Annotated in this window: 55 protein-coding genes, 2 tRNA genes and 1 pseudogene (2 of these 58 running past the window's edge); 26 read left to right on the forward strand and 32 right to left on the reverse strand. The window is 66.9% G+C overall.

What is annotated here, in order from left to right; all coding sequences use genetic code 11:
* From IB278_RS05860 to hemP, 4 genes are all read left to right on the forward strand, one after another.
* Positions 1-658 carry the 3' portion of an energy transducer TonB gene (locus IB278_RS05860; RefSeq protein ID WP_412556318.1) on the forward strand. It extends 44 nt beyond the left edge of the window, so the window shows 658 of its 702 coding nt (coding positions 45-702); the start codon falls outside the window, past its left edge; the stop codon is at positions 656-658.
* A 22-nt stretch (positions 659-680) separates the two neighbouring features.
* A complete protein-coding gene (locus IB278_RS05865) occupies positions 681-1397 on the forward strand; it encodes a MotA/TolQ/ExbB proton channel family protein (RefSeq protein WP_025569321.1) in 717 nt (238 codons plus the stop codon).
* 4 nt (positions 1398-1401) lie between these two features.
* Positions 1402-1815 (forward strand): ExbD/TolR family protein, encoded by a 414-nt coding sequence (locus IB278_RS05870; protein ID WP_192322938.1) that lies wholly within the window; start codon positions 1402-1404, stop codon positions 1813-1815.
* Positions 1816-1909: 94 nt separating this feature from the next.
* On the forward strand, positions 1910-2122 hold the full coding sequence (gene hemP / locus IB278_RS05875) for a hemin uptake protein HemP (RefSeq protein WP_018903010.1): 213 nt from the start codon (positions 1910-1912) through the stop codon (positions 2120-2122).
* Between the two features lie 175 nt (positions 2123-2297).
* Here the strand turns inward: hemP and IB278_RS05880 are convergent, their stop codons facing one another.
* Positions 2298-2705, reverse strand: coding sequence for a GlcG/HbpS family heme-binding protein (locus tag IB278_RS05880; RefSeq protein WP_012746944.1), 408 nt, complete (start codon positions 2703-2705; stop codon positions 2298-2300).
* Between the two features lie 165 nt (positions 2706-2870).
* Here IB278_RS05880 and IB278_RS05885 point away from each other — a divergent pair, with 165 nt between their 5' ends.
* Positions 2871-3572, forward strand: coding sequence for a Bax inhibitor-1/YccA family protein (locus tag IB278_RS05885; RefSeq protein WP_025569319.1), 702 nt, complete (start codon positions 2871-2873; stop codon positions 3570-3572).
* 61 nt (positions 3573-3633) lie between these two features.
* Here the strand turns inward: IB278_RS05885 and rlmD are convergent, their stop codons facing one another.
* Genes rlmD through surE form a run of 5 tightly spaced genes read right to left on the reverse strand, consistent with a single transcriptional unit; the run spans position 3634 to position 8581 of the window.
* Positions 3634-5082, reverse strand: a complete 1449-nt coding sequence (rlmD, locus tag IB278_RS05890; RefSeq protein ID WP_025569318.1) for a 23S rRNA (uracil(1939)-C(5))-methyltransferase RlmD — start codon at positions 5080-5082, stop codon at positions 3634-3636.
* A 53-nt stretch (positions 5083-5135) separates the two neighbouring features.
* Entirely contained in the window at positions 5136-6137 is a 1002-nt protein-coding gene (locus IB278_RS05895) for a sigma-70 family RNA polymerase sigma factor (RefSeq protein ID WP_192322939.1), read from the reverse strand.
* A gap of 4 nt (positions 6138-6141) precedes the next feature.
* Positions 6142-7035: a peptidoglycan DD-metalloendopeptidase family protein gene (locus IB278_RS05900; RefSeq protein ID WP_025569316.1), complete on the reverse strand. Its 894-nt coding sequence runs from the start codon at positions 7033-7035 to the stop codon at positions 6142-6144.
* Between the two features lie 11 nt (positions 7036-7046).
* Positions 7047-7820 carry a protein-L-isoaspartate(D-aspartate) O-methyltransferase gene (locus IB278_RS05905; RefSeq protein WP_192322940.1) on the reverse strand — a complete coding sequence of 258 codons (774 nt, stop codon included), beginning with the start codon at positions 7818-7820 and terminating at the stop codon, positions 7047-7049.
* A 2-nt stretch (positions 7821-7822) separates the two neighbouring features.
* Entirely contained in the window at positions 7823-8581 is a 759-nt protein-coding gene (gene surE, locus IB278_RS05910) for a 5'/3'-nucleotidase SurE (protein WP_145745925.1), read from the reverse strand.
* 128 nt (positions 8582-8709) lie between these two features.
* On the opposite strand from surE, the gene IB278_RS05915 reads away from it, so the two are divergent.
* Positions 8710-9696 carry an NADPH:quinone oxidoreductase family protein gene (locus IB278_RS05915; protein WP_018903014.1) on the forward strand — a complete coding sequence of 329 codons (987 nt, stop codon included), beginning with the start codon at positions 8710-8712 and terminating at the stop codon, positions 9694-9696.
* 85 nt (positions 9697-9781) lie between these two features.
* Here IB278_RS05915 and IB278_RS05920 read toward each other — a convergent pair whose 3' ends face one another.
* From IB278_RS05920 to IB278_RS05930, 3 genes are all read right to left on the reverse strand, one after another.
* Complete coding sequence (locus tag IB278_RS05920) at positions 9782-10126, reverse strand: H-NS family nucleoid-associated regulatory protein (protein WP_012746936.1); 345 nt, start codon at positions 10124-10126, stop codon at positions 9782-9784.
* A gap of 262 nt (positions 10127-10388) precedes the next feature.
* Positions 10389-10464 (reverse strand) — tRNA-His (locus IB278_RS05925).
* 75 nt (positions 10465-10539) lie between these two features.
* Positions 10540-11232: a YbhB/YbcL family Raf kinase inhibitor-like protein gene (locus IB278_RS05930; protein WP_225612741.1), complete on the reverse strand. Its 693-nt coding sequence runs from the start codon at positions 11230-11232 to the stop codon at positions 10540-10542.
* Positions 11233-11389: 157 nt separating this feature from the next.
* On the opposite strand from IB278_RS05930, the gene IB278_RS05935 reads away from it, so the two are divergent.
* Together IB278_RS05935 and IB278_RS05940 are read left to right on the forward strand one after the other, a co-directional pair.
* Positions 11390-11638: a GlsB/YeaQ/YmgE family stress response membrane protein gene (locus IB278_RS05935; RefSeq protein ID WP_012746934.1), complete on the forward strand. Its 249-nt coding sequence runs from the start codon at positions 11390-11392 to the stop codon at positions 11636-11638.
* 21 nt (positions 11639-11659) lie between these two features.
* On the forward strand, positions 11660-11992 hold the full coding sequence (locus IB278_RS05940) for a hypothetical protein (protein WP_192322941.1): 333 nt from the start codon (positions 11660-11662) through the stop codon (positions 11990-11992).
* 27 nt (positions 11993-12019) lie between these two features.
* Here the strand turns inward: IB278_RS05940 and IB278_RS05945 are convergent, their stop codons facing one another.
* The 6 genes from IB278_RS05945 to IB278_RS05970 all read right to left on the reverse strand — a co-directional run bounded on the left by IB278_RS05945 (position 12020) and on the right by IB278_RS05970 (position 17376).
* Positions 12020-12694, reverse strand: a complete 675-nt coding sequence (locus tag IB278_RS05945; protein ID WP_145745929.1) for a histidine phosphatase family protein — start codon at positions 12692-12694, stop codon at positions 12020-12022.
* Positions 12695-12795: 101 nt separating this feature from the next.
* On the reverse strand, positions 12796-14709 hold the full coding sequence (locus tag IB278_RS05950) for a SurA N-terminal domain-containing protein (protein ID WP_192322942.1): 1914 nt from the start codon (positions 14707-14709) through the stop codon (positions 12796-12798).
* 77 nt (positions 14710-14786) lie between these two features.
* Positions 14787-14862, reverse strand: a tRNA-Val gene (locus IB278_RS05955).
* Positions 14863-14891: 29 nt separating this feature from the next.
* Positions 14892-15164 (reverse strand): HU family DNA-binding protein, encoded by a 273-nt coding sequence (locus IB278_RS05960; RefSeq protein WP_007830705.1) that lies wholly within the window; start codon positions 15162-15164, stop codon positions 14892-14894.
* A 215-nt stretch (positions 15165-15379) separates the two neighbouring features.
* A complete protein-coding gene (locus tag IB278_RS05965; protein ID WP_012746930.1) occupies positions 15380-16465 on the reverse strand; it encodes a tartrate dehydrogenase in 1086 nt (361 codons plus the stop codon).
* The gene (locus tag IB278_RS05970) at positions 16462-17376 is read right to left on the reverse strand and encodes an alpha/beta fold hydrolase (RefSeq protein ID WP_145745931.1); all 915 of its coding nucleotides are present in this window, start codon (positions 17374-17376) and stop codon (positions 16462-16464) included. The genes IB278_RS05965 and IB278_RS05970 overlap by 4 nt, the downstream gene beginning before the upstream one ends.
* A gap of 70 nt (positions 17377-17446) precedes the next feature.
* On the opposite strand from IB278_RS05970, the gene IB278_RS05975 reads away from it, so the two are divergent.
* The gene (locus IB278_RS05975; protein ID WP_225612743.1) at positions 17447-18409 is read left to right on the forward strand and encodes a LysR substrate-binding domain-containing protein; all 963 of its coding nucleotides are present in this window, start codon (positions 17447-17449) and stop codon (positions 18407-18409) included.
* Between the two features lie 18 nt (positions 18410-18427).
* Here the strand turns inward: IB278_RS05975 and IB278_RS05980 are convergent, their stop codons facing one another.
* Genes IB278_RS05980 through uvrC form a run of 3 tightly spaced genes read right to left on the reverse strand, consistent with a single transcriptional unit; the run spans position 18428 to position 21892 of the window.
* Entirely contained in the window at positions 18428-19312 is an 885-nt protein-coding gene (locus IB278_RS05980) for a DMT family transporter (RefSeq protein ID WP_145745933.1), read from the reverse strand.
* Complete coding sequence (pgsA, locus tag IB278_RS05985) at positions 19309-19875, reverse strand: CDP-diacylglycerol--glycerol-3-phosphate 3-phosphatidyltransferase (protein ID WP_145745934.1); 567 nt, start codon at positions 19873-19875, stop codon at positions 19309-19311. Before pgsA ends, IB278_RS05980 begins: the two co-directional genes overlap by 4 nt.
* 55 nt (positions 19876-19930) lie before the next feature.
* Positions 19931-21892 carry an excinuclease ABC subunit UvrC gene (gene uvrC, locus IB278_RS05990; protein ID WP_192322943.1) on the reverse strand — a complete coding sequence of 654 codons (1962 nt, stop codon included), beginning with the start codon at positions 21890-21892 and terminating at the stop codon, positions 19931-19933.
* 142 nt (positions 21893-22034) lie between these two features.
* On the opposite strand from uvrC, the gene IB278_RS05995 reads away from it, so the two are divergent.
* The gene (locus tag IB278_RS05995; RefSeq protein ID WP_145745936.1) at positions 22035-24089 is read left to right on the forward strand and encodes a gamma-glutamyltransferase family protein; all 2055 of its coding nucleotides are present in this window, start codon (positions 22035-22037) and stop codon (positions 24087-24089) included.
* A gap of 36 nt (positions 24090-24125) precedes the next feature.
* Here IB278_RS05995 and IB278_RS06000 read toward each other — a convergent pair whose 3' ends face one another.
* Entirely contained in the window at positions 24126-25583 is a 1458-nt protein-coding gene (locus IB278_RS06000) for a M20/M25/M40 family metallo-hydrolase (RefSeq protein ID WP_192322944.1), read from the reverse strand.
* Between the two features lie 22 nt (positions 25584-25605).
* On the opposite strand from IB278_RS06000, the gene earP reads away from it, so the two are divergent.
* The 4 genes from earP (at position 25606) to IB278_RS06020 (ending at position 29272) form a co-directional block, all read left to right on the forward strand.
* Positions 25606-26769, forward strand: a complete 1164-nt coding sequence (gene earP / locus IB278_RS06005; RefSeq protein WP_412556317.1) for an elongation factor P maturation arginine rhamnosyltransferase EarP — start codon at positions 25606-25608, stop codon at positions 26767-26769.
* A 156-nt stretch (positions 26770-26925) separates the two neighbouring features.
* Positions 26926-27480 carry an elongation factor P gene (efp, locus tag IB278_RS06010; protein ID WP_012746921.1) on the forward strand — a complete coding sequence of 185 codons (555 nt, stop codon included), beginning with the start codon at positions 26926-26928 and terminating at the stop codon, positions 27478-27480.
* An 86-nt stretch (positions 27481-27566) separates the two neighbouring features.
* Positions 27567-28346 carry a crotonase/enoyl-CoA hydratase family protein gene (locus IB278_RS06015; protein ID WP_192322945.1) on the forward strand — a complete coding sequence of 260 codons (780 nt, stop codon included), beginning with the start codon at positions 27567-27569 and terminating at the stop codon, positions 28344-28346.
* A gap of 62 nt (positions 28347-28408) precedes the next feature.
* Positions 28409-29272, forward strand: a complete 864-nt coding sequence (locus IB278_RS06020; protein WP_145746003.1) for a TIGR00730 family Rossman fold protein — start codon at positions 28409-28411, stop codon at positions 29270-29272.
* Positions 29273-29317: 45 nt separating this feature from the next.
* On the opposite strand, the gene IB278_RS06025 is transcribed toward IB278_RS06020, so the two are convergent.
* From IB278_RS06025 to pncB, 5 genes are read right to left on the reverse strand one after another with little or no spacing between them, the layout of a single operon-like run.
* A complete protein-coding gene (locus tag IB278_RS06025; RefSeq protein WP_192322946.1) occupies positions 29318-30481 on the reverse strand; it encodes an MFS transporter in 1164 nt (387 codons plus the stop codon).
* The gene (locus IB278_RS06030) at positions 30478-31848 is read right to left on the reverse strand and encodes a DNA recombination protein RmuC (RefSeq protein ID WP_192322947.1); all 1371 of its coding nucleotides are present in this window, start codon (positions 31846-31848) and stop codon (positions 30478-30480) included. Before IB278_RS06030 ends, IB278_RS06025 begins: the two co-directional genes overlap by 4 nt.
* Before the next feature lie 30 nt (positions 31849-31878).
* Positions 31879-32865 (reverse strand): 2-hydroxyacid dehydrogenase, encoded by a 987-nt coding sequence (locus IB278_RS06035; protein WP_192322948.1) that lies wholly within the window; start codon positions 32863-32865, stop codon positions 31879-31881.
* 11 nt (positions 32866-32876) lie between these two features.
* On the reverse strand, positions 32877-34289 hold the full coding sequence (locus IB278_RS06040; protein WP_192322949.1) for a sodium:proton antiporter: 1413 nt from the start codon (positions 34287-34289) through the stop codon (positions 32877-32879).
* A gap of 25 nt (positions 34290-34314) precedes the next feature.
* A complete protein-coding gene (pncB, locus tag IB278_RS06045; protein ID WP_145745943.1) occupies positions 34315-35535 on the reverse strand; it encodes a nicotinate phosphoribosyltransferase in 1221 nt (406 codons plus the stop codon).
* A 176-nt stretch (positions 35536-35711) separates the two neighbouring features.
* Between pncB and IB278_RS06050 the strand changes: the two genes are divergently transcribed.
* On the forward strand, positions 35712-35945 hold the full coding sequence (locus tag IB278_RS06050) for a CsbD family protein (protein WP_093012771.1): 234 nt from the start codon (positions 35712-35714) through the stop codon (positions 35943-35945).
* 38 nt (positions 35946-35983) lie between these two features.
* Positions 35984-36397: a hypothetical protein gene (locus IB278_RS06055; protein ID WP_145745944.1), complete on the forward strand. Its 414-nt coding sequence runs from the start codon at positions 35984-35986 to the stop codon at positions 36395-36397.
* A gap of 81 nt (positions 36398-36478) precedes the next feature.
* On the opposite strand, the gene IB278_RS06060 is transcribed toward IB278_RS06055, so the two are convergent.
* Both IB278_RS06060 and IB278_RS06065 read right to left on the reverse strand, forming a co-directional pair.
* Entirely contained in the window at positions 36479-36922 is a 444-nt protein-coding gene (locus tag IB278_RS06060; protein ID WP_192322950.1) for an acyl-CoA thioesterase, read from the reverse strand.
* Positions 36919-37845 (reverse strand): histone deacetylase, encoded by a 927-nt coding sequence (locus tag IB278_RS06065; protein WP_186454230.1) that lies wholly within the window; start codon positions 37843-37845, stop codon positions 36919-36921. The genes IB278_RS06060 and IB278_RS06065 overlap by 4 nt, the downstream gene beginning before the upstream one ends.
* A 187-nt stretch (positions 37846-38032) precedes the next feature.
* Here IB278_RS06065 and IB278_RS06070 point away from each other — a divergent pair, with 187 nt between their 5' ends.
* Both IB278_RS06070 and IB278_RS06075 read left to right on the forward strand, forming a co-directional pair.
* On the forward strand, positions 38033-38584 hold the full coding sequence (locus IB278_RS06070; RefSeq protein ID WP_021006486.1) for a phasin family protein: 552 nt from the start codon (positions 38033-38035) through the stop codon (positions 38582-38584).
* A 131-nt stretch (positions 38585-38715) separates the two neighbouring features.
* Positions 38716-39474 carry a 3-hydroxyacyl-CoA dehydrogenase gene (locus IB278_RS06075; protein ID WP_192322951.1) on the forward strand — a complete coding sequence of 253 codons (759 nt, stop codon included), beginning with the start codon at positions 38716-38718 and terminating at the stop codon, positions 39472-39474.
* Here the strand turns inward: IB278_RS06075 and IB278_RS06080 are convergent.
* Positions 39422-40363, reverse strand: a complete 942-nt coding sequence (locus IB278_RS06080) for a YihY/virulence factor BrkB family protein (RefSeq protein ID WP_192322952.1) — start codon at positions 40361-40363, stop codon at positions 39422-39424. The genes IB278_RS06075 and IB278_RS06080 overlap by 53 nt on opposite strands.
* Positions 40364-40445: 82 nt before the next feature.
* On the opposite strand from IB278_RS06080, the gene dnaG reads away from it, so the two are divergent.
* The 5 genes from dnaG to sugE all read left to right on the forward strand — a co-directional run bounded on the left by dnaG (position 40446) and on the right by sugE (position 47889).
* Positions 40446-42425: a DNA primase gene (gene dnaG, locus IB278_RS06085; protein WP_192322953.1), complete on the forward strand. Its 1980-nt coding sequence runs from the start codon at positions 40446-40448 to the stop codon at positions 42423-42425.
* Positions 42426-42721: 296 nt separating this feature from the next.
* The gene (rpoD, locus tag IB278_RS06090) at positions 42722-45073 is read left to right on the forward strand and encodes an RNA polymerase sigma factor RpoD (RefSeq protein ID WP_145745950.1); all 2352 of its coding nucleotides are present in this window, start codon (positions 42722-42724) and stop codon (positions 45071-45073) included.
* 100 nt (positions 45074-45173) lie between these two features.
* Positions 45174-46409: a multidrug effflux MFS transporter gene (locus IB278_RS06095; protein WP_192322954.1), complete on the forward strand. Its 1236-nt coding sequence runs from the start codon at positions 45174-45176 to the stop codon at positions 46407-46409.
* A 15-nt stretch (positions 46410-46424) separates the two neighbouring features.
* The gene (locus IB278_RS06100; RefSeq protein ID WP_145745952.1) at positions 46425-47555 is read left to right on the forward strand and encodes an HPP family protein; all 1131 of its coding nucleotides are present in this window, start codon (positions 46425-46427) and stop codon (positions 47553-47555) included.
* Positions 47556-47574: 19 nt separating this feature from the next.
* Positions 47575-47889 (forward strand): quaternary ammonium compound efflux SMR transporter SugE, encoded by a 315-nt coding sequence (gene sugE, locus IB278_RS06105; RefSeq protein ID WP_145745953.1) that lies wholly within the window; start codon positions 47575-47577, stop codon positions 47887-47889.
* 70 nt (positions 47890-47959) lie between these two features.
* On the opposite strand, the gene IB278_RS06110 is transcribed toward sugE, so the two are convergent.
* The 3 genes from IB278_RS06110 to IB278_RS06120 are packed head-to-tail and all read right to left on the reverse strand — an operon-like array spanning position 47960 to position 51129.
* Complete coding sequence (locus IB278_RS06110; protein WP_145745954.1) at positions 47960-48946, reverse strand: tripartite tricarboxylate transporter substrate binding protein; 987 nt, start codon at positions 48944-48946, stop codon at positions 47960-47962.
* Between the two features lie 33 nt (positions 48947-48979).
* Positions 48980-50185, reverse strand: coding sequence for a CaiB/BaiF CoA transferase family protein (locus IB278_RS06115; protein ID WP_192322955.1), 1206 nt, complete (start codon positions 50183-50185; stop codon positions 48980-48982).
* A complete protein-coding gene (locus IB278_RS06120; RefSeq protein WP_192322956.1) occupies positions 50182-51129 on the reverse strand; it encodes a hydroxymethylglutaryl-CoA lyase in 948 nt (315 codons plus the stop codon). Before IB278_RS06120 ends, IB278_RS06115 begins: the two co-directional genes overlap by 4 nt.
* A gap of 98 nt (positions 51130-51227) precedes the next feature.
* Here IB278_RS06120 and IB278_RS06125 point away from each other — a divergent pair, with 98 nt between their 5' ends.
* The 3 genes and pseudogenes from IB278_RS06125 to IB278_RS06135 all read left to right on the forward strand — a co-directional run bounded on the left by IB278_RS06125 (position 51228) and on the right by IB278_RS06135 (position 53872).
* On the forward strand, positions 51228-52145 hold the full coding sequence (locus IB278_RS06125; protein ID WP_145745957.1) for a LysR family transcriptional regulator: 918 nt from the start codon (positions 51228-51230) through the stop codon (positions 52143-52145).
* A 123-nt stretch (positions 52146-52268) separates the two neighbouring features.
* Positions 52269-53147 (forward strand): annotated as a pseudogene (locus IB278_RS06130) (MBL fold metallo-hydrolase); the annotation flags it as partial.
* Positions 53141-53872: a DsbA family protein gene (locus tag IB278_RS06135; RefSeq protein WP_145745959.1), complete on the forward strand. Its 732-nt coding sequence runs from the start codon at positions 53141-53143 to the stop codon at positions 53870-53872. The pseudogene IB278_RS06130 and the gene IB278_RS06135, both read left to right, overlap by 7 nt.
* 22 nt (positions 53873-53894) lie before the next feature.
* Here the strand turns inward: IB278_RS06135 and IB278_RS06140 are convergent, their stop codons facing one another.
* Together IB278_RS06140 and IB278_RS06145 are read right to left on the reverse strand one after the other, a co-directional pair.
* Positions 53895-55595: a tannase/feruloyl esterase family alpha/beta hydrolase gene (locus IB278_RS06140; protein ID WP_145745960.1), complete on the reverse strand. Its 1701-nt coding sequence runs from the start codon at positions 55593-55595 to the stop codon at positions 53895-53897.
* Between the two features lie 30 nt (positions 55596-55625).
* Positions 55626-55669, reverse strand: the final stretch of a protein-coding gene (locus IB278_RS06145; protein ID WP_145745961.1) for an ABC transporter ATP-binding protein. Its footprint extends 661 nt past the window's final position; the window shows 44 of its 705 coding nt (coding positions 662-705); its start codon lies beyond the right edge, outside the window; its stop codon occupies positions 55626-55628.

Here is a 55669-nt window from a genome sequence, read left to right on the forward strand (position 1 = left end):
CTCGCGCAATGCACTCATTGCCGGGGGCGTGATCCTGTTTCATGCAGCGGCGCTGTGGGCGCTGCAAAGCGGCCTGCTGCGCCGCGCTGCTGAAGTGGTGATTCCTGTCGAAATCCTGAGCCAGTTCGTCGAGCCGCCCAAGCCGGCCGAACCGCCGCCGCCTCCCCCACCGCCGCCTCCGCAGCGCAAGCCCGAAGCCGTCAAGCCGCCGCCTCGCCCGGTGGCCATCCGCGAGCCGAAGCCGACACCCGCGCCCAGCGCGCCGGTCGGCGTGCCCGAGCCTCCCCCCCCCGCGCCCGTTGCGGAGGCTCCCGCCCCCACGCCGCCCGCGCCGCCGGCCCCGCCACCGGCGCCGCCCGCACCACGGACGATCGAAATCTCGGAAGGCCAGACGCGCTACGTCAGGGAACCCAAGCTCGTGTATCCCAGCATGAGCCGGCGCCTGGGCGAGTCGGGCACCACCGTCGTCTCGATCTATTTCGACAGCGAAGGCTTCGCCAAGCGCGTCGAACTCTTCAAATCCAGCGGATTCGAGCGCCTCGACGAAGCGGCGCTCAGCGCCGCCCGCACCGCCCAGGTCACGCCCTTCAGGCAAACGGGAGGCAACGCACAGACCACCTACCTGCTGCGAGCCCCCTTCTCATTCAAACTGAACTAATCTTTCTCTGGAGCAATTTCGTATGGATTCCCAATTCGGCTTGATGAACGTCTGGAACCAGGGCGATTTCGTCACCAAGGCCGTCGCGCTGCTGTTGATCGGCATGTCGCTAGCGTCGTGGATCGTGATCATCATCAAGGCACTCGACGTCATCAAATACAAGCGCCTTGCCAAGCATTCGCAGGACTTCTGGCACAGCGAAGACTTCGCCACCGCGCTCAACAAGCTCGGCAAGGACGACAGCAACCCGTTCCGCGCCCTGGCACTCGAAGGCCGCGAAGCGGCTGCGCACCATCGCAACACGAAGGCCCATCTGCACGATGCACTGGACGTGAGCGACTGGATCACGCGTTCGCTGCGCAACGGCATCGATGCCTTCACCGCGCGCCTTCAGACCGGCCTCGCCATCCTGGCATCGGTCGGTTCGACGGCGCCGTTCATCGGCCTCTTCGGCACCGTCTGGGGCATCTACCATGCGCTCATGAGCATCGGTTCGGCCGGCCAGGCCACCATCGACAAGGTGGCGGGCCCGATCGGCGAAGCACTGATCATGACGGCGCTGGGCCTCGCGGTGGCCATTCCAGCGGTGCTGGGCTACAACGCACTGGTGCGCGGCAACAAGTTTGTTCTCACCAAGCTCAACAGCTTTGCCCATGACCTGCACGCCTACTTCGTGACGGGCGCACGCGTGCAAAGCGGCGGCGGCGACGCCATCGTGGTTCCGCTCAAGAAGGGCTGAGATCATGGCTTTCGGAACCCAGGACGAACCCGACGAGGTGATGAACGAGATCAACATGACGCCGCTGGTCGACGTCATGCTGGTGCTGCTGATCATCTTCATCATCACGGTGCCGGTGATGAAGCACGCAGTCAACATCGACCTGCCCCGCGCCACCAGCGAACCTGAGCAACCCAAGCCGCAGAACATCCTGTTCAGCATCACGGCCGACGGCAGCTACTACTGGAACGAGCAGAAGATCGACGACGCCGAACTGCCCGCCCGCCTCGCCGCTGAGGCCGCCAAGGATCCGCAGCCCGAACTGCACATCCGCGGCGACAAGGATGTGCGCTACGAACGCGTGGCCAAGGCGATGTCGAAGGCGCGGGAAGCCGGCGTGCGCAAGATCGGCTTCGTGACCGAGCCCGACACGAAATAAGTCACTGAACGTCCTTAAAAAAATCGATCGCGGCGATTGACTTTTTATTGCGAATCATTATCATTCACTCATCGCTTCGATAAGGGAATTTCAGATGCAAGCCAAACCGAACGCCTTTTCTGTTCTGAGCCATCCTTCGCTCGACCAATCGGGTGGCGGACATGCGTCCATCCAGGCACCGCGCCCGGCGCCCATGGTCGAAAGCACGGAGCTTCTGAAAGGAAGCAAGACCGTGGGCATCATGCACAACGGTTCCCTCTACAGGCTCCAGGCCACCAAACTCGGCAAGCTGATCCTGACCAAGTAAGCCGTCAGCCCGCCCTTCGCGCAAGTTTCATCGTGGGGCGACTTGAGGAGATTCATCTCCGAGGGTCGTTTTTTGCTAGCCAACGGTTCGCCGACTAGCCAAGCTTTTTTTCACGCTGGATATCCAACAAAAACGCCGACTCGAAGTCGGCGTTTTGCTTTGGTGCGTCGAATGCTCAAAGACCGAGGGCTGCGATGCCGGCCTTGGCAATCTGGGCGTCTTCGTTCGACTTCACACCGCTCACGCCGACGGCGCCGATCACCTGGCCGTCCTTCACGATGGGGACGCCGCCCTCCAGCAGGCCCTGTACGGCGGGTGCCGTGAGAAACGCGCTGCGGCCGCCGTTGATGATGTCTTCGTAGACCTTGCTCTCGCGGCGCCCCATGGCTGCCGTGTGCGCCTTGGCGGGCGCAATGTGGGACGACAGCGCCGCGGCGCCATCGAGGCGCTGGAGCCACAGCAGGTTGCCGGCATCGTCGGAGATGGCGATGGTCACGGCCCAGTTGTTCTTGAGGGCCTCGGCTTCGGCAGCTGCGGCAATGGCCTTGACATCGGCGAGTTCGAGGAAGGACTTGGTCTTCATGTTGAGAATCAGGTTGCGTAAAACTCGACAGCATAACGGCCAACGGCTCCCTGGGCGCCCTGGTGCTTAGGACCATCGTCCATACGGTCTTTGTGCCGCCCCCCTCTTGCAGACCCCTAGAATGCGCCCAACTGCGTGATTGCAGCAACCCAAGGAGCTACGGCCATGAACGACCGCGTTACCACCCTCGACACTTCCGCCGGCTACGGCCAGGCGCTGCCGCAGGCTGAGCGCCAACGCGTCCTGCGCAACACCTACTGGCTGCTGGCGCTGAGCATGCTGCCCACCGTGCTGGGCGCCTGGGTCGGCGTCGCCACCGGCATCACCAGCTCGCTCACGGGCGGGTTGGGCCTCATGGTTTTCCTCGGCGGTGCCTTCGGCTTCATGTTCGCGATCGAGAAAACCAAGAACTCGGCCGCCGGCGTGCCGGTGCTGCTGGCCTTCACCTTCTTCATGGGCCTGATGCTGTCGCGGCTGATCGCGATGGTGCTGGGCTTCAAGAACGGTTCCGAGCTCATCATGACCGCGTTCGGCGGCACTGCCGGCGTTTTCTTCGTGATGGCATCGCTCGCCACCGTGATCAAGCGCGACCTGTCCGGCATGGGCAAATGGCTCTTCGTCGGCGCCATGGTGCTGATGGTGGGCGCCATCATCAACGTCTTCGTGGGCTCGAGCGCCGGCATGATGGCCATTTCGGTGGCCGCGATCGGCATCTTCTCGGCCTTCATGCTCTATGACCTGAAGCAGATCATGGACGGCGGCGAAACCAACTACATCAGCGCCACGCTCGCGCTCTACCTGGACCTGTTCAACGTATTCCAGAGCCTGCTGGCCCTGCTGGGCATTGCCGGCGGCGAACGCGACTGAGCGAACGAACGAGCGAGGCGCCGCAAGCGCCAACGAGAAAAGGGCCCGGCGGGCCCTTTTTTCATGCCAGGTCGAACACCGCAATCGACTCGACGTGCGCCGTGTGCGGGAACATGTTGATCACCCCCGCGAACGTGCAGCGATAGCCGGCCTGGTGCACCAGCAGGCCGGCGTCCCGCGCCAGGGTGGAGGGGTTGCAGCTCACGTAGACGATGCGCTTGGGCGGCGCCCAGCCATCGGTTCGCAGTTCGGGCTGCAGGTGCAGGTCGGCCATGGCCTTGGCCAGCGCGAAGGCGCCCTCTCGCGGCGGGTCAACCAGCCACTTGTCGGCACGGCCATCGGCCACCAGCATGGCGGGGGTCATTTCGAAGAGGTTGCGCGCCACGAATCGCGTCGCCGACAGCGCCCGCCGGGCGGCGGTGGCAGGCTGGTTCTTCCTGAAGTTGTCGCTCGCGCGCGCGACCAGGGTGTCGCTGCCCTCGATGCCCAGGACTTCGCGTGCACGGCTGGCCAGCGGCAGGGTGAAGTTGCCCAGGCCGCAGAACCAGTCGATCACGCGCTCGTCGGCCTGCACGTCGAGCAGGCGCAGCGCCTTTCCCACCAGGGCACGGTTGATGTGCGGATTGACCTGCGTGAAATCGGTGGGCTTGAACGGCATCGTCACACCGAACTGGGGCAGTTCGTAGGACAGCGGCATACCGCCTTCTTCCAGCAGCTTCACCGTGTCCGGCCCCTTGGCCTGCAGCCACCATTGGACGCCGGCGTTCTGCGCCGCAAAGTCCTTCAGGCGGCCGATGTCCGCATTGGAGAGCGGCTCCAGGTGCCTCAGCACCAAGGCGATCGTGCCGAGCGAGGTGGTACCGGGCGCATCGCCGCAGGCGAGCTCGATCTGCGGGCAGGTTTCTCGGGCGTCCAGCGAACCGATCAATGCGCGCAAGGGCATCAGCATGTCGCTGACCTGCTTGGGCAGCACCGGGCATACCTGCATGTCGGCGAGATACCGGCTCTTGCGCTCATGGAAGCCGATCAGCACGGTGCCCTTCTTGACCACATGGCGCACCGAAAGCCGCGCACGGTAGCGGTAGTGCCAGGCCGGGCCTTCCAGCGGCCGCAGCACGTTGTCGGGCCGCACCTTGCCGAGGTGCCACAGGTTGTCCTCGAGGGCGCGCTGCTTCACCGCAACCTGCGCCGCCTCGTCCAGATGCTGCATCTTGCAGCCGCCGCACGCACCGGTATGCAAACCGAAATGCGGGCAGCCAGGCCGAACCCGCTGCGACGATTCGCGCCGGATGGCCGTGACCGTGCCCTGCTCCCAGTTGTTCTTGCGGCGATGAACGTTGAACTGCACTTCTTCGAAAGGTAGAGCGCCTTCGATGAACACGACCATGCCTTCGGCGTTGTGCGCCACGCCTTGCGCGTCGAGGTCGAGCGACTCGACCTTGAGCCATTCGCCCGCCGCGGTTGCCGGGGTTTTCGCGGGGACTTTCTTTTCTTCGATGGATTCCGTCATCCCCCGATTGTCTCAGCGCCGGCCCGGCCCTCCGCGGCCACGGCAAACCCCCGCTAGAACAAGGCGTCGCGCCCCACGCCGGAACGGGTCAGCTGGCGCCGCATCTTGGCCAGCGCCTCGTTCTGGATCTGCCTCACGCGCTCGCGCGTCAGCCCGAGGCGCACGCTCAGCACTTCGAGCGTCTCGGGCTCGCGGTCGTGCAGGCCGTAGCGGCCCTCCAGCACCTCGCGCTCGCGCGCGTCGAGGGCGTGGACCCATTGATCGAGCAGGCGCGCGACCTCGTGAGTGTGCGTGACATCGGTCGGATCACCCTGCCCGTCGTCGGACGCCACGGTGTCGGCCAGGGTGAAGCCTTCGTCTCCGTGCGCATCGCCGGCATCCAGCGAACGCGGCGCCTCAGCCAGCGCCAGCAGTTCCGCAACCGCCTGCACGTCCAGTCCCAGAAATGCGGCGACATCCTCCACGCGCACGCCGTCGGGCCGATGCGCCAGGAACTCGGCATCGCCTTCGAGCGTGCGGCGGGCCCGCAGCACCTGCTGCAGTTCACGCACCACATGCACCGGCAGGCGGATGGCACGCGCCTGGGTCAACACGGCGCGCTCGACCGACTGGCGGATCCACCAGGTCGCATAGGTGGAAAAGCGAAAGCCCCGTTCGGGTTCGAACTTGGTGATGGCGTGCATCAGGCCGAGATTGCCTTCCTCGATGAGGTCGGAAAGCGGTACGCCCCGGCCCAGATAGGCCTTGGCGATGTTCACAACCAGCCTCAGGTTGTGCTCGATCATCGATTGCCGCGCTGCAAAGTCGCCGGCGCGCGCGGCACATGCGGCCTGGTATTCCTCTTCGGGCGTGAAGAGCTCGCTACGCCGCACCTGGCGCAGGTAAATCGTCAGGGCATCGGCGCCTTCGCCGCCGGGCGAATCGGTTGCGGCAATCAGGTCTGCAGCAAGTGCAGCAGGCTTCGCAGGCGAGCCCTGCGGGCCGCTCTCTACAGCCCTGCCCCGGCCCACCAGCCGACGCACGGGTAGTGCGCGACGGGGGCTGGAAGCGGCCATGGCATCACCGGCTCGGCAAGTAGCGCGCCGGGTCGACGGGCTTGCCCTGGCGGCGGATTTCGAAATGCAGCTTGACGCGGTCGGCGTCGCTGTTGCCCATCTCGGCGATCTTCTGGCCCTTTTGCACCGACTGGTCCTCCTTCACGAGCAGCGTCTGGTTGTGCGCATAGGCCGTGAGGTAGGTGTTGTTGTGCTTCAGGATGATCAGGTTGCCATAGCCGCGCAAACCTGCACCGGCGTAGACCACGCGGCCGTCGGCAGCCGCGAGGACGGCATCGCCCGCCTTGCCGCCGATGTCGAAGCCCTTGTTCTTGGCGTCGTCGAACCCCGCGAGCAGCGTGCCGTGCGCCGGCCAGATCCAGCCGAGGTCCTCGTCGCCCGAGCTTGCTGCGGGCGCCGATGGCGACGCCGTGACCGGCGGCTTGCCGACCGCGGCACTGGCGGGCGCTGCAGGCACCACCGCCGACGGCGGCGTGACCGGCTTGGTCACCACGCCCTCGGAAGAAGGAGCAGGCGCGGTTGCGACAGAGGCAGCCGGTCCCACCGGCGGCACCACGCGCAGCACCTGTCCGACTTCGATCAGGTCGGGATTTTCAAGATTGTTCCAGCGAACGATGTTCTGCCAGCTCTGGCCGGTTTCGTTTCCGATGCGGCGAATCGTGTCGCCGGGCCGTACTGCGTAATAGCCGGGCTTGCCATAGTTCTCGATGCCTGGAAGCGGCTTGCCCGAAGCGTCGGTGGTGATGAGCGGGCCACCGGGTGCCGCATTGGGCGCACGCGTCATCGTGCCCCGGTCTTCGACCGGTGCCGGCCCTCGCGGTGCGGCGCAGCCCGCGATCACGAGCACAACTGCCAACGTGATACCAGCGCACCAACTCCGATTGCCAAAACCCTGCATTTGTTGTTCCTTCAAGCGATGCCCGATTTTAGGGGGACAAAGTGAACCGCCTCAAGAATGCGGCGCTCGAGTCCACGGGCGGTTTTGTCAATGACGACGAGCGCCTGCCCGCCGCCCGCCGAGTGCGTGGGCGCCACGATGCGTCCGCCGACGGCGAGTTGCTCGATCCAGGCCTGCGGCACCGCCTCGCCGCCTGCCGCGGCGATGATGCCGGCGTAAGGCGCACCCTTGGCATAGCCGACCATGCCGTCGCCCAGCATCAGATGAACCGTGGCCAGCCGGAAGTGCCGCAGGTTGGCGCGCGCGCGTTCGTGCAGTCCGCGCAGGCGCTCGATGCTGTAGACCTCCGTGGCCACGTGGTTCAGCACCGCGGCCTGGTAGCCGCAGCCGGTGCCGATTTCCAGCACGCGGCCGAGACGGTCCTGCGGCTTGCCGGCCAATGCGGGCGCCCCCAGCAGGAGCTCGATCATGCGGGCCACCACGCTCGGCTTGGAGATGGTCTGGCCCAGCCCGATCGGCAGGCTCGTGTCTTCATAGGCCTGGTTGACGAGCGCGCTGTCGACGAAGAGATGCCGCTCGACCGCGCTCAGCGCGCGCAGCACGCGCGCATCGGCAATGCCTTGGGCAGCGAGCTTCTGCACCATGCGCGCGCGCACGGCGTCGGAGGCCATCGAAGGCGTGGCCGGCACCATCGGCTTGGCAGGCACGGCGGGCAGGCGCCCGCGCGTGGCGGCCGAGGCGGTGGGTGTCAGGCGAACCGGGAATCCAGGCCGTTGCGTGGCCATGCTCAATTACCGAGACGGGCAACCGTCTCGCGCCACTGGCCCAGGTTGGCATGGTCGGTCAGGTCGATCTGCAGCGGCGTCAGCGCAATGTGGCCGGCGGCGGTGGCATGGAAGTCGGTGCCTTCGCCGCTGTCCTTGGCGCCTCCGGCACCTGCAATCCAGTACATCGTCTCGCCCCGCGGGCTTTCCTGAGTGATGACTTTCTCCGCCGAATGGCGCCGGCCCAGCCGGCAAACCTGGATCGGCTTGAGCTCGTCGAGCGGCCGGTTCGGAACGTTCACGTTGAGCAGGAAGGCGCCGCCGTCCAGCATGCGCTCGCGCTCGATCTGCTGCACCAGGCGCCGGGCCACCTGCGCGGCCGCGTCGACATGCGCCCAGCCCTTCTCGATCTGCGAGAACGCGATGGCGGGGATGCCGAACAGATAGGCCTCCATGGCCGCACCCACGGTGCCGGAGTAGATGGTGTCGTCGCCCATGTTGGCGCCGTTGTTGATGCCGGAGACCACCAGGTCGGGCCGGTAGCCGAGCAGCCCCTTGAGCGCGATGTGAACGCAATCGGCCGGCGTGCCTGTCACGTAGCGAAAACCGTTGTGCGCCTTGTGCACGTAGAGCGGCGCCGCCAGCGTGAGGGCATTCGACTTGGCGCTGTTGTTGTGCTCGGGTGCAACCACCTCGACGTCCGCGATGTCTTTCAATGCGTCGTGCAATGCGACGATGCCCGGCGCCTGAAAACCATCGTCGTTGGAAATAAGTATCTTCATGGTGCTTTTCAGTGCCCGGATTGTAGGCGCCGCGTGCGTCGCAGCAGGGACAACGGCGCCCTGCCGCGCCCCCTATCATCGCCTCGCATTCATTGCCCACACACGACTGATTCAAAGGAGACCCGAGCATGCACGCATGGCTTTGCGAAAACCCCACCGGCGTCGATGCGCTGACCTGGAAGGAACTGCCGACGCCGGCGCCGGGTCCGGGCCAGGTGCTGATCGAAATCAGGGCCGCCAGCCTCAACTTCCCCGATCTGCTGATCGTGCAGAACAAATACCAGATCAAGCCGCCGCTGCCGTTCGTGCCCGGTTCGGAATACGCCGGCGTCGTCCAGGCGGTGGGCGAAGGCGTCACCCACCTGAAGGTCGGCCAGAACGTGGCGTGTCTCTCGGGCACGGGCGGCTTCGCAACCCACACGCTGGCGCCGGCGGCGCTGTGCATGCCGCTGCCCGAAGGCTTCGGCCATGTCGACGCGGCGGCGTTCATCATGATCTATGCCACCTCGTGGCATGCGCTGATGGACCGCGCACAACTCAAGGCCGGTGAAACCGTGCTCGTGCTCGGTGCAGCAGGCGGCGTGGGCACCGCCGCCATTCAAATCGCAAAGGCGGCAGGCGCCAAAGTGATTGCGGCGGCTTCTACCGACGAGAAATGCGAACTCTGCCGCTCCATTGGCGCCGACGCCACGATCAACTACACCACGCATGCGCTTCCAGGCGGCTTTCGCGATGCCATCAAGGCCGCGACCGACGGCAAAGGCCCCGATGTCATTTACGACCCGGTGGGCGGTGATTTCGCCGAGCCTGCATTTCGCTCGATTGCATGGCGCGGACGCTATTTGGTGGTCGGCTTTGCCTCCGGGCCGATTCCCTCGCTGCCATTGAACCTCACGCTGTTGAAAGGCGCTTCCCTGGTCGGCGTGTTCTGGGGCGATTTCGCCAAGCGCGAGCCCAAGGCCAATGCACAAATGATGGCCGAATTGGCGCACTGGTACGGGCAGGGAAAGATCAAGCCCGTGATCGACAGCACGATGCAGATGTCACAATTGAAAGCCGCCTATGCCCACATGGGATCGCGCGGCGTCAAAGGAAAACTCGTGATGGTGAACTGAGTGCCGCGGGTTTGCCCGGATTCGCACCCAATAAAAAAGCCCGCATCCGCGGGCTTTTTTATTGGCCAGTGGCCCGCTTCGGCGCTTACTTGATCTCGAACTCGGAAAGCGACTTGCCCGCAGCCAGTGCCTCGGTCACCCAACGCGGCTTGCGGCCGCGGCCGCCAGACCAGGTTTCGCCGGTTGGACCACGGTATTTGGCTGCTGCCTTGACCGCGGGAACCCCTGCGCTGCGCTTGACCGAGCCGCCGCGTGCACTGAGTTTCAGGTCCGACGCGGTCAGGCCGTATTCAGCGATCTTCCGGCGCACATCTTCAATCACGCCTGCGCGCTCTTGGTTGCGAAGGTCTTCGGCCTGCTTGCGCAATTGCGCAATCTGCTCGTCGTACTTCTTGATCTGGGAATTGATATCGGCAAGGGTCGAAGCCATTGTTGGACTCCTGAAAATTGGAAACGGGGCGGATTTTAATTCAATTCCAATTTATTACAAGCGGGCCGTTGCGGGAAAATTGAGGGCCCTGCGCCAGGTTTGCGGCAACGCACAATGCAGCGCGCACCGGTTTGGACGCTTTTTATGAAGCCAAAGGAAGAGTGCTGCGCCAGCGGCAAGAGCCGAAAATGACAACGCCGGGCTGGCCCGGCGTTGTGTTCCCGTGGACGCTATTGCGCAATAGCAGTCGGGAAAGATGTTTTGGGGTGGCTGATGGGACTCGAACCCACGACGACCAGAATCACAATCTGGGACTCTACCAGCTGAGCTACAGCCACCGCAGAGCCTTCAATTGTAGCGGCAAAAACCCCGGTTTTCGCCACCGGGGCATCCGAACGGGCCTGAAATTCTTCTCAACCCGTGGCGAGGGGCCCGGCCGGGGCTGTCTTCTTGATCTTGATCGAGCCATCCGGCCTTTCGCAGGTGCCGATCAGCAGGCCGCTCGCGAGCGCGTGCTTCCGCAGGGCGTCGAACACCTCGTCCCGGCCTGGCGCCGCGGAAAACGCGGGCATGCCGTCGAGCGCGAACAGCTGGAAGGCGTAGCGGTGAGCGCCGTGTCCCGGGGGCGGATCGGGAGGCAGCCAGGCGGCCTGCAGCCCGGAGTTGCGACCCACGTGCAAACCGGCGGCGCCGGCATTGTCCCGGCTCGGGATGGCCGCTTCGTCGAGCTTGCCCTCGGTCGGCCGCAGCCCGACGACGATGGCATGCACGAGCGGATTCGGCGTGGGCGAATCGGCGTCCTCGACCACCAGCACCAGCGATCCGGTGCCCGCCGGAAGCCCGGCCCATTGCAGCGGCGGCGACAGGCCTTCTCCATCGGCCGTATGGCGCGACGGCAAGGGCGCGTGGTCCGCGAAAGCAACGCTGCTCAAGGCGATCGACGCCATGCCCTGCCGCATGCCCAGCGTATTGAAGACGATCTTGTCCAGGCCCGCGCGCATTCCCTGCAGCGCGTGGCCGATGACTTCAGGCAGTTTTTCCAGCATGGTCCCGGTATAGCGCTGCGCCGCGAAGCGCCCTGTAGGACGCAGCAGCAACCAGGACATGGCCGTCTGCGCCAAAGTTCTCGGACATCGAGCCCGATGTGATTCGGCCGGCTTCGGCGATCGCGTTGCTCCGCTATCATGAGCGCCGCTTGCTTCGACGGTTCGCGCGTTCTGCAGCGACCGCCACTTTCCATTTCACCGCCAAAGGAATTTCTTCATGAGCATCGTCTGGACCATCCTGATCGGGTTCATCGTGGGTCTGGTGGCGCGGGCCGTCAAGCCGGGCGACGATTCCGCCGGCTTCATCGTGACCACGCTGATCGGCGTGGCAGGTTCCTTGATCGTGACCTATGTCGGCCAGGCGCTCGGCTGGTACACCGCGGGCCAGGGTGCGGGCTTCATTGCCTCGGTGCTCGGCGCGATCGTGCTGCTGATCCTGTACGGCCTGATCAAGCGCAAGAGCTGACCCGGCCGGCAGTGCGGATCGATGCCGCGCAAACCACGGGCCAGGCACCACGTCTACGTGGTCGAACTCGATGACCGCGTCTGGAACCATGGCCGGTTCAGGCGCGCGAATCCCGACTACCAGCTCGGCAAGCCCTTCGTCTACGTGGGAATGACCGGGCTGGACCCCGACATCCGCTTCGACAAGCACAAGGCCGGCATCCAGGCCAACAGCTTCGTCCAGGCCTTCGGCCTCAGGCTGCTGCCTGCGCTCTACGAACGCTACAACCCGTTGAGCTACGAGGATGCACGATCGATGGAGGTCGAGCTCGGCATCGCGCTGCGCAGGAGCGGCTACGGCGTCTGGCAGGCCTGAGGCCGATCGTGCCCCTGCACCGGGGCCTCAGGCGTAGGTGATCCAGTTCTCGTAGGCCGCAGCGTCCAGGTGCGGCAGCGTGTTGTAGGTGACGAGCATGTGCCGCTTGGGCGTGAAGGCGAACTCCGTCACGGCGGTGTTCCGGATGCGCAGGTTCAGTTCGATCGTGGTTTCCGGGCTCGTTCCCAGCACATGGCCAACCGCCGTGCTGATGGGTCCGCCGCTCGACACCACCAGCACCTTGGCGCCATGGTGGCGGGCGCGCACATGGTCGAGCGCCGTTGTCACGCCCGCCAGGAAGTCGACATAGCTCGGCATGCCGACGGGCCGGGTCCGGCCCTGCATCCAGGCGCCGAGGCCATCGCGCAAGAGGCGGAAGTGGTGGCGGTACATCTCGGGCGAGTCGGGCTTCTCGAGCTTGCCTTCGTGGATGGTGGCAATGACCGCCTCGCTGTCGTACTCGTTGAGCCCGGGCCACGCCAGCACATCGTCGCGCTTCAGCGCCAGTCCCTCGGCAATGCCTTCCCAGGTCTGGCGATGGCGCTTCAGGGTGCCGGTGATCACGGCATCGAAATGCATGCCGCGCTCCCGCCAGTATTCGCCGAGGCGCACGGACTGCCTGTGCCCGAGCTCGCTCAGCTTGTCGTAGTCGGCAGCGCCGAAACTGGCCTGGCCGTGGCGCACGAGATAGAGGGTTCCCATGCCTGGGATTCTGGCGACAAGCGCAGCTTGCACTTGTCCCACGTGCGACGAGTGCCGCGGGCCGCTGACCCAGGCGCGACAGCGCGCGCCGGTCCCACGGGTCAGCGGGCTGCCGTGGGCAGCGTCTCCGCCGGCTTCGGCACGAGGATCTCGGCCTTGAAGCGTTCCTTCAGCACGTTGTAGTAAGCAACTTCTTCCGCCGCAGCCACCGACTGGCCGACCTGCGCGTTCTCCTGCTGCGTTTGCTCAGGCGCCGACGGCGTGCGCGGAACCACCTTCGTCACGCGGACCACCGCATAGCCTTGCGTACCCAGGTCGACGCCCACCAGCGCAGGCAGCTTGGACGCGTCGGCGCGCAGCGCTGCATCGATGACGGCAATGGGCTGGGCCTGCGCTTCGCGTCGCGAAACCGTGACCGGCGCGCCAAAGGTGGCGCCGTCGGCCTTGGCAGTCCAGGCGGCGAGCTTGGCTTCGCCCTCTGCCTTGGCCATGACCGCGGCACGCTCGGTGATGAGCTGCGCACGGATCTTGTCCTTGACTTCGGCCAGGGGCATCGGATGCGCGGGCGTGTACTGCGTCACGCGGCCTGCCGCGAGCTGGTTGGAGCCGACTTCGATGGCTTCGGTGTTCTGCTTGCGGTCCAGCGAATCGGCCGCGAACAGCGCGTTCAGGAAATTGCGGTTCGCCAGCACGCCGGTGGCGCCCGGCGGCGGCGTGCGCGAGACGTTGCCGGCCGTCTGGATCGTGAGCTTCAGCTTTTCCGCCGCGGGCTTGAGGCTGTCGGGCTGCTGGTAGACCGCATCGGTGAAGGTTTCCGCGGCCTTCGCGAATTCCTGCGTCGCCTGCTGCGCACGGACTTCGTTCTCGATGGTGGCGCGCACCTGCTCGAAGGGCGGCACCACGGCCGGCTTGATGTCGGCGAGGCGGATGATGTGATAGCCGAACTCGGTTTCGACCACGTCGCTGATGTCGCCCTTCTTGAGCGCGAACAGCGCATCCTCGAAGGGCTTGACCATCGCGCCGCGGGTCACGAAATCGAGGTCGCCGCCCTTCTCCGCCGATCCGGGATCCTGCGAGTTCTTGCGCGCGACGTCGGCGAAGGTGGCGGGCGCCTTCCTCACTTCGGCGAGCAATTGCTCTGCCCTGGCCTTGGCCTTGGCGCGGTCGGCTGCCGGTGCGCTTGCCGGTGCGGTGATCAGGATGTGGCTGGCGCGGCGTTCTTCCTTGGTGCCGAAGCGCGCCGTGTTCTGCTCGTAGTAGGTCTTGAGGTCGGCCTCGTTGACCGAGATGTTCTTCTTGGCCGCTTCCAGGTCGAGCACGAGGTATTCGATGCTGGCCTGCTCGGGCGCCTGGAACTGGGCGGTGTGGGCCTTGTAGTAGGCCTCCACGTCGGCATCGCTCACGGTCACCTTGGACGCGAAGCTCTCGGGGTTGAAGCGCGCGACCTGGATCTCGCGGCGGTCGTAGAAGGCGTTGATGGTTGCCGCAGCCAGCGCGGGCGGCGTGAAGGCCGTGCCGGTGATGCCCAACAGCATTTGCTGCGTGGCCAGTTCGGCGCGCATCGACGCCTCGTACTGCTCCGGCGTGCGGCCGGTGACGCGCTGGAAGCTCTCGCGGTCGAACTTGCCGTCCGGCGTGCGGAACGCCGCAAGGCCCGTGTCCTGCGCGAAGATGCGCGACAGACGCTCTTCGGAGACGGTCACGTTCGACTTGGCCGCCGCCGCGGCCAGCACGCGGTCGCGCACCATGCGCTCCAGCGTGGCATAGCGCATCACGTCGGATTCGAGCAGCGCCGGGTCGACGTTGGGCGATTGCTGGCGGATGCGGTCGGTCTCGAGGCGATGCTGCGCATCCCACTCGGGCCGGGTGATGCTCTGGCCATCGACCCGCGCAACCTTCACTTCGCCGCCGGAGCCCTGATAGCGCTCCACGCCAAAGAGGACGAACGAGGGAATGATCAGCAAGAACAAGAAAATCATGACGATCTTGTTGTACTTGCGGAAGAAATCAAACATGCTTGAACACTCTTTTGCGACGGATGTCGGGACGGCAATAAAAAAGGCGAACCAGTGTTCGCCTTTGCATCGGGTGGTGGTGGGTGCTGAGGGGCTCGAACCCCCGACCTACGCCTTGTAAGGGCGCCGCTCTACCAGCTGAGCTAAGCACCCCACCGGGAATACTTCTCCGAGTCTACGTCTTAGTTCAGCGCGTCTTTCAACGCCTTGCCCGGACGGAACTTCGGAATCTTGGCGGCCTTGATTTTAATCGCGTCGCCGGTGCGCGGATTGCGGCCGGTGCGAGCCGCCCTTTTGCCGACTGCGAAAGTGCCAAAACCGACCAGCGACACCGAGCCGCCTTTTTTGAGCGTGGTACGAATGGCGCCGATGGTGGATTCCAGCGCGCGGGTAGCGGCTGCCTTGGAAATATCGGCGTTCTTTGCGATGTGCTCAATCAGTTCGGTCTTGTTCACAAGGGCCCCTTGTAGAAGAAATAAAGTTGGTCGGCTTTCGTCAGCTGCGAGCTGGCCGCGAAATGACGCGGCTCGACAAGCCTGGCAGGACTGACGCCTCGGCAGCGCGCTGCCAGCGAGGATTACAACCACTGGTCTGCAGGGTGTCAATACGACACGAGGCCGTGCAGAACAGCGGAGCGCGCGATTTTAGGGGCGTTTCTTGAAGACGATTTTCAAAGGGCCTCGGCAATGGCCTTGCCAAGGTCGCTGGTGCTCGCCTTGCCGCCGATGTCGGGCGTGCGCGGCGCTCCGCTTTGGGGCGCCAGCACCTTTTCGATGGTGGAAAGGATCGCGTCGTGCGCGTTCTTGTGGCCCAGGAACTCGAGCATCATCGCGCCGCACCAGATCTGTCCGATCGGGTTGGCGATGCCCTTGCCCGCGATGTCGGGCGCCGAGCCGTGCACCGGTTCGAACAGCGAGGGCGTGGTGCGCTCCGGGTTGAGGTTGGCGCTGGGCGCGATGCCGATGGTGCCGGTGCACGCAGGGCCGAGGTCGGACAGGATGTCGCCGAACAGGTTGCTGGCCACGACCACGTCGAAGAAGTCGGGCCGCTGCACGAAGTGGGCCGTGAGGATGTCGATGTGGAACTTGTCGAGCTTCACGCCCGGATAGTTCTTCGCCATTTCGGCCACGCGCTCGTCCCAGTAGGGCATGGTGATGGAGATGCCGTTCGACTTGGTGGCGCTCGTCAGGTGCTTCTTTGGGCGCGACTGTGCGAGCTCGAAGGCGAACTTGAGCACGCGGTCGACGCCCACGCGCGACATCACGGTTTCCTGCACCACGATCTCGCGCGGCGTGCCTTCGTACATGCGACCGCCGATGCTCGAGTATTCGCCTTCGGTGTTCTCGCGCACGATGTACATGTCGATCTCGCCGGGCTCGCGCGGCGTGCCGTCGCGCCGCACCACGGGGGCCGTGATGCCTGGCATCAGGCGCGCGGGACGCAGGTTGATGTACTGGTCGAATTCGCGGCGGAACAAGAGCAGCGAGCCCCAGAGCGACACGTGGTCGGCAATCTTCTCGGGCCAGCCGACTGCACCGAAGTAGATGGCGTCATGTCCGCCGATCTGGTCCTTCCAGTTGTCGGGCAGCATCTTGCCGTGCTTCTCGCAGTAGTCCCAGCTCGAGAAGTCGAAGTGGTCGAACTTCAGGTCGATGCCGAACTTGCGCGCCGCGGCATCCACCACGCGCAGGCCTTCGGGCATGGTTTCCTTGCCGATGCCGTCGCCGGCGATGACTGCGATTCTGTGGGTGGTCATGGTCTGGTTCCTTCTTGCTGGAGAGGGGAAGTGAAGAACTGGAGCGCCTCGGCGAGCAGTTCGCGCGGGGCTTCCTCCGGTACGTAGTGGCCGCACGGCAAGGCGCGGCCCGAAACCCGGGCGGCGCATTCGCGCCAGAGCGAGAGCACGTCGAAGCATCGGCCCACTGCGCCGTGCTCGCCCCAGAGCACGCGCAGCGGTTGCGCAAGCTTGCGGCCGGCGGCGATGTCGGCGCGGTCGTGCACGAGGTCGATGGTCGCGGACGCACGGTAGTCGCCGCAGATGGATTCGGCCGTGCCCGCAATGGCCGCGCAGCGCTCGTACTCGGCCAGCACCTCGGGCGCGAAGGGCGCGAGCCCCGCGTGGCGCCCGCCCATCACGCTGCGCACGTAGCGCACCGGGTCGGAGGCGATCAGGGCCTCGGGCAGCGGCGGCGGCTGGATCAGGAAGAACCAGTGCCAATAGGCGCGCGCAAAGGCCTCGGTGGTGTTCTCGTACATCGAGAGCGTGGGCGCGATGTCCAGCAGCAGCATGCGGTCGACGGCCGCCGCATGGTCTGCGGCCAGCCGATGCGCGACCCGCGCGCCGCGGTCGTGGGCCAGCACGCCGAAGCGCTCGAAGCCGTGATGGCGCATGGCGGCGAGCGCATCGAGCGCCATCTCGCGCTTGCTGTAGGCCATGTGATCCGCATCGTCCGCAGGGCGGCCGGAGTCGCCATAGCCGCGCAGGTCCACCGCCACCACAGTGAACTGCTCGGCGAGCACCGGCGCCACGCGGTGCCAGATCAGGTGCGTCTGCGGATGCCCGTGCAGGAGCAGCAGGGGCGCGCCGCGCCCGCCGATGCGGCCATGCACACGCACGCCGTTGCGCTCGATGTCGAATTCGGGAAAGTCGAAGAAGGAAGCAGTCACGCGGCGATTGTGCGTTGCGCTCCATCGATCATCAAGCAACAATCGACCAATTCATACTTTCCGATTTGGCATGAATCCACTGTCGATGGACCGCGGCGATCTCGAACTGGTGCTGGCCATCCGCGACCAGGGAAGCCTGGCGGGCGCCTCCGCCACGCTCGACGTGGTGCCCTCCGTCGTGACCAAGCGGCTCGGCGCGCTCGAGGCGCGGCTGGGCCAGCGGCTGTTCGAGCGCACCACGCGCCGGCTCAGCGTGACGGCCGAGGGAGAAGCGGTCTGCCTGCATGCCAGGGCGCTGCTCGAAGGCTTTGCCGCGCTCGAAAGCGAGCTCGGCGAGCGGCAGAACGAACTGGTCGGCACCATCCGGCTGGCTGCGACCTTCGGCTTCGGCCGGCGCTGGCTCGGCCCTGCCCTGGCCAGCTTCCAGGCGCGCCATCCCGGGCTGCAGATCGAATTGCTGCTGACCGAGCGGCTGCCCGACCTCGGCGCCGAAGGATATGACGGCGCGCTCTGGCTCTGGGCCGTGCAGCAGCGCCGCGCGGCCGACTGGGTCACGCGCCGCATTGCGCGCAACCAGCGCGTGCTCGCCGCATCTCCTTCATATATAGAACGGCGCGGCCTGCCGGCCACGGTCGACGCGCTGGCGGCGCACGACTGCCTGGTCGCACGCGAGAACGGCGAGGTCAACCAGCACCAGTTCGCGCTGTGGACCCTGCGCCATGCGCGCGACGGCAGCACCGCGCGCGTGCGCGTCCAGGGTCCGCTGACGAGCAATTCGGGCGAGATGGTGCGCGACTGGTGCCTGGCCGGCCACGGCATCATGCTGCGCAGCCTGTGGGACATCGCACCGCAGCTGGCTTCCGGCGTGCTGGTGCGCGTGCTGCCCCACTACGCCATGCCCGATGCCGACATCCACTGGATCGCGCCCTGGCGCCCCAAGACGCCGCGCCGCGTGCGGCTGCTGCTCGACCACCTGGCGGAACAGTTTCGCGGCGAGCCCTGGAAACCCGGCAAGGCCGGTGCGCCGCGCTGAAGAAAAAGCAAAGGCGGCTCAGCGCTCGCTGCGCACCACAAGGCTCACGCCGGCTGCGGTGAGCCCGATGCCCAGCAAGGTCACCAGTGTGATCGGCTCGGCGAACAGCAGCCAGGCCATCACCGCGGTGCACGGCGGCACCAGGTAGAGCAGGCTCGTGACGGCGGTGGCCGTGCCGCGCTGGATCAGCATGTAGAGCAGCGAGCTGCCGCCGAGCGACAGCACCAGCACCGACCAGGCCATGGCGCCGGTCGAATGCGCGTTCCATTCGATGCCCTGCGATTCCATCGCCGCAAAGGGCAGGCACACGATCAATGCGGCCACCATCTGCACGGCGCTCGCGCTGCGCACGTCGCAGGGCGCGACGAAGCGCTTCTGGTACAGCGTGCCCGCCGTGATCGAAAGGAGCGCCATCACCGCAAGCGCCATGGTCAACGCACTGACCTCCGATCCCTGCCCGAACTTGCGCGACACCACGAGCACCAGGCCCGCAAAGCCGAGCACCAGCCCGGCCCATTGGCGCTGCGAAATGCGCCCGCCGTTGAACGACAGCCAGACGGCGGTCAGCACCGGCTGGATGCCGACCAGCAATGCCACCAGCCCCGCGCCCATGCCCGCATGCACCGCGGCCCAGACGCCGCCCAGGTAGCCGGCCTGCATCAGGACGCCGGTGACCGCCAGGTGTCCCCACTGCGCACGCTCCTTCGGCCAGGGGACCCGCGCAAGCGCGACCCAGAGGCAGAAGCACACAAGAGAAAGCGCAAAGCGCACGGCCAGGAACTTGAGCGGCGGCGCATAAGGCATGCCATAGCGCGCAACGATGAAGCCCGTGCTCCAGATGAGCACGAAGACGGCCGGCATGGCACGCAGCCAGCTTGCGCCGCGGGCCGCAGCCACGCTCATTTCGCGCGGGCCCGGATTTCGGGGATGGCCTTCTGCAGGTAATAGACCATCGACCAGATCGTGAGCACGGCCGAGATCCAGATCAGCCACTGCCCCCAGAGGCCGGTGTCGATGATCTTGAAGAGATGTCCGTCATAGAGCAGGAACGGAATCGCGACCATCTGCACGGTGGTCTTGACCTTGCCGATCATGTGGACCGCCACGCTCTTGCTGGCGCCGATCTGCGCCATCCATTCGCGCAGGGCCGAGATCGCGATTTCGCGGCCGATGATGATCAGCGCCACGAACACGTCGGCCCGGTTCAGGTGCACCAGCACCAGCAGCGAGGCGCAGACCAGGAACTTGTCGGCCACTGGATCGAGGAAGGCGCCGAAGGCCGAAGTCTGGTTGAGCTTTCGCGCCAGGAAGCCGTCGAGCCAGTCGGTGGCCGCGAAGACGATGAACATGACCGTGGCGATCAGGTTGCGCATCGGCTCGGCCATCGGCAGGTAGAACACACCAACGATCAATGGAATCGCGACGATGCGCGTCCAGGTCATGATGGTCGGGAGGGTCCAGAACATGCGGGCGATTGTGTCATGCGCGAGAGGCGGAACCGAAAGCTGGGGGCAATCGGCCTCAATGCAGTGCGCGATAGATTTCCTCGGCCAGGTCCGTGGCAATGCCTTCGACCGACGCGATGTCCTCGACGCTGGCCGCCGCCACGCCGCGGATTCCACCGAAGCGCTGCAGCAGGCGCGCGCGGCGCTTCGGTCCGATGCCCGGAATGTCTTCGAGCTGGCTGCCGCCCACGCGCACCTTCGCGCGTTTGGCGCGCATGCCGGTGATGGCAAAGCGGTGCGCTTCGTCGCGGATCTGCGCCACCAGCATCAGCGCCGCGGAATCCTTGCCCAGGTAGACCTTCTCGCGGCCATCGGCGAACACCAGTTCCTCGAGGCCGACCTTGCGGCCCTCGCCCTTCTCGACGCCGACGATCAGCGACAGCGGCAGGCCCAGTTCGCTGAACACTTCGCGCGCCATCGACACCTGCCCCTTGCCGCCGTCGACAAGCACCAGTTCCGGCATGCGCGCGGTCCGGGTCTTGGGCGATGCGCCGCTGCCATCGCTCTCGGCGTCGCCCGGCGCCAGCGCCTCGGTCTCGGCCGCCATCGCCTCGGCCAGCTTGCCGTAGCGGCGGTGCAGCACCTGGCGCATCGCGGCGTAGTCGTCGCCGGGTGTGATGCCCTCGATGTTGTAGCGGCGGTATTCGCGGTTCTGCATCGTGTGGTGCTCGAACACCACGCACGAAGCCTGCGTGGCCTCGCCCGCGGTGTGCGAGATGTCGAAGCATTCGATGCGGAAGTTGTCGAGGTCGTCCGGCGCGAGCTCGAGCGCATCGGCCAGCGCGCGGGTGCGCGCCTGCTGCGAACCTTCTTCCGCCAGCAGGCGGGCCAGTTGCAGGCCGGCGTTGGTCTCGGCCATCTCCAGCCAGTGCCGGCGCTGCTCGCGCGGCTGGAACACCGCCGTCACGCGCGCGCCAGCCTGCTGCGAGATCGCCTCGATCAGCTCGCGGCTCACCAGGTGGCTCAGCACCAGCGTGGCGGGCACGGGCACGTCGATGTAGTGCTGGGCAATGAAGGCCTCGAGCACCTGCACCTCGATCGGATCGGCCAGGGCGGGCACTGCGCCCTCTTCCGCATCGAGCTCGCCATGATGGATCTGCGCGGCGTCTTCCACGTGCACCGGAAAATAGGCGCGGTCGCCCAGGTGCCGTCCGCCGCGCACCATCGCCAGGTTGACGCAGGCCTTGCCGCCCTGCACCTTGACGGCGAGGATGTCGACGTCCTTGTCGGAAGCGATCTCGATCGACTGCTGGTGCAGCACGCGCGAGATCGCCGACATCTGGTTGCGCAGCTCGGCCGCCTGCTCGAACTCGAGCTTCTCGGCGTGCTCGGTCATGCGCGCCTCGAGCTTCGAGAGCACGAGCTGGGTGTCGCCCATCAGGAAGGCTTCGGCGCTGGCCACGTCCTGCGCATAGGCCTCGGGCGTGATGTAGCCCACGCAGGGGCCGGTGCAGCGCTTGATCTGGTAGAGCAGGCAGGGACGCGTGCGGTTGGCGTACACCGTGTCCTCGCAGGTGCGCAGCCTGAACACCTTCTGCAGCAGCTGGATCGATTCCTTCACCGCCCAGGCGCTCGGGTAGGGCCCGAAGTAGCGGTGCTTCTTGTCGACCGCTCCGCGGTAGTAGGCCAGCCGCGGAAACTCGTGCGAGGCGATCTTCAGGTAGGGATAGCTCTTGTCGTCGCGGAACAGGATGTTGTAGCGCGGCTTGAGCGTCTTGATGAGATTGTTCTCGAGCAGCAGCGCCTCGGCTTCGGAGCGCACCACGGTGGTCTCCATGCGCGCGATCTTGCTGATCATGTGGCCGATGCGCGTGCCGCCATGGCTCTTCTGGAAATAGTTGGCAACCCGCTTCTTGAGGTTGCGCGCCTTGCCCACGTAGAGCACCGCGCCGGCCGCATCGAAATAGCGGTAGACGCCCGGCAGCTGCGGCAGGGCCGCGACTTCGCTGAGCAATTGATCGGAATGCACGTCTGACATGGCGGCTATTGTGGCGCGCACGCCAGGCCCGCATGGCCAGCCTGCGAGGAAACCCCGATCGGCCTGGAATGAATTGTGCTGATGATGGCGGGCGCGAGGAGCGCCTGTGTCATTTCATCAAGACTACTCGGGGAAACTCTCCATGAAGAAAAACATCCGGACGGGCGCCTGGCTGGCACTGTCTCCGATCGCGCTGGCATTGACCGTGGCCGGCTGCGGGGGCGGCGGCAGTGGCGCACAGGACAACGCCGCCCTGGTCGCGACGATCGCCGCCATCAACGCGGCCAACGCCAACCGGCCCGTCCCGCCGCCGCCCGAAACCGACAAGGGCTGCCTGATCGGCGACGGCGGCACGCCGGTCGTGGTGGGTTCCGGCGACCCGGGCGACCCGGCGGCACCCGAGCCCGCCTCAGGCTACGTCGTCGGCCACAAGCTGGTCTACGCGAAGAACTACATGGTGGTGGCCAACCATCCGCTCGCCACGCGCGCGGGCTGCGACATCCTCAAGGCCGGCGGCAGCGCGGTCGACGCGGCGGTGGCGGTGCAGGCCGTGCTGGGCCTGGTCGAGCCGCAATCCAGCGGCCTGGGCGGCGGCGCGTTCATGCTTCACTACGACGCGGCGACCAGGAAGCTGCAGGCCTACGACGGGCGCGAAATGGCGCCGGCTGCGGCAACCGAGAACTACTTGCGCTGGATCGACGACGTGGCGGACCAGAACCCGCCCAAGCCCAGCGCCCGTGCGAGCGGCCGTTCCATCGGCACACCCGGCGCGGTGCGCATGCTCGACATCGCCTACAGGGACCACGGCAAGCTGCCCTGGAAGGACCTCTTCAGCTACGGCATCACGCTCGCCGCCGACGGCTTCCCGATCGGCGGACGCATGGCCGCCGCCATCTCCGGCTCGGCCGCCAGCCTCAAGCGCGACGCCGAGGCCACGGCCTACTTCTTCAACGACGACGGCACGCCGAAGGCGCTGGGCACCAGGCTCAGGAACCCGGCCTACGCGAGGACCCTCGGCACCATCGCCACGCAGGGCGCAGACGCGTTCTACACCGGCGCCATTGCACAAGGCATCATCGACAAGATCGGGATCACGGCGGCCGTCGACGGTTCGGCCATCACGCCCGGCAAGACGACCATGGCCGACATGGCCGGCTATGTGGCCAAGCGCCGCGAACCGGTCTGCGGCACCTACCGCGACTACTACGTGTGCAGCATGTCGCCGCCGTCGTCCGGCGGCATTGCGGTGGTGCAGTCGCTGGGCATCCTCGAAACCTTCAACCTGGGCCTGTACAAACCCACCGCCATCGACCTCGAAGGCGGCAAGCCGGCCGTGATGGGTGTGCACCTGGTGAGCGAGGCCGAGCGCTTGGCCTATGCCGACCGCGACAAGTACGTGGCCGACACCGACTTCGTGCCGCTGCCCGGCGGCTCGGTCGACACCATGATCAACAAGCCCTACCTGCAGAAACGGGCCAGCCTGATCAGCCTGTCGGCGAGCATGGGAACGGCGCTGCCGGGCGACCTCGGGAGCGTGCCCCTGGGCATCGACAAGACCGAGGAGCACGGCACGACGCACTTCACCATCGTCGACAAGCAGGGCAACGTCGTCACGATGACCACCACCGTCGAGAGCACGCTCGGTTCGTTCCACATGACCCAGGGCTTCATGCTGAACAACCAGCTGACCGACTTCGCCTCCAACCCCGACGACACCAGCGTCACCCCGAGCGTGAAGGTGGCCAACCGCGTCGCTCCCGGCAAGCGACCGCGCAGCACGATGGCGCCCACGATGGTGTTCAGGAAGAACAGCGACGGCAGCATGGGGGAGTTCGTGATGGGAACCGGATCGCCGGGCGGCGGCACGATCATCCAGTACGTGGTGAAGACGCTGGTCGGCGCGCTCGACTGGGGCCTCGATGCGCAGCAGGCCACCTCGCTGGTGGACTTCGGCGCCTCCAACAGCAAGACCACCAACGTGGGCGGCGAGCATCCGGCCATCGACACTTCGGACTCGGGCAACAACGACCCGCTGATCACGGGGCTGCGCGCGCTCGGCCACACGGTGGGCTTCGGGGCGCAGTCCAGCGGCATCAGCACCATCATCCGCACGAACGTGGGCGGCAAACCCGTGCTCACCGGCGGCGCCGATCCGCGGCGCGAAGGCATCGTGCTGGGAGATACCTTCACACCTTGACCGAAAACGCCCGCCCTCTCCGCGAGAGGGCGGCGCCTATCTGGCGAGCTCGCTCACCAGCCGGTACAGGAACTCGCGGCCGTCGTAGAGCCGCTGGATCTCGATGCGCTCGTCCAGCCCGTGGGCGCGTGCATCCGCCGGGTCGAGGAACATGCCCGTCACGCCGTACATCGGGATGCCGGCGTTGCGCATGAATCGGCTGTCGGTGGCGCCGGTGCTCATCGCGGGAACCACCGGCACGCCCGGCCACATGGCCTGCGTCACCGATTCCACGGTCTTCACCAGGTCGCCGTTCAGCGGCGAGGCCGGGCTGCGCAAGGGCTTGCCGAGGTTGCGCACCACGATCTTGTCGTTGCCGACGGCCTGGGTCAGCAGGCGCTCGACTTCGTCCGGGTCGTCGTGCGGCAGGATGCGGCAGTTGACCGTGGCCTTGGCCGACTGCGGCAGCGCGTTCTCTGCGTGGCCCGCCTGCACCATGGTCGCCACGCAGGTGGTGCGCAGCTGCGCGTTGTAGGCCGGGTTGGCCGAGAGCCGCTCGATCACCGCGGGCTCGGGGTTGCCGCCGCCGACGGCGCGCATGTCGTCGGCCAGCTGCCCTGTGGCAAACGGCGCGCTGCGTGCGAAATAGGTCCTGGTGACCTCGCCCAGCTTGACCGGGAACGCATAGCTGCCCAGGCGCTCCAGCCCCGCTGACAGCGCGTAGATCGGGTTGTTCCTGGTCGGCACCGAGCTGTGGCCGCCGACGTCGCGCGCCTCGAGCATGTAGGTGGTGTACATCTTCTCGGCCACCTGCATGCGGTGCAGGTTGGGCTTGCCGCCGCGCAGCTCGCCGCCGCCGCCTTCGTTGATGCCGAATTCCGCCTGCAGCAGTTCGGGCTTGTTGTTGATGAGCCAGAAGGCGCCGTTGCTGAGCGCGTCGCCGCGCTCTTCGTCGGCCGTCAGCGCCAGGATGATGTCGCGGCTGGGCTTGAAGCCTTCCTGCCTGAGCTGTCCCAGCACCGACACCAGCGCCGAGGCCATGGCCTTGTCGTCGATGGACCCGCGCGCCGTGAAGTAGCCGCCGGTTTCCTGCAGCTTGAACGGATCGGTCTTCCAGTCCTCGCGCCGGGCCTCGACCACGTCGATGTGGGCCAGCAGCAGCAGCGGCTTCTTGCTGCCGTTGCCCTTGAAGCGCAGCACCAGGTTGCCCTTCTTGGGGAAGGGCTCGAAGATCTGGATGTCGCCAGGCGCAAAGCCTGATTCGACCAGGCGCTTTTCCATCGCGCGCGCCGCGAGCGTGTTGTCGCCCACCGAATGGCTGGTGTTGATCTCGATCAGCTCCTTGTAGATGTCGTGGAAGCGCTGCTGCTGCGGTGTCAGCGACGGCGTCGTCTGCGCCGAGGCGCCGGCCAGGCCGCCCAGGGCCAGGGAAAGCGCGAGCACTGTTTTCGCCACACCGGGTGGACCAAAGAAACCAAGGGAAAGTGGCGAACGGCGGCGGATCGGCAAGCGCATGGTTTCTCTCTCCGGATGTTGGGTGCCGGCCAGCATACCAAGCAAGCGCCGGGTCTCGCCGAGGCCGAAGACGGGCACACTGGCGACCATGCAATGGGACATTTTCTGCAGGGTCATCGACAACCACGGCGACCTCGGCGTGTGCTGGCGGCTGTCGAGCCAGCTGGCTGCCCTCGGCGAGCGCGTGCGCCTGTGGATCGACGATGCCACCGCGCTGCACTGGATGGCGCCCGCCGGCTGCGAGGGCGTGAGCGTGATCGACTGGCTCGAGCCCGCCGCCGTCCGGCAAGCCGTGGCCGCCCCGCCGCCCGACGTGCTGATCGAGGCCTTCGGCTGCGAACCGGCGCCCGAACTGATCGCGCGTTTTGCCGAGCCGCAGGCCCCGGGCGAGCCGGGCCGGGCGTGGATCAATCTCGAATACCTGTCGGCCGAGCCATACGTCGAACGCCTGCACGGCCTGCCCTCGCCCGTGTTCAAGGGGCCCGGCATGGGGTTGACGAAGCGCTTTTTCTATCCGGGCTTCACGCCCGCCACGGGAGGCCTGCTGCGGGAGCCCGGCCTGCTGGAGCGAAGAGCACGCTTCGACCGCGCGCAGTGGCTGGCGGCGCAGCAGATTCCCTGGCGCGATGGCGAACGCCTGGTGTCGCTGTTCTGCTACGAGCCGCCGGCGCTGGCCGCCCTGCTCGAGCAGCTGGCGGCAGGTTCGCAGCCCACGCGGCTCCTGGTCACCTCGGGCCGCGCGGCGCATGCGGTCCGGGCGTTCTTTGCCGGCAGGAAACAGCCGGACCAAGGGCTCTCGGGACTGGGCGCGCTATCAATTTCATACCTGCCCTATCTCACGCAGGCCGATTTCGATCACCTCCTGTGGGCCTGCGACCTGAATTTCGTGCGCGGCGAAGACTCGCTCGTGCGGGGCCTGTGGGCCGGCGCGCCGCTGGTCTGGCAGATCTACCCGCAAGATGACGACGCCCATCACGTCAAGCTCGGCGCCTGGCTCGACTGGCTGGGCGCCCCGCCGTCGCTGCGGCAGTTCCACAATGCCTGGAACGGGTTCGACAGCAGCCCCCTGCCCCCTCTTGAAACACAGGGCCCATGGCACGAAACCGTGCGGGCTGCCCGTGAAAGGCTGGGCGCCCAGGAGGACTTGGTCACGCAATTGCGGCATCTGGTCGCCGGAAAAAGCTAAAATAGTGGGCTTTGCGGATTTCGGCCCGGATTTACACAGATCCGAGATGCTCTCCGCCAAACCTGCCGCGGGACATGTACCGCGGGGCCAATGATGCCGGCAAGAATGCCGCCGACGGCTCCGCGCACCGAGCGGCCAACATCCAGAGAACCTGATATGAAAATCGCTCAAGAAATCCGCGCCGGCAACGTCATCATGCACGGCAAGGACCCGATGGTCGTCCTCAAGACCGAATACAGCCGCGGCGGCCGCAACTCCGCCACCGTGCGCATGAAGCTCAAGAGCCTGATCGCCAACTTCAACACCGAAGTGGTCTTCAAGGCCGACGACAAGATCGACCAGATCGTGCTCGACAAGAAGGAGTGCACCTACTCCTACTTCGCCGACCCGATGTACGTCTGCATGGACACCGAGTACAACCAGTACGAAGTCGAAGCCGAGAACATGGGCGACGCCCTCAACTACCTCGAAGACGGCATGCCGGTCGAAGTGGTGTTCTACGACGGCAAGGCCATCTCGGTCGAACTGCCGACCAGCGTCGAGCGCGAAATCACCTGGACCGAGCCGGCCGTCAAGGGCGACACCTCGGGCAAGGTGCTCAAGCCCGCCAAGATCGCCACCGGCTTCGAAGTGCCGGTGCCGCTGTTCGTCTCGCAAGGCGACAAGATCGAAATCGACACGCGCACCGGCGAATACCGCAAGCGCGTCTAAGTTCTGCACCTGCTGGCTGGCCAGCAGCCAGACGACGAAGGCTCCGCAAGGAGCCTTTTTCCGTTGATGGGCTTACCCTTCTGCCCATGAACACGTCCGCCAGCGTCCGCACCGAGATCGATGGGCCGGTCAGCACCATCGTCATGAATCGCCCGAAGCAGCGCAACGCTGTCGACCGGCCCATGGCCGAGGCGCTGCGCGCCGCCTTCGAGCGCTTCGAGGCCGACGAGAGCCAGCGCGTCGCGGTGCTCTGGGGCGAGCACGGCACCTTCTGCGCCGGCGCCGACCTGGGCGCGGTCGGCGACCCCGCGCGCCGCAATGAACTCGACCCCGAGGGCGGCGGCACGGGTCCGATGGGCCCGACGCGCATGGCGCTTGCGAAGCCCCTGGTCGCCGCCATCAGCGGCCATGCGGTGGCCGGCGGCCTGGAGCTCGCGCTGCTGGCCGACCTGCGCGTGGCCGAGGAAGACGCCGTGCTCGGCGTGTTCTGCCGGCGCTGGGGCGTGCCGCTGATCGACGGCGGCACGGTGCGGCTGCCGCGCATCGTCGGCATGGGCCGCGCACTCGATCTGATCCTGACCGGCCGGCCCGTGAGCGCCCAGGAAGCGCAGGCGATGGGCCTGGTCAACCGCGTGGTGCCGCCAGGCCGCGCACGCCCCGAGGCCGAAGCGCTCGCGCGCGAGATCGCGTCGTTCCCGCAGCAATGTATGCTCGCGGACCGCGATTCCGCCTACGCCCAATGGAACCTGCCGCTGGCCGGTGCGCTGCGGCAGGAAGGCCGGCTTGGCGTGCCGATCGTCGCGGCCGAGGGCGCGGCCGGTGCCGGGCGCTTCGTTCGCGGCGAGGGGCGCCACGGCACCTTCTGAGCCGCGGAACACCGCATCCCCCACGCTGCACAATGCTGCAAGTCTTCCTGTCCGATTTCTCCATGAACAACACGCACGACCTTCACGACAAGCGCCTCGCGGACGCCTGGGCCACCCTCAAGTCCCACTCCGAGAAAGGCCTTCCGCTCGACCCCGATCCTTCGCGCCTCGCATTTGCCGATCCGGAGTTCCTGCTGCGCCGCGAAACCCGCGGCATCCGCATGCAGCTCGAGCTGATGAAGCCCGACCTGGAGCAGCGCGCCCACGGCATCGAAAACACCGTGGTGGTTTTCGGCAGCGCCCGCTTCCGCAGCGAGGAAGAAGCCGCCGCGCTGGTCGCGCAGGCCGAAGCCGGCGGCGACGCGGTGGCGGCCGAGCGCTGGCGCCGCCTGGCACGCAGTTCGCACTACTACGAGAAGGCACGCGCCTTCGGCAAGCTGGTGGCGGAGTACAGCAATGGCAAGGAACCCGAGGACAAGCTCTTTGTCTGCACCGGCGGCGGCCCCGGCATCATGCAGGCGGCCAACCGCGGCGCGCACGAAGGCGGCGGCCTCTCGGTCGGCCTGGCCATCGCGCTGCCGATGGAGGAAGAAGCCAATCCCTACGTCACGCCGGCGCTGAGCTTCAAGTTCCACTACTTCGCGATCCGCAAGATGCACTTCATGATGCGTGCCAAGGCGCTGGTGGCGTTCCCGGGCGGCTTCGGCACGCTGGACGAACTGTTCGAGGTGATCACGCTGGTGCAGACCCGCAAGTCGAAGCCGGTGCCGATCGTGCTGTTCGGCTCGGCCTACTGGAAGAAGCTCGTCGACTTCGACTTCCTGGTCGAGGAAGGCGTGATCTCGCCGGCCGACGTGAAGCTCTTCGAATACGTCGACGCTCCCGAAGACGCCTGGTCCGCCATCAAGCGCTTCTACAAGCTGTAGCCCGGTTCCAGGCTCCGGCGGCATCGCCCTGCCTTCGCGGGGCGGCTAGACCTTCAGGCCCCAGGTCGCCCGCGCCCCCAGCGCAACCACGCCGCCCACCACCCAGAAGACGCCCGCGATGCCGATCAGCGCGCCGATCGAGCCGAACAGCATCGGCATGGCCACGCTCGACGCGTTGATGGTCATGAGCCGCAGACCCAGCGCCTCGCCGTGCCGCGCATGCGGCGTGATCTGGTGCAGCATGCTCATCACCATCGGCTGCACCGCGCCGAGCGAGAGGCCGAGGATCACGGAACACAGGCCCATGGTCCAGGCCGAGCCGAGCAGCGGATAGACCGCGAACACCAGCGCCGTGACGAAGGTGGAGCTCAGGATCACGCTGCGCTCCGAAGCGCGCGAGGCCACCAGCGGCAGCACCACCCGGATGGCCGCCGCCGCAATGGCGAAGGCGCCGAGGATGGAGCCGATCACCGAAGCGCTGATGCCGCGGTCATGTCCCAGCACCGGCAGCACGAAGGCATGCACGTCCCAGCTCGACGACTGCAGCCAGTTCACGAACAGCAGGCGGCGGAACATCGGCTCGCGCAGCAGGTCCCAGGCCCGCGTGGGCGCGGCGCCGGCGGCGGGTGCGGCAGGCGGCGGCTCGTGCGCGCCGCGCGCAAGCAGCCAGCAGGCGATCGGAAAGACCGCCATCACCGCGAAGCAGACCCGGAACGCCAGCAAGTCCGCGGGTGCGCGTCCCGCATGGTCGATGAGCATGCCGGCGACGAACGGGCCGACGAAATTGGCGACCGCGGGCGCTATCGCCAGCCAGCTGAACACGCGCTTGAGCTGGGTGGCGTTGGTCGCGGAGCGGCCCACGTGGCGCTGCAGCGCGATGACGGTCGCACCCGTGGCGCCACCGGTCAGCAGCGCGGCGATGCACATCATCGCGAAGGTCGGAAAAACGAGCACGAGTCCGGCGCCGGCCGAAGCCGCAATGACCGAGAGCCACAGCGGCCGCTTGAACCCATGCCGGTCGGCAAAGCGCCCGGCCGGCAGCGCCAGGAACACCTGCGTGAGCGCGAACAGCGCAATCAGCACGCCGACGGCCGCCGCGCTGTAGCCCAGTTGCAGCGCCAGCAGCGGGGTGGCGAGCCGCATGCCGGCCATGGTGGCGTGCAGGCAGACCTGGGCGCCGATCACGCGCAGCAGTTCGGAGCCTTTCACGGGGTGTCGTCGCCCTCGCTGTCGGCGGTGGGAGGCAGCAGCACCTGCGACTGCGCTTCTGGCAGCGCCTCGACCTTGCGCAGCGCCAGGCGCATCTGCTTGGCGCGCGTGTCGGCCTTGTCGAGCGTGTCGGAGGCCTTGGCCACCTGCTCCTTGATGCGCGAGACCCATTCGCCGTAGCGCTCGAACTCGGTCTTGACCGCCCCCAGCACCTTCCAGACCTCGGAGGCCTGCTGCTCCAGCGCCAGCGTGCGAAAGCCCATGTGCAGGCTGTTGAGCATGGCAAGCAAGGTGGTCGGGCCGGCCAGCGTCACCCGGTGCTGGCGCTGGATGGCGTCCATCAGGCCCGGCCGGCGCAGCACCTCGGCATAGAGGCTCTCGACCGGCAGGAAAAGAATGGCGAAGTCGGTGGTGTGCGGCGCCGCCAGGTAGTTCTCGGCGATCGAACGGGCTTCGACGCGGATGCGCGCCTCGAGCGCCTTGGCCGCCAGTTCGGCGCCGGGTGCATCGGCGCGCTCATGCGCATCGATCAGGCGCTCGTAGTCGTCGCGCGGAAACTTGGCGTCGATCGGCAGCCACACCGGGGCGCCGTCGTCGCCGCGGCCCGGGAAGCGGATCGCGAAGTCCACACGCTGGCCGCTGCGCGGCTTGGTCTCGACCTGCTTGGCGTATTGCTCGGACGTGAGCACCTGCTCGAGCAGCGCCTCGAGCTGCACCTCGCCGAACACGCCGCGCGTCTTCACGTTGGTCAGCACGCGCTGCAGGCTGCCGACGCCGACGGCCAGCGTCTGCATCTCGCCCAGGCCCTTGTGCACCTGCTCGAGCCGGTCGGCCACCTGCTTGAAGCTCTCGCCAAGGCGCGCTTCGAGCGTGCTCTGCAGCTTCTCGTCGACGGTCTTGCGCATCTCGTCGAGCTTGGCGGTGTTGCTCTGCTGCAGCTGCGCGAGCTGCGCTTCCATGGTCGCTCGCACTTCCGACAGGCGGCGCGCATTGGATTCGCTCAGGCCCTGCAGCTGGGTGTTGAGCGTATCGGCCAGGGTCTTCTGCAGCGAGGCGAGCTGCAGCGAGAAGGCGTCGAGCTGGGCGTTCTGGGTACGGGTGGCTTCGGCGCCCTGCTGCACCAGCGCCTGCTGGAAGGTGGCGAAGGCCTGCGCGGTTTCCTGCCGCGCGCCGCGCGAGTTCTCGCCGATTTCATGGCGCAGCTCGCGTTCGGTGCGTTCGTTGGCAGTGCCCATGGCGCCCAGCACGGCAAGCAGCTCGCTGTGGTCGGGCGCAGGCTGGCGGCGTGCCAGCAGCCACACCACGAGCACCAGCTGGACCACCGCAAAGGCGGCCAGCAGAAAAAGAAGAATCAGGGAAGTGTCCAAGGTGGCTCTGGCGGTCCGTGTTTTGTTTGCTTATCTGGCGGCAGGCGGAACGGGCGTGACGGGCGTCAGCGGCCCCTTGCCGCCGAACCAGGCAATGAGGTTGTCGGCCGCGAGCTCGGCCATCGCGCGGCGGGTGGGCACGGTGGCGCTTGCGATGTGCGGCGTCAGCACCACGTTGGGCACGGTCAGCAGGTCGGGGTGGACCTTGGGCTCGCCCTCGAACACGTCGAGCCCCGCCGCGGCGATGCGCTTCTCGCGCAGCGCCACGGCCAGCGCCGCGTCGTCGACGATGCCGCCGCGCGCAATGTTCACCAGCGTGGCGGTCGGCTTCATCAGCGCGATCTCGGCCGCGCCGATGGTGTGGTGCGAAGCCGGCGAATACGGCACCACCAGCACCACGTGGTCTGCGGTCTTGAGCAGCTCTTCCTTGCTCAGGTAGCTGGCCTTGCATTCGGCCTCCAGCGCCGCGTCGAGCCGCGAACGGTTGTGGTAGACCACCTTCATGCCGAAGCCGTGCGCCCCGCGCCTGGCGATGCCCTGCCCGATGCGCCCCATGCCGATGATGCCGAGCGTGGAACCGTGGATGTCGGAGCCCGCGAACATGTCGAAGCTCCACTTCTGCCACTTGCCCGCGCGCAGGAAGTGTTCGCTCTCGGTGATGCGCCGGGCCGTGGCCATCAGCAGCGCAAAGCCGAAGTCGGCCGTGGTTTCGGTGAGCACGTCGGGCGCGTTGGTGCCGAGCACGCCGTGCGCGGCCATCGCGTCGACGTCGAAGTTGTTGTAGCCGACAGCCATGTTGGCGCAGATCTTCAGCTCGGGGCAGGCGTCGAGCACGGCGGCGTCGATGCGCTCGCTGCCCGTGGTGAATGCGCCCTGCTTGCCCTGCAGTTTGGCGATCAGCTGTTCTTTGCCCCAGCTCTCGTCGGCCTGGTTCGACTCGACCTCGAAATGCTGCGAGAGGCGCTCGATGGTTTCGGGAAAGATCGCGCGGGCGACCAGGATCTTGGGCTTGCTCATGATGTCTGCTCTCAACGGAAGAAGATGAAGGTGGAAAGGACGAACAGCGGAATCAGGACGACCACGGACCAGCCCATGTACCCGAAGAAGCTCGGCATGCGCACGCCGCGGCTTTCGGCAATGGCCTTGACCATGAGGTTGGGCGCGTTGCCGATGTAGCTGTTGGCGCCCATGAACACGGATCCGGCCGAGATCGCGGCCAGCGTGGTGGCATAGGTGGTCATGAGCCTGGCCGGCTCGCCGCCCGCGGTATTGAAGAACACCAGGTAGGTCGGCGCATTGTCGAGGAACGAGCTCAGGATGCCGGAGGCCCAGAAATACATGGCCGGATCGGGCTGGCCGTCGGACCGTGTCACGGCCGCGATCACCGCCGCGAACGGCCCGTGCGCGCCGGCCTTGAGCATGGCGATCACCGGGATGATGGTCAGGAAGATGCCCGCGAACAGCTTGGCCACCTCGGCCATCGGGCCCCATTCGAACTGGTTGTCGGCATGCACCTTGGCCGCGGTGGTCTTGAACGAGAGCAGCGTGATGGCAACGAGCCCGATGTCGCGCACCAGCCCCGGCAGCCCGACGTGCGTGCCGAACACCTCGAAGCCGGCCGGCGATTTCCACACGCCGGAGAGCAGCACCAGAAACACCACGCCGCCCAGCAGCCAGAAGTTCGCTGCGCCGTCGAAGCCAACGCGCCGGGTGTCCGGCGTCGGGTCGAACGGCAGCACGCCTTCCTTGCGGTAGAGATGGCGGTCGATAACGTAGAACAGCGCCAGCAGCATGCCGACGAGGAACAGCGTGTTGGGCAGGATGTTGCGCGCCGTCCAGAAGAAATCGACACCCTTCAGGAAGCCCAGGAACAGCGGCGGGTCGCCGAGCGGCGTGAGCGAGCCCCCGGCATTCGAGACGATGAAGATGAAGAACACCACCACGTGCGCCTTGCTCACGCGGTTGTCGTTGGCGCGGATCAGCGGGCGGATCAGCAGCATCGAGGCGCCCGTGGTGCCCATGAGGCTCGCAAGGACCGCGCCGATGGCAAGGATGGCCGTGTTGAGGCCGGGCGCGCCGTGCAGGTTGCCGCGGATGTGGATGCCGCCCGCCACCGTGAACAGCGCCGTGAGCAGGATGATGAAGGGAATGTATTCCTCCACCAGGGCGTGCACGAACTGGGAGCCGGCCAGCGGCGCGCCGTGGATCGCGGCAAAGGGAAGCAGGAACGCCAGCGCCCAGGCGGCGGAGATCTTGCCGTAATGGTGGTGCCAGACCGACGGGGCCAGCAGCGGCATCAGCGCAATCGACAGCAGGATGCCCGCGAACGGAACACCCCAGAGCGCCGACAGCTTGCTGCCGTCGAGCTCGGCCGCCGTGGCCAGCGCGGGGAACATCATCGGCAGCGCTGCGGCTGCCGCCAGTCGGACTGTTTTTTTCATGGGGCCGTACCGTACCAGACGGGCGTCAGGCCGGCGGCTGCTCGATCTCGAACACCTGGCGCAGGTAGGCCAGGTATTTTTCGTCCTCGCACATGTTCTTGGATGGGGTGTCCGACAGCTTGGCGACCGGCTGGCCATTGCAGGTGATCATCTTGATGACGATCTGCAGCGGTTCGTAGCCGAGGTCGTTGGTGAGGTTGGTGCCGATGCCGAACGCCAGCTGGCAGCGGCCGCGGAACTGCTGGTAGAGCTCGATGGTGCGCGGCACCGTGAGGCTGTCGCTGAAGATCAGCGTCTTGGTGCGTGGATCGACCCGGTTGGCGACGTAGTGCGCCAGCATGCGTTCGCCCCACTGGAACGGATCGCCGCTGTCATGGCGCGCGCCGTCGAACAGCTTGCAGAAGTAGAGGTCGAAGTCGCGCAGGAAGGCGCTCATGCCGTAGACGTCGGACAGCGCAATGCCGAGGTCGCCGCGGTATTCGCGGGCCCAGCTCTCGAAGCCGAAGATCTGGCTGTCGCGCAGCCGCGGGCCGAGCCCCTGGCAGGCCTGCAGGTATTCGTGCGCCATGGTGCCGAGCGGGATCAGGCCGAGCTTCATGGCATAGAGCACGTTGCTGGTGCCCGCGAGCTGGGGCAGCCGCGCGCCGGGCTCGGCTTGCACCGGCGGCGAGGTGACGGCACCGAGCCTGGCATTCAGCGTGCGCAACACCTCCTCGTGCCAATCCTTGGAGAAGCGGCGGCGGGTGCCGTAGTCGGCGATCTTGAGGTCGGACAGGCCGGCATCCTGCAGCTGCCCGATCTTGGTCTCCAGGCGCCGGCGGCCTTCCTCGAAGTCGGGCTTCTTCTGGGTGTTGCGGAAGTAGACCTCGTTCACGATGGCCAGCACCGGAATCTCGAACAGGATGGTGTGCAGCCACGGTCCCTTGATGCGGATCTCGAGCTCGCCCGAGGCCTGCGGCGTGATGCTGATGTACTTCTCGTTGAGCCGGAACAGGCCCAGGAAATCGACGAAGTCGCTCTTGATGAAACGCATCGAGCGCAGGTACGCCAGCTCGGCGTCCCGGAACTGCAGCGAGCAGAGGCTTCGCACCTCTTCGCGGATCTGCCCCGCGAACTGCGCCAGGTCGATGCCGGGGTTGCGGCACTTGAACCGGTACTCGACCTGGGCTCCGGGAAAGTGGTGCAGCACGACCTGCATCATGGTGAACTTGTAGAGGTCGGTGTCGAGCAGGCTGTGAATGATCATGGTGCGGCGCGCGTTGTCCCAAGCTTTTCGGCGTGCGTCCGATTATCACGGCCGCCGTCGGCTTGTGCCTACGGTGCCAGCACTGGGCGTCCTACCGCCAGGGTGAATAGGCACCGCGACAGTTCGTGCACGGCAGCCGGGGAGCTCGCCGAATCCATCTTTTCAAGGAGATTCGCATGAACAAGGACACCATCGAAGGCAACTGGAAACAGCTCAAGGGCAAGGTCAAGGAGCAATGGGGCAAGTTGACCGACGATGACTTCGACGTGATTGCCGGCAAGCGCGACCAGTTGCTCGGCCGCATCCAGGAACGCCACGGCATCAGCCGCGACGAGGCCGAAAAGCAGGTGCGGGACTGGGAAACCCGCGACGGCCGCACGCCCGACGCCCTCTGGTACGAAAAGTACTGATCTCCCGATTCCACTCTGAACAGCAAAGGAAGAACACCATGAAAAAACACCTGCTCATGCTCGCCCTGGCCTCCACCTGCTTCGTGGCCACCCAGGCCGGCGCGATGACCAAGGACGAATACAAGGTCGCAAAGGAAAAGATCGAAGCCGACTACAAGGTCGCCAAGGCCCAGTGCGATTCGATGAAGGACAACGCGAAGGACGTCTGCCAGAAGGAAGCCAAGGGCAAGGAAGACGTGGCAAAGGCCGAACTCGAACAGCAGTACAAGCCGAGCGACGCCCACGCCCGCAAGGTGGCCGAAGAGAAGGTCAAGGCGACGTACGAAGTCGCCAAGGAAAAGTGCGACGACCAGACCGGCGATGCCAAGGCCGCCTGCGTGAAGCAGGCCAAGGCCGACGAAGCCCAGGGCAAGGCCGACATCAAGGCCATGAAGAAGACCAAGGCCATGTAAGCAAGGCCGGCGCGGCCCGCGGGGCCGTGCGGCAAAAGACAAAAACGGCGCCTTCGGGCGCCGTTTTTTTTGGGGGGGCGGTCAGGCTTTCAGCGAATCGACCACGCGCTGCAGCGCCTCGGGCAATGGCACCGGCCGCTGCGTGGCCCGGTCCACGTACACATGCACGAAGTGGCCCTGCGCCGCCGCGGTTTCCGCGCCCTGCGCAAAAAGCGCGATCTCGTAGCGCACGCTCGAGCGCCCGGCCTGGGCCACCCGGATGCCGGCCTCCACGGTCTGGGGAAAGGCGATGGGGGCGAAATAATTGCATTGCGTCTCGACCACGAAGCCGATGGTCTGCCCGTGGTGGATGTCGAGCGCGCCGCGTTCGATCAGCAGCGCATTCACCGCCGTGTCGAACCAGCTGTAGTAGACGACGTTGTTGACGTGGCCGTACATGTCGTTGTCGGCCCAGCGCGTGGGAATGCCGCGGAACACGCGGTAGCTGCTTCGGGAATGCGGCGTGGGTTTGGCGGCGGAGCTCATCGCGCGGCATTTTGCCAGCGGCGCCAGTAGTCGAAGGCCACCTTGAAGGTGCCCAGCTGCACCTGCACCGTCTCTGCAATGTCGCTGGCGTAGCCGCCGGCCATCGCGAAGGCCAGCGGAATGCGCCGCCGCCAGGCCCAGTCGAACACCCGCCGGTCGCGTGCTTCCAGGCCGTCGAAGCTCAGCTTGAGCCGGCCGAGCCGGTCGCGCTCGAACGGGTCCGCGCCCGCCAGGTAGATCACCAGGCCCGGCGAGAAGCGCCGCTCCAGCTCGTCGAGCGCGTGCTCGAGCGCGGTGAGGTAGTCGGCATCGCCGCAGCCGTCGGGCAGCTCGACGTCGAGGTCGCTCGCCTCCTTGCGGAACGGAAAGTTCTTCTGCCCGTGCAGCGACAGCGTGAAGACGCTCGGATCGCTGCGGAAGATGCTGGCCGTGCCGTTGCCCTGGTGCACGTCGAGGTCGATCACCGCGACCCTGAGCTGCCGGCCGCCGCGGCCGTGCTCCGCCTGCATCAGCCGCGCGGCCACGGCAGCGTCGTTGAAGACGCAGAATCCGCCGCCCTTGTCGGCGTACGCATGGTGCGTGCCGCCCGCCATGTTGGCCGCCACGCCGCCGGCGAACGCCGCCCGGCAGGCCGCGATGGTCGCCCCGGTGGACCGGCGCGAGCGCTCGACCATCGCCTCGCTCCAGGGAAAACCGATCTCGCGCATGGCCTGCGGGCTCACGCTGCCGTCGCTGATGGCGGCAATCCACTGCGGGGTGTGGGCCAGCGCCAGCTCGCCGTCGGTGGCACGCGGGGCCTGGTCCATGTCCACCTCCGGCAGGTGTTCCAGCAGGCGGTCGCGCAGCAAGGCATAGCGGGACATCGGGAAGCGGTGGCCCGGAGGCAGGGGCAGGACGAACTGGCCGGAATAGAACGCGCGCATGGCCTGCATTCTGGATGCGAAGCGAATTTAGAAAGTGTGTTCTAAATTGCTGCAAAGCAGCAAAACCCCCTTGATCGCAAAGCTGTGCTGCCTATACTTGAGGCCATGCTGCACCGCAACATAAACATGGACGACGAGGCAGCGCGACGTGAACCGACCACCCTTCATCCTTACCGGAGATTCTCAAATGGCCCTGACCGCTGACCAAATCCTCGCCGCCCAAAAAGCAAACCTCGAAACCCTGTTCGGCCTGACCACCAAGGCCTTCGAAGGCGTCGAGAAGCTCGTCGAACTCAACGTGACCGCTTCCAAGGCCGCCCTGACCGAAGCGCAGAGCACCGCCCAAGCCGCCCTGAACGTCAAGGACGCCCAGGAACTGCTGACGCTGCAAGCCAGCCTGTTCCAGCCCCTGGCCGAGAAGACCGCTGCCTACAGCCGTCACCTTTATGACATCGCCCAGGGCACCGGCGCCGAGTTCACCAAGGCTTTCGAAGCCAAGGCCGCTGAAGCCCAGCAAACCTTCGTCGGCCTGGTCGACAGCGCTTCCAAGAACGCACCCGCCGGCTCGGAAACCGCCGTTGCCGTGCTGAAGAGCGCCGTGGCTGCCGCCAACAACGCTTTCGAATCGGTCCAGAAGGCCGTCAAGCAAGCGTCGGACGTTGCCGAAGCCAACTTCAACGCCGTGTCGACGCAAGCCGTTGCCGCCGCCAAGACCGCGACCACCTCGCGCAAGCGCTGAGCCGCCGACCACCACCAGTTGTCTCCTTGGGTCCTCACGGATCCAATTCAGGGCCTCATCTCCGGATGAGGCCTTTTTTTTTGCCCCCCGCCCGTCTTCGATAATGCAGGCCTCATTTCAGGAGACTCTCAATGCAGATCGACGGCAAGGTTTTTATCGTGACCGGTGGCGCTTCGGGCCTCGGCGAAGGCACGGCGCGCATGCTGGCTGCCAGCGGCGGCAAGGTGGTGATCGCCGACATGCAGACCGACAAGGGTGAAGCCGTCGCCAAGGATATCGGCGGCGTGTTCGTCAAGTGCGACGTGAGCCAGGAGGCCGACGGCCAGGCCGCGGTTGCCGCGGCGCAGAAGCTCGGCAAGCTGGTGGGCCTGGTCAACTGCGCGGGCATCGCACCGGCCGAAAAGACCGTGGGCAAGAACGGCCCGCACGCGCTGGCGGTGTTCAGCAAGACCGTCACGGTCAACCTGATCGGCAGCTTCAACATGATCCGCCTCGCGGCCGACGCCATGAGCAAGAACGAGCCCGAAGCCACGGGCGAGCGCGGGGTGCTGATTTCGACCGCATCCGTCGCGGCCTACGACGGCCAGATCGGCCAGGCCGCCTACAGCGCCTCGAAGGGCGGCGTGGTCGGCATGACCCTGCCCATTGCGCGCGACCTGGCGCGCAACGGCATCCGCAACATGACCATCGCCCCCGGCATCTTCGGCACGCCCATGCTCTTCGGCATGCCGCAGGAAGTGCAGGACGCACTGGCCGCCAGCGTGCCCTTCCCCTCCCGCCTGGGCACGCCCGAGGACTACGCCAGGCTCGCCAGGCACATCATCGAGAACGACATGCTCAACGGGGAGGTGATTCGTCTCGACGGAGCGATTCGGCTTCCGCCCCGGTGAGCGGCGGCACCGCCGTGCTGCCGGTGCGGTCCAGCCGCTCGTACTGGGCGATCACCTGGGCGCCCAGCAGCACGAGCGTGGCGGCGATCTCGAGGCTCAACAGCACCACGATGGCCGTGGTGAGCGAGCCGTAGACCACGTTGACCTGCGACAGCGTCGAAAAGTACCAGATCAGCACGCGCCGCGTGGCCTCCCACAGCAGCGCGGCCGTCACGCCGCCCAGCAGCGCGTGGCGCAGCGACATGCGGCCGGCCGGCATCACGAGGTAGAGCGAGGTCAGCATGAAGATCTCGCCGCCCAGCCCCAGCAGGTAGAGCAGCAGGCCCGAGACGCCCGACAGCGACCAATTGCGCCCGAACAGGTCGACGCTCTCCTGGCCCACCAGCTGCAGCGCGCCCGACACCAGCGTGACCAGCAGCAGGCCCACGCACAGGAAGAGGATGTAGAGATAGGGCATGACCGCCGAAACCAGGAAATGGCGCCGGTGGTCGGCCTTGCGGTGATGGAAGATCACCGCCATGGCGCTCTCGAGCACGCTGAAGGCCAGCGAGCTGAAGAAGATCATGGTCACGAACAGCACCGGCCCCATCACGTCGCGGTGCTGGAGAAAGTTCGACAGCTCCGCCACGATCGCCTTCGACTGCCCCGGCAGCAGCCATTCGAGGTACCGGCCGATGGTGCGCAGCAGCTCGGCCTGCTCGATCAGGTGGGACATCGCGATCACGCTCACGATCAGCAGCGGCACGATCGAAAGCAGCGCGTAGTAGGCCACGGCGCCCGCGAGCAGCAGCCCCTGGTTGGCGCGGAAAGCCTTGAGCGCATCCCAGACGAAGCGCAGGGGATGGCGCAGCAGCGGCGCGACGTGGTGCAATGGGTGGAGCGTCTTCATCCGTGGGTTCCAACTGCAGCCAGTATGGCGTCCGCGCGCGGGCGTTCGAAGGCTTGCGTATGATTTGCCGCTCTTCGCCTACATGACCATCCCCGCTTCTTTCATCCAGGAACTCATCGCGCGCGCCGACGTGGTGGAAATCGTCGGGCGCTACGTGCAGCTCAAGAAGGCCGGCGCCAATTTCATGGGCCTGTGCCCGTTTCACGGCGAAAAGTCGCCCTCCTTCTCGGTCAGCCCCACCAAGCAGTTCTATCACTGCTTCGGCTGCGGGGTCCACGGCAACGCCATCGGCTTCCTCATGGAACACGCGGGCATGGGTTTTGTCGAGGCGGTGCACGACCTCGCCGGCCAGTACGGCCTGCAGGTGCCCGAGGACGACGCCTCCCCCGCCGAGCGCGCTCGCGCCGCCAGCCAGCGCCAGAAGCAAGCCACGCTGACCGACGTGCTCGAAAAGGCCGGCGAGGCCTACCGCAAGGCGCTGCGGCAGGCGCCGGGCGCGATCGAATACTTGAAGGGCCGCGGCGTCTCGGGCGAAGTGGCCAGGCAGTTCGGCATCGGCTACGCGCCCGCGGGCTGGCGCACGCTTGCCAGCGTCTTTCCCGACTACGACGACCCCCTGCTGGCCGAAAGCGGCCTGGTGATTGTCAACACCGAAGACGGCGCCGAAGACGCCAAGCGCTACGACCGCTTCCGCGACCGCGTGATGTTCCCCATCCGCAACGTCAAGGGCGAATGCATCGGCTTCGGCGGCCGGGTGCTCGGCGACGAAAAGCCCAAGTACCTGAACTCGCCCGAAACGCCCGTGTTCAGCAAGGGGCGCGAGCTCTACGGCCTGTACGAGGCCCGCGCCGCCTTCCGCGAGCGCGGCTTCGCCCTGGTGACCGAGGGCTACATGGACGTGGTCGCGCTGGCGCAGCTCGGCTTCCCCAACGCCGTGGCCACGCTCGGCACGGCCTGCACCACGGAGCACGTGCAGAAGCTGTTCCGCTTCACCGAATCGGTGGTGTTCAGCTTCGACGGCGACGCCGCCGGCCGCCGCGCCGCGCGCAAGGCGCTCGACGGCGCCCTGCCCTATGCCACCGACGTGCGCAGCATCAAGTTCCTGTTCCTGCCGGCCGAGCACGACCCCGACAGCTTCATCCGCGAATTCGGTGCCGATGCGTTTGCGCGCTTCATCCAGGAAGCCACGCCGCTGTCGCGCTTCATGCTCGAGGCCGCGCGCGAGGGCTGCGACCTGACCACCGCGGAAGGCCGCGCCCACATGACGAGCAATGTGCGTCCACTCTGGAGCGCCATGCCCGACGGCGCGCTCAAGCGCCAGCTGCTGAGCGAGATCGCCGCGCTGGTGCAGCTCGACGCGGCGGCGCTCTCCGAGCTCTGGGCTTCCACGCCGGGCCCGCGCAGGCCGGCCGCGGCGCCGGGCCATCGCCAGGGCGATCCGGCTCATGAAAACGAATACCCCGACATGCCGCCGCCGGCCGAATATGAGCCGCCACGCTATGAAAACGATAGCAAGCCGCGCAAATTCACCAAGGGCAAGCGCTGGGGCGGCAAATTCGAGGCGCCGATCGAGCCGCTGCGCGGCCGGGGCAAGCCGCCGAGCCGGCCGGACGTGGCGGCGCGGCTGCTGCTGTCGAACATGGCGCAGTGGGACGCGCTGTCGCACGAGCTTCACGTGATGCTGTGCGACCTGCCGGGACCGCACGGGGCGCTTTTCACCTGGCTCGACAGCCAGCTGCACGAGCACGGCGTGCAGCCGTGGGCGGCGCTTCGCGAAGGCATGCGGGGCCTCGATTTCGAGACGCTGGCCGAGCGCCTCATGAACGTTTCCGAAAGCGCCCCGATCCCCGAGGGCGAGGAAGAGCAGCACCTGGCCGATGCCGCCAAGGAGCTCGCGAGCGTGCTCGATTTCATGCTCGACGACCGGCTGAAGGCCCAGCAAAGCGAGGCCATTGCGGCCGTCGGAAAGGATCCCAAGGCACTCGAGCGCTACAAGGCGCTGGAGGCCAGGCGGCTCGAGCTGCGCAACCGGCTGAATCCGCGCGGTGCGGAAACTGCTTGAAATTTGCGCAGTAGGCTATAATGTAAGGCTTCGCAACTGGCGAAATTAGGCAAGAGCGACAGCAGCACCTCCGGGCCGACCCCTAGCGCAACGCACTCCCACGGAAAGAATCCGTCGGAAAGGGTCAATAACCGCAAGGACTGCACACCAAATGTTCGCCCGACATCTTGCCTGACGAGGAAATTCTTCCTCTTTCCCAATTGTTCCGTCCGTGCCTGTGCCCGGACCGTGGTGGCGCTGCCGTGTGGCGGTGCGCCTGTGATTCCGCTTGGTCCATCTTGCTGTAACGAGGTCGTATGCCCAGTTCAAAGAAGCCTGCTCTTTCACTCGCCAAAAGCGTCGCCGCGAAGTCTGTCGCAGAAAAACCGTTGAAAGCTGGCGTTATGCCGGCAACTAAGTCGGGTGCCGCCGCTTCCAAATCGGCAGCCGCAACGAAAGTGAAAACCGTGCCCACGAAATCGACCTCCATCGACGATCCGAAAAAAGCAGCCGCCAAGGCGGTTGCCGCCGCCCCTGCCGCCAAGAAGGTAGGCCGCCCGCCCAAGGCCGCCGGCGCCGCCGCGCCCGCCACCGGCGCCAAGCGCGGCCGCAAGCCCAAGGCCGGCAACGAAGCGCCCGAAAGCGACGTCGATCTGTCGGACATCGAGGAAGACCTGGCCGGCGACGAACCGGCAACCGCCACGACCGAGGAAAAGGTCAAGCCGCTGCGCATGAAGATCAGCAAGGCGAAGGAACGCGCCTTGATGAAGGAGTTCGGCCTCGACGAGACCGTGCTCTCCGAGGAAGACCTGGCCAAGCGCCGCTCGCGCCTGAAGACGCTGATCACGCTCGGCAAGACCCGCGGCTACCTCACGCACGGCGAGATCTCCGACCACCTGCCCGACAAGCTGGTCGACGCGGAGACCATGGAAGTCGTGGTCACCATGCTCAACGACATGGGTGTGGCGGTGTACGAGCAGACGCCCGACGCCGAGACCCTGCTGCTGAACAACACCGCCCCCACCGCCACCACGGTGGAAGAAGCCGAGGAAGAAGCCGAAGCGGCCCTGTCCACGGTGGACAGCGAATTCGGCCGCACCACCGACCCGGTGCGCATGTACATGCGCGAAATGGGCACGGTCGAGTTGCTCACGCGCGAAGGCGAAATCGAAATCGCCAAGCGCATCGAAGGCGGCCTGATGGCCATGATGGAAGCCATCTCGGCCTCCCCCGCCACCATCGCCGAGATCCTGCGCCTGGCCGCCGACATCCGTGAAGGCAAGGTCGTCATCTCCACCGTGGTGGACGGCTTCTCGAACCCCAACGAGGCCGACGACTACGTGGCCGAGGAAGACTTCGACGAGTTCGACGAGGAAGACGACGACGACGGCAAGGGCGGCTCCAAGGCCCTCACCAAGAAGCTCGAGGAACTCAAGCGCGATGCGCTCGAGCGCTTCGACCGCATCGCCTCGATGTTCGAGAAGGTCCACAAGATCTACGACAAGGAAGGCTACGGCACGCCCGCCTACGAGAAGGCCCAGCAGGCCCTGTCGGACGAGCTCATGACCATCCGCTTCACGGCCAAGACCATCGAGAAGCTGTGCGATCTGGTTCGCACGCAGGTGGACGACGTGCGCAAGAAGGAGCGCGAGCTGCGCCGCATCATCGTGGACAAGTGCGGCTTCCCGCAGGACGAGTTCATCCGCGATTTCTCGGGCTACGACAAGAACGGCAACCGCGTGCCCTCGAACCTGCTGAACCAGAAGTGGGTCGAGAAGCAGGCCGCTGCCGGCAAGCCCTGGAGCGCCGTGCTCGCACGCAACATTCCGCCGGTGCAGGAACTGCAGCAGAAGCTCGCCGACATCCAGTCGCGCGTGGTGGTGCCGCTGACCCAGCTCAAGGAAATCAACAAGCGCATGAACGAGGGCGAATCGTCCTCGCGCGATGCCAAGAAGGAAATGATCGAGGCCAACCTGCGCCTCGTGATCTCCATCGCCAAGAAGTACACCAACCGCGGCCTGCAGTTCCTGGACCTGATCCAGGAAGGCAACATTGGCCTGATGAAGGCGGTCGACAAGTTCGAATACCGCCGCGGCTACAAGTTCTCGACCTACGCCACGTGGTGGATCCGCCAAGCCATCACGCGCTCGATCGCCGACCAGGCGCGCACCATCCGCATTCCGGTGCACATGATCGAGACGATCAACAAGATGAACCGCATCTCGCGCCAGCATCTGCAGGAGTTCGGCTTCGAGCCCGACGCCGGCATCCTGGCCGCCAAGATGGAGATCCCGGAAGACAAGATCCGCAAGATCATGAAGATCGCCAAGGAGCCGATCTCGATGGAAACCCCCATCGGCGACGACGACGATTCGCACCTGGGCGACTTCATCGAGGACAGCAGCAACACGGCCCCCATCGAGGCCGCGATGCAGGCGGGCCTGCGCGACGTGGTCAAGGACATCCTCGACAGCCTCACGCCGCGCGAAGCCAAGGTGCTGCGCATGCGCTTCGGCATCGAGATGTCGACGGACCACACGCTGGAAGAAGTCGGCAAGCAGTTCGACGTGACGCGCGAGCGCATCCGCCAGATCGAGGCGAAGGCGCTGCGCAAGCTCAAGCATCCGTCGCGTTCGGACAAACTGCGCAGCTTCATCGATACTCTGTAATCCGGGTTCCCTGAAGCCACAAGCGCCCGCAGCGCCCCGTCATACGGGCGGCGGGCGCTCTCTTTTGTGCAACGCAAACAAGAAGAATGGAGCAATCGCCATGAATCCCGATGCAGACAAACTCTGGCAGGCCCCGCGCTGGGCACTGGCCGTGCTGCTCGCGGTGCTGGGCATGCTGGGCCCGTTCTCCATCGACACCTACATTCCGGCCTTCTCGGGCATTGCGCGCTCCATCGGCGCCACGCCGGCCGAGATGCAGCAGACGCTCTCGGCCTACCTGTTCGGCTTTGCCTTCATGAACCTGTTCCATGGCGCGCTGTCGGACAGCTTCGGCCGCCGGCCCGTGGTGCTGTGGGGGCTCGCGGTGTTCACCATCGCCTCGCTGGGCTGCGCGCTGTCGCAGAACATCGCGCAGCTGGTGCTGTTCCGCGGGCTGCAGGGCCTGTCGACCGGCGCGGGCATCGTGGTGTCGCGCGCGGTGATCCGCGACATGTTTCCGCCGGCCGAAGCGCAGCGCGTGATGAGCCAGGTGACGATCTACTTCGGCGTGGCGCCGGCGATCGCGCCGATCATCGGCGGCTTCCTGTTCGTGCATGCGGGCTGGCACGCGGTGTTCTGGTTCCTGGTGGCGGTCGGCGTGGTGCTGTTCGCGGCCAACTACAAGCTGCTGCCGGAGACGCTGCATCCCTCGCACCGCCAGTCCTTCCATGTGCGGCACCTGCTGCGCGGCTACTGGGACCTGTGTTCCGATCCGCGCTTCCTGCTGCTCGCGCTCGCGAGCGGCGTGCCGTTCAACGGCATGTTCCTCTACGTGCTGGCCGCGCCCGCCTTCCTGGGCGACCACCTCGCGCTGCAGCCGCAGCAGTTCTTCTGGTTCTTCCTGCTGACCATCGGCGGCATCATGCTGGGCGCGCGCGCCAGCGGCCGCATGGCGGGCAAGGTGACGCCCAAGCGGCAGATCCGCGACGGCTTCCTGATCATGCTGATCACCTCGGTGGTCAACGTGGCGGCCAACTCGCTCTTCGATGCGCACGTGGCATGGGCGCTGTGGCCGCTGGCGGTGTTCGCCTTCGGCTGGGCGCTGATGGTGCCGGTGGTCACGCTGCTGGTGCTCGACCTGCACCCCGAGCGCCGCGGCATGGCCTCGTCGCTGCAGGCCGTGATCGGCTCGACCGCCAATGGCGTGGTCGCTGGTGCGATCGCGCCGCTGGTGATGCATTCCACGCTGGCGCTCGCCCTCACCTCCATGCTGATGCTCGGCATCGGCCTGGTCGCCTGGGTCTGGCTGCACGGCCGCTGGCCCGAGATCGGACGAACTCTCGCCAACGAAACCTGAAAGAGCGATACCCGAATGCGGCCCTCCCCGTTCCTGACCTACGCGCGCGCCTGGTTGCCGGGCCGCACCACCGTCGACATGCGCGAGAGGCTGCGCGCGGTCTGCGGTGCCGCCATCGGCCTGCTCGTCACGGCCGTGCTGTGCCGCTGGCTGGCCGAGCCGCTGGGCAGCAGCGTCTGGCTGATCGCGCCGCTGGGAGCCAGCGCCGTGCTGGTGTTCGCGGTGCCCGCGAGTCCGCTGGCGCAGCCCTGGTCGGTGATCGGCGGCAACACGCTGTCGGCGGTGGTCGGCATTGCCAGTGTGAGCTTCATTCCCGACCCGGCCCTCGCCGCCGCGGTGGCGGTGGCCGGCGCGATCGGCGTGATGTTCTTCGCACGCTGCCTGCACCCGCCGGGCGGCGCGGCGGCGCTGCTCGCGGTGCTCACGCACACCACGCATTTCTCGTCCGCCCTCTTTCCGTTCCTCACCAATTCGCTGCTGCTGGTGCTGGCGGGCGTGGCCTACAACTCGCTCACGGGCAGGCGCTATCCGCATGTGCAGGTGGTGCGGCCGCCCTCGGCGGACGCCCGCTTCAGCCAGGCCGACATCGATGCGGTGCTGGCGCGCTACAACCAGGTGCTGGACATCAGCCGCGACGATCTCGAATCGCTGATCCAGCAGACCGAGCTCGAGTCGTACAAGCGGCGGCTCGGCACCCTGCACTGCGCCGACATCATGTCGCGCGACCCCGTGTCGGTGGAGTTCGGCACGCCGCTGCAGGAAGCCTGGATGCTGATGAACCAGCGCCGCATCAAGGCGCTGCCCGTCACCGACCGCACGCGCCGCGTGGTCGGCATCGTCACGCAGGCCGACTTCTTCCGCCAGCTCGACCTGGAGCACCACGAAGGCATTGCCGGCCGGCTGCGCGACCTGATCCGCGCCACGCGCACCGTGGTGTCGAACAAACCGGAGGTGGTGGGCCAGATCATGACGCGCCAGGTGCGCGTGGCCAGCGCGGACCGACCGGTGGTCGACCTGGTGCCGCTGTTCTCCGAGGGCGGCCACCACCATATCCCCATCATCGACCATGAAAAGCGGCTCACCGGCATGATCACGCAGTCGGATTTCGTGCGCGCTCTCTACCGTGCCGTGCGGCCGGAGAACTGAAACCTTTCAAGGAGCGTGCATGGCGTGGATCGTTTTGCTTGTGGCGGGCCTGCTCGAAATGGGCTGGGCCATCGGGCTCAAGTACACCGAAGGATTCACGAGGTTCTGGCCTTCCGTCGGCACTGCGATCTCGATGGTGCTCAGCGTGGTGCTGCTGGGCTGGGCAATGCGCTCGCTGCCCGTGGGCACGGCCTATGCGGTGTGGACCGGCATCGGCGCCGTGGGCACGGTGATCCTGGGGATCGTGCTGTTCCAGGAGCCCGCCAATGCCGCGCGGCTGATCTGCGTGGGCCTGATCGTCGCGGGCATCCTCGGGCTCAAGTTGACGAATTGAGCCCAGCCGGTTCCGCGGTGTTCCTGGCCTTGGCCGTGCTTGCTCTCGAGCCGCGGGCTGGCTGCGCAGGCTATTCGAGCACCACGTTCGCCTTCTTCACGAGCGCCGCATAGCGCGCCGCCTCGCTGCGGAAGTAGCTCGCGGCCTGCTCGGGCGAGGTGGGCTTGATGATGTTGCCCTGCTTGTCCATGGCGTCGCGCACCTCGGCGCTCGTGAAGGCCGCGGCCACCGCGTCGTGCACGCGCTGGACGTCGGCGGCCTGCATCTTCGGCGGCCCGATCACCGCGAACCAGCCTTCCACGGCGTAGTTGGGCAGGCCCTGCTCGGCGATGGTCGGAATCTCGGGCGCGGCCGGCGAGCGCGCGGGGCCGCACAGGCCGATGGCGCGCAGCGCACCGCTCTTGAGGTGCGGCAGCACCGCGGGCAGCGCCACCACGCCCATCTCGACCTGGCCCGCGATCATGTCGGTGACCATCGGGCCCGTGCCCTTGTAGGGAATGTGCCGCGCCTTCACGCCGGCCTCGTCCATGAACATTTCGCCGGCCAGATGAATGATGGTGCCGTTGCCCGAAGAGGCGTAGTTGTAGCCCTCGGGCCTGGCGCGCAGCAGTGCGACCAGTTCCTTGACGTTCTTCGCGGGCAGCTTGGGGTTCACCACCAGCACCAGCGGCGTCGCGCCCACCACGCTGATCGGCGTCACATCGTTGATGGCGTCGAAGGGCATCTTCTTGTAGACGGCCGGATTGATGACGTGGTTGTTCGACACCACGCCGAGCGTGAGCCCGTCGGGGGCGGCCTTGACGAGCACCGAGGTGCCGGTGATGCCGCCCGCGCCCGGCAGGTTCTCGATCACCACCGGCTGGCCGAAGGCCTTGCCGAGCGCGACCGAAGCCGCACGCACGATGGCATCCACGCCCGAGCCGGCGCTGATCGGCAGGATGAAGCGGATGGGCTTGTCGGAGCCCTGAGCGAACGCGGGGCATGCCGCCACTGCGGCGGCGCAGGCGCCAAAGCCCAGGACGGCGCGGCGGGTCATCGGAGGAAGGATCGTGTACATGGCTTGTCTCTCTTTGTGGTTTTGGAAAGGCACTCAGGCGACGGCCGATTCGGCCTGCATCGCGGCCATCTGCGCATCCGCGTAGCCGAGCTCCGCCAGCAGTTCGCGCGTGTGCTCGCCGAGCGTCGGCGGATCGAGGCGCACGCCCAGCCGCTCGCCACCCAGTGTGATCGGGAACAGCGTCGTCTGCGCGGTCTGCCCGGCGCGCTCGCCGTCGGGCAGGCGGATGTCCGCCAGCCCGCCGGTCGCCTTCAGGTGCGGATCCTCGTAGAGGTCTTCGGGCCGCACGATGGGCGCGAACGGCAGGCCGCGCGCCTCGAAGATCGCCGACAGTTCCGCAGCCGAACGGTCGGCCAGGCGCTGGCGCAGGTCCGCCAGCAGCGTGGGCCGCAGGCGCACCCGGTCGTTGTTGGTGCGCAGCGCCGGGTCGGCCTTCAGGTCGTCGAAGCCCAGCGCGTCGCAGAACACCGCCCATTGCGCGTCGCTGACCGCGGCCAGGAAGATCTGCTCGCCGTCCTTCACGGTGAATACGTCGTACAGCGCCCAGGCCGAGATGCGCTCGGGCATCGGCGCCGCGGCCTGGCCGGTGATCGCGTATTGCAGCATGTGCTGGCCGACCAGGAACACGTTGTTCTCGAACAGCGCGGATTGCACTTCCTGGCCCTTGCCGGTCTGCGCGCGCTGCATCAGCGCGGCCATGGCGCCGATGGCGCCGAACATGCCGCCCATGATGTCGTTCACGCTGGTGCCCGCGCGCAGCGGGTCGCCGGGACGGCCCGTCATGTAGGCCAGGCCGCCCATCATCTGCACCACCTCGTCGAGCGCGGTGCGGTGGTCGTAGGGGCCGGGCAGGAAGCCCGTGTGGTTCACGTACACCAGCCGCGGGTTGAGCTTGCCGAGCGCGGCGTAGCCGAGGCCGTACTTGTCCATCGTGCCGGGCCTGAAGTTCTGCGCCACCACGTCGGCGGTGGCGCACAGGCGCAGCGCCGCTTCGAGCCCCTGAGGATGGCGCAGGTCGAGCGCGATGCTCTTCTTGTTGCGGTTGAACATCGGGAAGAAGCCGGCGCCCGCGCCCAGCAGGTGCCGCGTGCGGTCGCCATCGATCGGCTCGACCTTGATGACCTCGGCGCCCAGGTCGGCCAGCACCATGCCGCAGGTCGGCCCCATGACCATGTGCGTGAACTCGACCACGCGGATGCCGGTGAGCGGCAGGCGTTTTTCTTCGGCCGCCGTGCTCATGCAGCCACTCCGGCAGTCGCCGCGAAAGTTTTAGGAAAGCCCGCGCGCCACACCGTGCCCTGCAGCGTTTCGCCTTCGAGCCAGCCAGCCACGCGCTGGCGCAGGTCGAGCAGCTTCGGCAGCTGGACGCCGGTCGCGACGCCCATGCTTTCGAGCATGAAGACGAGGTCCTCGGTGTCGACGTTGCCGCTGGCGCCTGGCGCGTGCGGGCAGCCGCCGATGCCGGCCAGGCAGGCGTCGAAGCGCGCGATGCCGACTTCCAGCGCGGCATACACGTTCGCGAGCCCGAGGCCGCGCGTGTCGTGGAAATGGCCGCACCACAGGCGCTCGCCCGCGATGCGCTGCGCGCGCTCGAACAGGCTGCGGACCATCGCGGGATCGGCATAGCCGACGGTATCCGCCAGGCCCACGCGGTCGGCGCCGGCGTCGAGCAGCGCCTGCATCAAGCGCAGCACTTCATCCGGCGCCACGTGGCCCTGGATCGTGCAGCCGAACGCAGTGCCCACGCCGCCCTCGATCAAAGTCTTCGAACCCGCGGCGTCGCGCGCGGCACGGATGCGGGCGACCTCGGCCACCACTTCGTCGGGCGTCTTGCGCAGGTTGGCGAGGCTGTGGGCATGGCTGGCCGACAGCGGCACCATCATGAGATCGGCCTCGCCGGCAATGGCGAGTTCCGCGCCGCGCAGGTTGGGCACCAGCACCGAGGCGACGAGCCCGGGCAGCGTCTTTGCAAAGGCCAGCAGCTCGGCCGTGTCGGCCAGCTGCGGCAGCAGGCGCGCGGGCACGAAGGAGCCGACTTCGATCTCGCGCTGGCCAGCGGCATGCGCAGCGCGGATCCATTCGAGCTTCTGGGCGGTGGGCAGGGTTCTGGCAATGCTCTGCAGGCCGTCGCGCAGCCCCACTTCGCGAACGGCCGCGCTGGGCGGCAGGAAGGCGTGAATCAAAACTTGTCTCCGTCGTGAGGGTCGGCGTCGATCTTAGAAGTTCCGATTCGATCCAGAAGGTATATTTTGGAAGCCATTCGATTCCAGAACGGAACACCATGCGAGACCTCGACCTCACCACCCTCCGCCTCTTCGTCGCCGTCTGCGAGACCCGCAGCATCGCGCGCGCGGGCGAGCAGGCCAGCATCGTCGGCTCGGCCATCAGCAAGCGCCTGGCCCAGCTCGAGGACGCCGTCGGCACGCCGCTGCTGCTGCGCAAGCGCCGCGGCGTGGTGCCCACGCCCGCCGGCGAAACGCTGCTCGAGCATGCGCGCGCGATGCTCGGCAGCGCCCACCGCATCGAGCGCGACATGGCGGCCTATGCGGGCGGCGCGCGCGGGCATGTGCGCATCCTGGCTTCGGCCTCGGCGCTGGCCGAATCGCTGGCCGAGGACGTGGCGAACTTCCTGCAGAACCCGGCGCACCGCAACATCCGCGTCGACATGGAAGAGCGCGTCAGCCCCGAGATCGTGCGCGGCATCCGCGAAGGCAGCGCCTCGATCGGCCTGTGCTGGGACGCCGCCGACCTCGATGGGCTGCAGCGGCGCGACTACCGCACCGACCATCTGGCCATCGTGGCGCACCCTTCGCATCCCGCGGCGCGCGACGGCCAGGTGCGCTTCGAGGACGTGCTCGACCATGAGTTCGTCGGTATGCCCGCGCTGAGCGCCGTGCAGCTGATGCTCGCGCGCGAGGCGGCGGTGGCTGGCAAGCCGCTGGTGTACCGCGTGCTGGTGTCCAACTTCGATGCCGCCCTGCGCGTGGTGCGGGCCGGGCTCGCGATCAGCGTGGTGCCGGCCGAAGTGGCCCAGCCCTTTACCGACACCTACGGCCTTCGGCTGATGCCGCTCGCCGATGCCTGGGCTCGCCGCCGCTTCGCCATCTGCTTCCGCGACGAAGCGACGCTCTCGCCGTCGGCGCAACTGCTGGTGGCGCATCTCGAACGGTGCGCCACCGGCCGCGCGGCCGCCGTCTGATTCGATCGAAATGAGAAACTATTCATTGGCAAATACGGGATTTTTGTTTCCATTCGCGAAACCTAATATTCGGACTGTGCAGGTTGCCATCCCGGTGCAACCCCGTGCCACCGAAAGACCCGAATGTTCCGCAGAACCCTGCTCTCCACCGCCCTGTCCTTCGCCGTCCTGACGGCCCATGCCGCCGAGCCGCTCAAGCTCGAGGTGTACAACCCCGGCGCCAAGTCGATGTTCCCGGTGTCCTCCGAACTGGTCATGGGCCAGAGCGAGGCCGTGCTGGTCGACGCGCAGTTCCAGCGCAACGACGCCGAGGCGCTGGTGCACAAGATCAAGGCCAGCGGCAAGAAGCTGACCACGGTCTACATCAGCCACAGCGACCCCGACTACTACTTCGGCCTCGACGTGATCCAGGCCGCATTTCCCGACGCGAAGATCTTCGCCACGCCGCAGACCGTGGCCGCGATCCAGGCCTCCAAGGACGGCAAGCTCGCGCACTGGGGCCCGATCCTGAAGGACAACGCGCCCAAGGCGCTGGTCGTGCCCGAGCCGCTGGCCGGCGACAGCATCACGCTCGAGGGCCGCAAGATCCAGGTCGTCGGCCTCGACGGTCCCACGCCCGAACGCAGCTTCGCATGGATTCCCTCGCTCAAGGCGGTGGTCGGCGGCATTCCGGTCTCGGCCAACATCCATGTGTGGGTGGCCGACACGCAGACGCCCGCCTCGCGCCGCGACTGGATCAAGACGCTCGGCCGCATCGAGGCGCTGCACCCGAAGACCGTGGTGCCGGGCCACTACCTTCCGAATCCGGACGGCAGCGCACCCTATGCGCTCGCCGCGGTGAAGTTCACGCGCGCCTACCTGCAGGCCTTCGAGACCGAGGCGAAGAAGGCCAAGGACTCGGCCGCGCTGATCTCCGCGATGAAGAAGCGCTACCCGAAGCTCGAAGGCACCTCGTCGCTCGAACTGGGCGCCAAGGTCATCAAGGGAGAAATGAAATGGCCGCAGTGAACGACGGCAGCACCACGACGCTGCACTACATCTTCGATCCGATGTGCGGCTGGTGCTATGCAGCCGCGCCGCTGGTCGAGGCGGCGCGCGACGTGCCGGGTCTCCGGGTCGCCTTCCACGGCGGCGGCATGATGACCGGCGCCAACCGGCGCGCGATCACGCCGCAGTGGCGCGAGTACGTGATGCCGCACGACCGCCGCATCGCCGAGCTCACGGGCCAGCCCTTCGGCGAGGCGTACTTCGAGGGCCTGCTGCGCGACACCGGCGCGGTGATGGACTCCGAGCCGCCGACCACCGCGGTGCTCGCCGCCGAGGCGCTGCGCGAAGGCGGCGGCCTCGACATGATCCATCGGCTGCAGCGCGCCCACTATGTCGACGGGCGGCGCGTTGCCGATGCAGATGTGCTTGCGGTGTTGGCAGCGGAGCTCGCCTTCGATGCAGGCGCCTTCGCATCGGCCTACTCGCGCCTTGCCGGCGAAGCGACCTTTGAACACATCGCCGCGAGCCGCCAACTGCTGCAGCGCGCGGGCGGCCAGGGCTTTCCGACCTTTGTGCTGGCGCAGGCCGACGGCAGCGCGAGCCGCATCGAGATCGGTCCCTGGCTCGGCCGTACCGAAGAATGGAAGGCGCAGCTCGCCAGGCTCGTGGTGCCCTTGCCCGCAACGGCGACGGCTGGCGCCGGCCCGACCGCATGCGGGCCCGACGGCTGCGCAATCTGAGAGGCTGTTCAGCCCCGCCGCGCTACCTGCTGCACTGGAAACTGGCGGCCTGCGACACATCGCCGCCCGTGTAGCGCGGCCACAGCGGCCACTCGCACAGCGGGCGCGCACGCACGACCTTGAATGCCGGCTGCACTTCCTGTTCGACCAGCTGCAGCCCGCTCGGTGCACGGCCGCGCTCGACCCAGTCGGCCAGCGCGCCGAGCATGTCGACGTTGGCTGGCGCACCGCTGCCCACATGGTCGACACCGGGCGCGGTATAGAGGCGCATGAAGCGGTCCACGTTGTCGCGGCCCATGCGCGCCACCACCGATTCGTAATAGCGGATGCCGGCGAACGGGCTCTGCGCGTAGTCGGCCATGTGCTCCAGCACGAGCAGCTTGCCGCCGCGTGCGCTGAAGGCGCCGAGATCGGGGTTGGTCGAGTCCATCAACTGCGACACGGCGGCGATGCGCGCGGCGTGGTCCTCGGCGCGGTAGCTGCGCACGTCGAGCGAGGGATTGCGCGCATAGAAATACTGCAGCGCACCGCTGCCGTAGAACCATGCGATGCCGTTGCTCGGCTGCGGCGGCACGGTCGGCGCGCTGGTGCCCGTCCACCATGCATTCCATCCGCCCGTCGACGCGAAAGCCGGCGTCGCCTCGCCGCCGATGCCCCAGCCCGGATACTCAGTGACGCCATGGGCCAGCGGCACGGGCGAGCGCCATGGCGAACGCAGTGTGCGCACCGCCTGCACCTGCGCATCGTTCAGGCAGTTGTCGCCGCTCGTGCCCGCCGCGCAGCGCAGGCTCGCCGGATCGAAGCGCTGCAGGCAGGCCACCGGGTTCGACACGATGCGGTCCGCCGCGCCATCCGCGGCGTCGCACGATGCGAGCACGGCGTTGTGCACCAGCTGCACCTGCGCGGGCCGCAGCCACCCTTCGCCGAAGGTGGCAATGCCGTTGCGCGTGCCGGCGTGCTGAAGCCCCGTCCAGTTGATGACCGGCACGCGGCTGAAGATGCCGTCGAAGTCCTGCGGATAGCGCTGCGCCATGGTGAGCGCCTCGCGCCCGCCTTCGGAGCTGCCCATGAAGTACAGCTTCTGCGGCGCCTGCCCGTAGGCGCGCTGCATCAGCGCCACGGCCACGTCGCGCACCTTCTTGTACGAGGCGTGCGCAAAATTCACCAGCGCCTCGTCGTTGAGCGCAAAAGCCTGCGGCGGCTGGCCCTGCAAGTTCTGATGGCCGGAGTCGGTGCCGTAGGTCACGTAGCCCCGCGCCAGCGGCGTCGGCTGGTCGAAGCGCGCGGCCGGCACCAGCGCAAGGCCGGTGATCAGCGTGCCGTTGAAGCCACCGCCGCCGTACTGCACGCTGCGCCCGTTCCACGCCAGCGGCAGGTTGACCTGGAACAGGATGGGCGGTGCCGCGGCGTCAAGCGGCGCGATGCGCCCGAGCAGTCGGCAATGCGCGGGCGTTGCCGGTGTGATGCGCGCGGCAGGGCTGCCGCCGCGCTCGGCGACGGCGAGCGCGGCAGCAGGAACGAGCGTGGCCGAATCGATCGTTGCCGCGCCGCTGGGCAGGCCGATGGCCGCGGGTGCGACCGGGACGGCGCCAAGGGCTGCACAGGCCGCCGCCGGATCCGCGCCGAGGCCGAGGCTCTTCGGGCCTGTGGTGCCGCAAGCGGCGAGCAATGCGGCGGCCGCCAGCATGGCGCCCCCGCTGAACACTGTCGTCGGGATCGCCATTTGCCTGTCTCCTTGTTGTTCGCCGGGCCGCTAGCGCGCCACGCCCAGCAGCCGGTCCAGCACCTCGGGCTGCG

Origin of the sequence: Variovorax sp. VRV01 (genome assembly GCF_014852545.1) — a bacterium.
Lineage (GTDB): Bacteria > Pseudomonadota > Gammaproteobacteria > Burkholderiales > Burkholderiaceae_C > Variovorax > Variovorax beijingensis_A.

Coding starts and splice junctions, on each gene's coding strand:
- IB278_RS05865 (WP_025569321.1), top strand. CDS start 681: ATGGATTCCCAATTCGGCTTGATGAACGTCTGGAACCAGGGCGATTTC.
- IB278_RS05870 (WP_192322938.1), top strand. CDS start 1,402: ATGGCTTTCGGAACCCAGGACGAACCCGACGAGGTGATGAACGAGATC.
- hemP (WP_018903010.1), top strand. CDS start 1,910: ATGCAAGCCAAACCGAACGCCTTTTCTGTTCTGAGCCATCCTTCGCTC.
- IB278_RS05880 (WP_012746944.1), bottom strand. CDS start 2,705: ATGAAGACCAAGTCCTTCCTCGAACTCGCCGATGTCAAGGCCATTGCC.
- IB278_RS05885 (WP_025569319.1), top strand. CDS start 2,871: ATGAACGACCGCGTTACCACCCTCGACACTTCCGCCGGCTACGGCCAG.
- rlmD (WP_025569318.1), bottom strand. CDS start 5,082: ATGACGGAATCCATCGAAGAAAAGAAAGTCCCCGCGAAAACCCCGGCA.
- IB278_RS05895 (WP_192322939.1), bottom strand. CDS start 6,137: ATGGCCGCTTCCAGCCCCCGTCGCGCACTACCCGTGCGTCGGCTGGTG.
- IB278_RS05900 (WP_025569316.1), bottom strand. CDS start 7,035: ATGCAGGGTTTTGGCAATCGGAGTTGGTGCGCTGGTATCACGTTGGCA.
- IB278_RS05905 (WP_192322940.1), bottom strand. CDS start 7,820: ATGGCCACGCAACGGCCTGGATTCCCGGTTCGCCTGACACCCACCGCC.
- surE (WP_145745925.1), bottom strand. CDS start 8,581: ATGAAGATACTTATTTCCAACGACGATGGTTTTCAGGCGCCGGGCATC.
- IB278_RS05915 (WP_018903014.1), top strand. CDS start 8,710: ATGCACGCATGGCTTTGCGAAAACCCCACCGGCGTCGATGCGCTGACC.
- IB278_RS05920 (WP_012746936.1), bottom strand. CDS start 10,126: ATGGCTTCGACCCTTGCCGATATCAATTCCCAGATCAAGAAGTACGAC.
- IB278_RS05930 (WP_225612741.1), bottom strand. CDS start 11,232: ATGTCCTGGTTGCTGCTGCGTCCTACAGGGCGCTTCGCGGCGCAGCGC.
- IB278_RS05935 (WP_012746934.1), top strand. CDS start 11,390: ATGAGCATCGTCTGGACCATCCTGATCGGGTTCATCGTGGGTCTGGTG.
- IB278_RS05940 (WP_192322941.1), top strand. CDS start 11,660: ATGCCGCGCAAACCACGGGCCAGGCACCACGTCTACGTGGTCGAACTC.
- IB278_RS05945 (WP_145745929.1), bottom strand. CDS start 12,694: ATGGGAACCCTCTATCTCGTGCGCCACGGCCAGGCCAGTTTCGGCGCT.
- IB278_RS05950 (WP_192322942.1), bottom strand. CDS start 14,709: ATGTTTGATTTCTTCCGCAAGTACAACAAGATCGTCATGATTTTCTTG.
- IB278_RS05965 (WP_012746930.1), bottom strand. CDS start 16,465: ATGACCACCCACAGAATCGCAGTCATCGCCGGCGACGGCATCGGCAAG.
- IB278_RS05975 (WP_225612743.1), top strand. CDS start 17,447: ATGAATCCACTGTCGATGGACCGCGGCGATCTCGAACTGGTGCTGGCC.
- IB278_RS05980 (WP_145745933.1), bottom strand. CDS start 19,312: ATGAGCGTGGCTGCGGCCCGCGGCGCAAGCTGGCTGCGTGCCATGCCG.
- pgsA (WP_145745934.1), bottom strand. CDS start 19,875: ATGTTCTGGACCCTCCCGACCATCATGACCTGGACGCGCATCGTCGCG.
- uvrC (WP_192322943.1), bottom strand. CDS start 21,892: ATGTCAGACGTGCATTCCGATCAATTGCTCAGCGAAGTCGCGGCCCTG.
- IB278_RS05995 (WP_145745936.1), top strand. CDS start 22,035: ATGAAGAAAAACATCCGGACGGGCGCCTGGCTGGCACTGTCTCCGATC.
- IB278_RS06000 (WP_192322944.1), bottom strand. CDS start 25,583: ATGCGCTTGCCGATCCGCCGCCGTTCGCCACTTTCCCTTGGTTTCTTT.
- efp (WP_012746921.1), top strand. CDS start 26,926: ATGAAAATCGCTCAAGAAATCCGCGCCGGCAACGTCATCATGCACGGC.
- IB278_RS06015 (WP_192322945.1), top strand. CDS start 27,567: ATGAACACGTCCGCCAGCGTCCGCACCGAGATCGATGGGCCGGTCAGC.
- IB278_RS06020 (WP_145746003.1), top strand. CDS start 28,409: ATGAACAACACGCACGACCTTCACGACAAGCGCCTCGCGGACGCCTGG.
- IB278_RS06035 (WP_192322948.1), bottom strand. CDS start 32,865: ATGAGCAAGCCCAAGATCCTGGTCGCCCGCGCGATCTTTCCCGAAACC.
- IB278_RS06040 (WP_192322949.1), bottom strand. CDS start 34,289: ATGAAAAAAACAGTCCGACTGGCGGCAGCCGCAGCGCTGCCGATGATG.
- pncB (WP_145745943.1), bottom strand. CDS start 35,535: ATGATCATTCACAGCCTGCTCGACACCGACCTCTACAAGTTCACCATG.
- IB278_RS06050 (WP_093012771.1), top strand. CDS start 35,712: ATGAACAAGGACACCATCGAAGGCAACTGGAAACAGCTCAAGGGCAAG.
- IB278_RS06055 (WP_145745944.1), top strand. CDS start 35,984: ATGAAAAAACACCTGCTCATGCTCGCCCTGGCCTCCACCTGCTTCGTG.
- IB278_RS06060 (WP_192322950.1), bottom strand. CDS start 36,922: ATGAGCTCCGCCGCCAAACCCACGCCGCATTCCCGAAGCAGCTACCGC.
- IB278_RS06065 (WP_186454230.1), bottom strand. CDS start 37,845: ATGCGCGCGTTCTATTCCGGCCAGTTCGTCCTGCCCCTGCCTCCGGGC.
- IB278_RS06070 (WP_021006486.1), top strand. CDS start 38,033: ATGGCCCTGACCGCTGACCAAATCCTCGCCGCCCAAAAAGCAAACCTC.
- IB278_RS06075 (WP_192322951.1), top strand. CDS start 38,716: ATGCAGATCGACGGCAAGGTTTTTATCGTGACCGGTGGCGCTTCGGGC.
- IB278_RS06080 (WP_192322952.1), bottom strand. CDS start 40,363: ATGAAGACGCTCCACCCATTGCACCACGTCGCGCCGCTGCTGCGCCAT.
- dnaG (WP_192322953.1), top strand. CDS start 40,446: ATGACCATCCCCGCTTCTTTCATCCAGGAACTCATCGCGCGCGCCGAC.
- rpoD (WP_145745950.1), top strand. CDS start 42,722: ATGCCCAGTTCAAAGAAGCCTGCTCTTTCACTCGCCAAAAGCGTCGCC.
- IB278_RS06095 (WP_192322954.1), top strand. CDS start 45,174: ATGAATCCCGATGCAGACAAACTCTGGCAGGCCCCGCGCTGGGCACTG.
- IB278_RS06100 (WP_145745952.1), top strand. CDS start 46,425: ATGCGGCCCTCCCCGTTCCTGACCTACGCGCGCGCCTGGTTGCCGGGC.
- sugE (WP_145745953.1), top strand. CDS start 47,575: ATGGCGTGGATCGTTTTGCTTGTGGCGGGCCTGCTCGAAATGGGCTGG.
- IB278_RS06110 (WP_145745954.1), bottom strand. CDS start 48,946: ATGTACACGATCCTTCCTCCGATGACCCGCCGCGCCGTCCTGGGCTTT.
- IB278_RS06115 (WP_192322955.1), bottom strand. CDS start 50,185: ATGAGCACGGCGGCCGAAGAAAAACGCCTGCCGCTCACCGGCATCCGC.
- IB278_RS06125 (WP_145745957.1), top strand. CDS start 51,228: ATGCGAGACCTCGACCTCACCACCCTCCGCCTCTTCGTCGCCGTCTGC.
- IB278_RS06135 (WP_145745959.1), top strand. CDS start 53,141: ATGGCCGCAGTGAACGACGGCAGCACCACGACGCTGCACTACATCTTC.
- IB278_RS06140 (WP_145745960.1), bottom strand. CDS start 55,595: ATGGCGATCCCGACGACAGTGTTCAGCGGGGGCGCCATGCTGGCGGCC.